Source organism: Enterobacter vonholyi (assembly GCF_040834095.1).
GTDB lineage: Bacteria > Pseudomonadota > Gammaproteobacteria > Enterobacterales > Enterobacteriaceae > Enterobacter > Enterobacter vonholyi.
Genome location: NZ_CP162152.1, coordinates 2,565,307 through 2,622,459 on the forward strand (window position 1 = coordinate 2,565,307; position 57,153 = coordinate 2,622,459).

A 57,153-nucleotide genomic window follows, 5' to 3' on the forward strand; every position below is an offset into this window, starting at 1 on the left:
ACAGCAGCGCAAGACGGTGATGGAACAGATCGGCAAACGCGCTGAGGCTGGTGTCCTGATGATGATAAATACGCTCGCGGGCGTACTCGGTCATATGGACCGGGAGCGGGCCGTTCGGGCCAAACAGGCCGAAGCTGAGGATAGACACCTCGTGCAGCCCGCTCTCTTCCCGCTGACGTACGTGGGCCAGCGTCGACGGCGCAAAGCTCATCGACGGCTGCTGGCCGATGCGCAGCGGTTCAAATTTCGGCAGCGGCGCGCGTCCCAGCGGGTAGCGCTCGCCGCTCTGGGCATCAATGCGCCTTAACAGCTGAAACAGATCGTAGCGCCAGGGCGTCTCACGGACGCCGTGCCAGAACGCGTCCGGCAGCCTGGTCAGGCGATGCACGCGCAGCGGTGCAGTGGCAGCGTCACTCATATCAGCGCCCTTTTACCCATGCGCGGCGCCCAGTAGCCAATCTCGCCGCGCTGCTGACTTTTCAGGGTGAACTCCGTAAAGCTGTTGATAGACACCAGGCGGGCAAAGAGGCGCTCCATCACGCTACCGAAGAGCCACGGGCTGGCCCCGGAAAAGGCTCGCTCATCCACCGTCAGGGTAATGCCGATCCCGCGGGCGAACACGACCGGGCCGGGTTCAGGCACGCGGCGGTGAACCGGCTCCAGCACGCAGTGGCGCACCCCCTCCACCTGACGCGCAACGGGCGTTTCGGCCAGGTTGGCATAAAGCCCTAACAGCTGGCGCAGCGCGGCCGCCCCCTCTTCGTTTTCGCTGTCCATCAGGCTGAGGTAGTTCATCTGCAGCTGGCTGATAAGCCGCCAGGTGCTGAACCCTTCCGCCAGCGCCGGACGCGGCGGCGTCGGCCCTTTACGCAGGGTGAGGGATTTCACCGGCATGGAGTCCGCCACAATGAACTGCCCGAGTTCCTGCTGCAGCATCAGCGGCAGGTCGCGGCTGGTGCAGAGCACCTCGGCAGAGATATAGCGCAGGTTCTCCTGCCAAGGGGCATGCTGTTCATCCACCAGTGAAACAAACACCTCCGAGCCGATATAGCCGGTACGGGTGCCGTAGCGCAGGGCGTGCTCGGACAGCACGCGCTGCTCGCGTCGCAGCGAAAAATAGGCCCCGTAGTTGCCCGCATCGCCGCTCCAGGTGCTCCAGAATGGACGAAACGTCTGGTCATCGCGCTGGCCGTCCGCGCTGCCATAAATTTTTTTGACCGTGTAAATTTCATAATCCAGCGGACGAATGTTATCGACCACCAGATGGTATTCATGCTGGCCGTCATTCAGCTTCTGACGCGCCGCGACCTTGGGAAACAGGTTGATGACCGGCGTACAGTGCAGCGCCAGATGGCTGGCATCGACCACGCGCTCCAGCTGTTCATCTGACTTATCCAGCAGAATGAAGATGTCGAAGGCTTTTTCGCCTTCACAGCGCTGGATCAGCGTGCTCAGACCGCTCAGGCTGATGAAGCGGAAGCGGGCCGGAAACGCAAAGTACTCCTGCAGCAGGCGATAGCCGTCAAAGTTGCGCAGATCGTCCGGCAGCAGCGCCTGGTCAGGCTCAAAGCCCTCCTGGCGCAGCGCATCTGACGCCAGCAGCTGTCGCTGCGGCTGCGGACTGACCGTCTGACAGACGATCCCGGCGTGGTGCTCCATCACCAGCTCCAGCAGCTTCAGCGCTTCAATGTCCGGACCGCCGAGGAAAAATTCCAGGCGGTCGAAATCCAGGTGCCCGAGGTTTTGCGGGCCGTCGCAGGCAATGCGGATCCGCAGGGCGCTGCCGATCCCCCGCTGGCTCAGTCCCAGCTGCGCCAGCGGCAGATCGGCGGGGACGCCGCCCAGTTCAACCTTATCGATTTTCAGCGGCAGCAGGTTGACCTCGTGCGCCGTGGTATAGCTGCAGGTCACGCCGGTTTTTTTCAGCGCCAGGCTGTCCATCATGGTGCCACGCGGGACAATAAAGCCTTTGCTCAGGTCGCCCCGGCTGCTGTCGGGCTCAATCTCCGCAATCGCCATCGACGGCGTGGGCGCGAGATAGTTAGGCGCGATCATCTCCAGCAGACGCTGGGAGAAGCGCGGAAACTCCGCGTCCATTTTCATCTGCACGCGGGAAGTCAGGAAGGCGAAGCCCTCCATCAGACGTTCGGTATACGGGTCCGCCACTTCGATGCCGCGCATGCCCAGCCGTCCGGCGACTTTAGGGTAGCGTTCGGCAAACTCGGCCCCCATTTCGCGCAGATAGGCCAGCTCGCGGTTGTAATATTCGAGCAGTTTACTTTCCATGATTACCCCGCATCCTTCAGTTCAAAATGGCCGTTTTCCAGATCGACATCGGTACGAAACAGAAACTCCAGCGGGTACGGCACGCACCATAAACGCCCTTTGATCTCGATGGAGAGCACGTTGTGCAGATCCAGCGAGGAGGTATCCGACACGCAGCGAACCTGCAGCCCCTGCGGCAAAATGCGCGGCTCAAAATTAATGATGGCCTCGGTGAGCTTGCGCTGAATATCGTGCCATTCGATGTCCGACATTCTTTTCCCGGCCAGCGGCGCGACGCCGAAGTTGACCACCGAGCGGTTCACGTGCGGCAAGGCGCTCAAATCGCCGGAGGCATCGTGGTTGATGGTGTTAAACAGCCACTGCAGATCGCGCAGGACGTTGCGGCGCAGGGCGGCGTGGGTGATCAGATTGCTGTTGGCCGACTCGCGCTTTTTTTCCGGGTCGTCATCGGTGAGGCGATCGAGCAGCGAGGGCTGCATTTTGTCGCGCGCCCCCACCTTCTCCTGCTTGCTGCGGGCTTGCCAGCCGCTGCGCAGCAGATCGCCTTCGCCAGCGGGATTACTCATCGGCTCCATCCGTCGCAAACGTCACGAGGCTCAAGGACAGCAGCGGGCTTTCGCTTTGCTCGCTCAGCCAGGCTTTCTGGCCCCTGCCTTCGTAAAGGGTACCGTCTTCGTCGAGCGCCTGCCATTCGGTGGTGCGGCCTAATTTGACCGCATCAGCGGCATCGGCAGCAAAAGGATAACGCGCCGGGATCTGACACACCTGCTCCGTACCGTCGGTCAGGCGCACCAGCGCGTGACGCCAGACCAGATCGGTGACGCTGGCAGGCGCCTGGAAACGGATCTCCGCGATAGCGTTAAACGGCAGCCAGAAATAGCGGCCGTTCACTATGGTTTCGCAGACCGGGCCGAGACGGGCATCGCCGTCCATCAGCCAGTCAAAAGCCTGCGTCTCCTCGTTTTCGAGGGTGATGTGACCCGCAGTGGCCTGCGCCTGTTCAAGGGCTTCAAGACGCAGCGCATGCGCGCGCTCGCCGTCCTCGCTCAGCGCCGCGGCAAGAGTAGTCAGCCACGGCCACTGGGTTTCAGGCATGGCCGGACGCGCCTGTCCCGCCATCACTTGCGCGCGCTGCTGCTCGCCCTGAATGGACTGCTCCAGCAGCGTGACGGTAGGTTTCGCCTGAGGCTTCAGCGCCAGCCAGCTTTTCAGCTGGGTAAGAGCCCGCGTCCAGTTGCCGCTGAGGGTTAAAAACTGCACAAACGCAGCGCGAAGGTCGGCATCCGCCGGACGGGCTTTGATTTCAGCTTCCAGACGCGCCAGCGCATCGTTGAGCGACTCGCCCGCCAGGTGTTGATAAAGCGTATTCATAGCCATTCCTTAATTCGCCGCGCGCCATGCGCCGACGGCCGGATCGCGCAGCTGAGGACGCAGGGTGTCAATCAGAACGATATTCAGCGGAGTACCCGGTGCGACCCAGGCGCTCCACGTTTTTTTCACCGCCGCGATACGCGCCTGCAGTTTTGCGTCATCGCTGGCGATTTCACGGGAAATCTCCACCGCTACGGTGCCGTTGCTCTTCCAGCTGTTCAGGCTGTTATCGTAAGGCAGGATCATCCAGCTCTGGTCGCTGTTTGGGGTGCTGAATACCATGCGCTCTTTGTTGACGGAGGTGATCAGCGCGTTTTCCGGGTCGGCGCTTTGATTTAGGCCGGTCACCGGGAAACCGTGGATGTACGTCACCGCCATCTCTTTCTGTCCGCCGTTGCGGGACTGCGAAACTACGGTGTGTCCGCTCAGCCAGCTGCCGTTGCCGCAGCGGGTGGTGTCAGAATCCGGAATAAAGAGCGCCGGAGCAGAGGCGCCCCCTTCCCAGAAGGTGCGCAGGTGGCAGCCGTCCTGAAGCGTAAACTCCTGCCACGGCGTACGGTCGGCGGGAACGGTGCGGGAAGCCACATTTTGATCTGGCGGCATTAACGTGCCGCTGGCTGTGGCAGCGGTGACGGTTGCGGCAGGCGTGGCCTGCTCCTGTTTCACCACCAGCGCCCAGTCCTGCGCTTTGCCTGCGGTGCCCTGCGCCAGCGTGGTACCTGCCGGATCGTTGAGCGTCCAGCTGAGTTTATTCACTTTGCTGCACTGGTGCTCCAGCAGTGAGCCAAGACGCGGTACAAAGTTCTCCAGCACGGAGACGTCTTTCTTGCCGTTCGCCACAATGCGCAGCGCCACCTCAGGCTTACACCAGCTTTGCGGCGTGTTGTCTTTAATGTTGTCGATCCAGATATCCAGCTTCTGTGCAGGAGACTGCACGATGCGGAAATTCTCAGCCTGCGCGGTGGAGGTGACCGCCAGAAGTGCCAAACCCGATAGCCAAAGTTTCATATCGTTCCTTGTGTGTCTAATCAGTTCCGCAGGGAAGAAATTGTGCTGCGTCAGAGAGGGTGTGCAGCAAAGTGGTGTCCTGAGGGTTGCCCATCCATACCGCCAGGGCAGTATAGTTATCCTGAGCATTCCCTTCCTGTTCACCATTCTTTTGAATGATTTGGTTCATTAAGGTCAGCCACTCCTGCGGCGTATTGACCATATGCAGCGACTGCTTCATTTGCTCTTCGCTGACGCCGTGCCAGAACCCGTCGGTGCAGAGTAAGAATGCATCGCCGTCTTCAACCTGCACCACGTCGCTGTAGCTCGCTTCTGGCCCGCCGTTTTCAATCCCGAGCGCCAGATAGAGCAGGTTGCTGTTCAGGTTGTCGGTCTGGTGTCCGGCATCTTTCATCTGCTGCACCAGGCTGTGGTCGGTGGTCACATGCCACAGCCATCCCCGGCGGAACAGGTACAGGCGGCTGTCTCCGGCATGCGCCCAGTAGGCCAGGCCGTAATCACGGTCAATGAACAGACTGACCAGCGTCGTGCCCATCCGGCGATAGTCCTGAACGGCCTGCTGCTTGCTGAGGATGGTGCGGTTCGCCGTCTGCACGTAGTCGCGGATGTGCTGCGCATTAAGATGTTTGTCGCCATCGAAGCGGGAGATAATGCTGTTGCGTGCCAGCTCTGCAGCTACCTCACCGCCCGGCAGGCCCGCGATGCCGTCGCAGACGACAAAGCAGGCTGAACGTTCCCCTATGGTTTCTCCCGTCTGATCCTGGTTGCTGGCGCGCGTCCCCTGGCGGGAGAGAGAAGCCGTTGCGATATTCATTTGTCTTCCGATCCGCTCTGTGAGTCTTTGTACTGATTCACCTCCATGTCGTACGCATGAAGGAAGGCCTCGCCGAACAGGGTGTGGAAGTCATCCTCAATCTCGCCCGCCGTCTCGCCATAGCTGCGAACAAAATAGTCCCACAGGGCGGCTTTGCGGCTGCCCGGCAGCGCCAGACGTGAGGTCATGCCGTTCTGCTTCGCCTGCTCTTCCAGCTGCTCCGGGTTAAAGGACTGCAGCATCGCGGCAATGATGGCGCGGATGCCGGAGATCATACCCAGCTGGTGCGCCTGCAGATCGATCAGCGCGTCGCGCACGGATTTGGTCGGCGGCATAAAGCCCGGCATCGGGGTGCCGAACATCTGGATCAGCACGGTTTTGCCGGTCGGCAACAGCTTGAACGGGTTGTTGGCATCGTCCAGCACCATGGTCATATCGGCTTTTACGCCGCGCTTGAGGATGGAGCGCGAGGAAAGCAGCGCCACCGTTCCCTGAGAGAACATACCGAGGATTTGCCCGAGCTGACGCATATTTTCACGGTCAAACTGCGGAACGGGCTGCATTTCGCTCAGGCCCATGCCTTCCAGCAGCGCCTCCAGAAGCTCGCCCTGCAGCACTTCGCCCTTCTCACCGCTGTTTGCCGTGGCGGCTGGGGCGGCGGCGTTATTGACCGGGTCGATGCGAAGACGGCCCTTAGGGGCCTGGGCGCTGCTGCGCGCAACGGCCTGCGGCGTAGGCATGGTGAAGCCTGCGTAATCCGGTCGCGCGGGCTCTTCTTCCGCGCGCGGTTCTTCCTGCGGCTCAGGGGCGAACAGCGGAGAATCGGCCAGCACGTCCTCTTCCTGCTCAGGCTCCGGCACTGGCGCAGGCTTTTCGTCGACTATGTCATCCGGATGGGTTAACGGCGCGCCGCCCATCAGCCCGAGCGGGTCGTCATTACGCGCGGCTGGCGCGCTGGCCTTGCCGCCAAACAGGGCCAGCGGATCGAGCTCATCCGTCGCCTCGTCTTCTGGCTTAACGGGGCTCGTCTCGCCCGGCGGCACCAGCGTTGACGGGGTGACGTCGTCAAAAATACTCTCTTTTTTGAACAACGCTTCGTCGCTGAACAGCGTGTCCGGGTCAACGTTCTTACGCTCAAGCCTTGGATCGCTGTCGTTGAACATCGCCAGCGGATCTTCAGCGTTACGCTCCGGGGCCGCTGGCTGGGAGAATGGATCGTGCGATGCAGCTGGCTGCGGTTTTGTACGGTTGCTGGAGATGCTGTCGGAGATGGAGAACTCCTGCATCAGGCTATCCCAGATTTCCGTTGGCACGGCGGTCGGCTCGGCCTTCCCGCGCGGTGCGGTGCTCGCCGGCTTCGGTTGCGGAGCGGGCGCGGACGCGGCTGCCGGACGCGCCTGCTGATGCATGCTGGCGGCCATACGGCTCACTGGCTGCGTATCGTGGATCAGTTCGGTGACTTCGATACGGTAGTCATCAATACCGAGAATGTCGCCATCCTGCAGCTCAACCTGACGCCCTCGCTCCAGCGGAATGTCATTTAATACCACGCGGGTGACGCTGCCACGGTTGGTCACGCGGCATTCGCCCTGGGCGTCAACGTGAACAATGGCCTGCAGACGAGAGATGGTGCGGTCATTGTCCGGCAACACCAGATTGTTATCCGTACCGCGCCCAATGGTGCCGCCCGGGGCGTAAAAATCACAGCTGCTTTGCGGCGGCTGATGACCGGGTTTTGTAGAAATAATCGTGAATCGCATGGCGTATTCCTGCTGGTATGATTAGCGCTCAAACGCTGCCGCTCTCGGGGCGAGAACGGCGGCGTTTGGGGTTAACACATTCTATTCAGTCTGCGTAAGCTTAAACTGGCCTGAAGGACCTTCCTGTAAGGTGAAGCGGGCAGCATAGCGAACAGAATCGTTTTTCCCTGACACTTTCAGAGCAACATCATATTCTCCGGCTTGCCACGCAATCCCCTGCCACTGGTGACACTGTTGGGTCGTTAACGTCACTTCAGGGCTAAACGTTGACGGCGGCGATACCGCTTTCCACTCATTTCCCGCGCGTTTCATTATGGTGGGCGAATGGCTGGTGACAGGCGCGTCTAACCCGGAGTTAGCGGGAATAGCAAAGCAGGGTTCGTTGTTCTTTAGCGTAACCGAAAGCGACTGATATTGTGCAGGATGAGATACACAGGCACTCACCGTTAATGCAATTGCTACAACACTGAGTAACTGTTTCATAACCATACCCGCCGGTCTTTAGGATTTTGAATAAACAACGATAATACCTGCAGGTATTTATCCTTCAGGTCGGGCCCGATAATTCCCTCAAAACCTGCAATGTTTCGGAAATCACCCAGACCGTAATTTATCAAATAATAAAAATCAGAAATGATAGAAGCCTGCTGCTCCATACCAAAGTCCGATAGTTTTTTATCGGGGGGCAGAGAATAATTATAACTTGCTGCCCAACTGAATGCGCCTCGGGTTCGAACATTCATTCCAATCTGATGCTGCAATACATGCACCATTTCGTGAATAAACCAGTGTTTATATCGCGGAACCTCTATTGAAAAGTCATCCCGATAATGCGGCTCGCGAAAATAGAGCTCACCATTGGGGGTCATCGCGACATCTGTCGACTGCATATTAAACGGCAAATAGCTTTTATTATGGACTTTAACTTCTGAATACTTTATTGCGTCACCAAAAACCGAGCGCGCCAGTGCTATTTCGCCAATGGTGAGAGGACGGGCGCCTCCTTCCTGCAAACTTGCCATGCTATCTTCCTTCCCGGTTGATAATGACCGGGGAAACTCCCCGGCCACATACGCAATTACGCTTCTTTGTTTTCTTTGATGTTCCAGCCAGCGCTGCTTTCAGCACCCTTACCACCAGACGTGGTCTGCTCCCAGTACTGCTGTTTCACTTTCGCAGCCTGGAACGCATAGGTCACACCAACGGTATCGCCGTTGTCTGCACCGGTGTACTGAACAGAGGTGACCAGCACATCTTCCAGCGTGATGCGGGAGTATTCCACCTGCTGGCCGCCGGCTTTACAGACGGACAGCTCAACTTTGGTCAGGTGTTTACCGCTGGCGCAGTGTTTCAGGATAGCGGTGGTGGATTTGTCGATCAGCGCGTTAACGTGCAGGTCGTTAAAGTTAACTTTACCGGCACCGCCGCCACCGCCAACGCTCATATTACCTGGCTGGGAAGCGCCCCAGGAGAAGGAGGTAATATCAGTCCAGCCGGTGTGGTTAGAATCTTTAGATTCGCCCGTAACACCCTCGACCTTCAGAAACATATCAATAGCCATAATATCTACTCTTCGTGGATGAACAATATTGCTTTCGAAAAAGCACTTATATGGCAAACAGGAAAGCATGGGGCTGAATAAAACCGTCCATATTTTACCTCTGCCTCATATCAAATGACCCGTGTCATTTGACAGTCTTACATTCCCCCGCAATAACGGAACGAATGTGAAGTCATTATTACCGTGCGTTATTCTGGAACTTGTTAAGGACGGCATTAACAACTTAGCCGTCTTTCTTGCCGGGTGGCGCTGTGCTTACCCGGCCTACATTGAGAAAAATATCAATGGGTTGCACGTTTCATCGTAGGCCCGTGCAAGCGTGGCGCCGCCGGGAGAAACTCACAAAACGCATGTTGCTCTTACGCGTCTTTCGTCTTCAGCGACGGCAGTTTAGATACCAGACGCAGAGAAACGGTCAGACCTTCCAGCTGGTAGTGTGGGCGCAGGAAGAACTTCGCGGCGTAGTAGCCCGGGTTATCCTCAATCTCCTGCACCTGCACTTCCGCAGCCGCCAGCGGTTTACGGGACTTGGTCTCCTGGGAGGAGTTAGCCGGGTCACCGTCGACGTAGTTCATCACCCAGTCGTTCAGCCAGCGCTCCATCTCTTCGCGCTCGCGGAAGGAGCCGATTTTGTCGCGGACGATGCACTTCAGGTAGTGGGCAAAGCGGCAGCAGGCGAACAGGTACGGCAGACGAGAGGCCAGACGCGCGTTGGCGGTGGCATCCGGGTCGTGGTACTCCGCCGGTTTCTGCAGGGACTGCGCGCCGATGAAGGCGGCAAAGTCGGAGTTTTTGCGGTGAACCAGCGGCATAAAGCCGTTTTTCGCAAGCTCAGCTTCACGACGATCGCTGATGGCGATCTCGGTTGGGCACTTCATGTCCACGCCGCCGTCATCGCTCGGGAAGGTGTGGCACGGCAGATTTTCCACCGCCCCGCCGGACTCCACGCCGCGAATCGAGGTGCACCAGCCGTACTCTTTGAAGGAGCGGTTGATGTTGGCGGCCATCGCATACGCTGCGTTCGCCCACGAGTAGCTGTTGTGGTTCGCGCCGTCGGTCTGCTCTTCAAAGTCAAAGCTGTCGACCGGGTTGGTGCGAATGCCGTACGGCAGGCGCGACAGGAAGCGCGGCATCACCAGACCCAGATAGCGGGCATCTTCGGATTCACGCAGCGAACGCCAGGCGGCGTATTCGGTGTTCTGGAAGATCTTGGTCAGGTCGCGCGGGTTAGCCAGCTCCTGCCAGGACTCCATCTGCATCACGCCCGGTGCGGTACCGGTGATAAACGGACAGTGCGCCGCAGAGCCGATGCGCGCCATTTCCCCCAGCAGCTCAACGTCCTGCGGGCTGTGGTCGAAGTAATAGTCGCCGACGATGCAGCCAAACGGCTCGCCGCCGAACTGACCGTACTCCTGCTCGTAGATTTTTTTGAAGATCGGGCTCTGGTCCCAGCCCACGCCCTTGAAGCGCTTCAGGGTGCGGCCCAGCTCCTGCTTGGAGATGCTCATAAAGCGGATCTTCAGCATCTCGTCAGTTTCAGTGTTGTTCACCAGGTAGCTCAGACCGCGCCAGGCGCTCTCCAGCTTCTGAAACTCTTCGTGGTGAATGATCTGGTTTACCTGCTGCGAAAGCTGCTCGTCGATACCGGCAATCAGGTTCTGAATGGTACGGTAGGTATCGTTCGAGAAGGTGACGGTATTTTCCAGCGCCTGCTGCGCCAGGGTTTTGACCGCGCTTTCTACAGCGGAACGCGCCTGGTCGGTTTTCGGGCGGAACTCTTTGTTCAGCAGCGCGCTGAATTCATCCTGGCTGAACGCCTGACCCGCCTGCTGCTCGTGTTGTTGAGTCTGGTTGCTCATCGATTATTCCTCGCTACCTTTCGCGCTTTCGTCATTTTTCGGCAACTGGCTCAGGGATTTGAGCAGCGTCGGATCCTGCAGAATTTTTGCGATCAGCTCTTCCGCACCGTTTTTACCGTCCATATAGGTCAGCAGGTTGGAAAGCTGGGTACGCGCTTCCAGCAGCTTGTTCAGCGGCTCAACCTTGCGGGCCACCGCATCCGGCAGGAAGTCGTCCATGCTGTCGAAGGTAAGATCTACGTTGAGCTTACCTTCGCCGGTCAGGGTGTTATCCACCTGGAACGCCACGCGCGGCTTAAGCGCCTTCATGCGTTCGTCAAAGTTGTCGATGTCGATTTCGAGGAATTTACGCTCGTCGACGGCCGGCAGGTTTTCAACCGGTTTGCCGACCAGATCGGCCATGACGCCCATCACAAACGGCAGCTGAATCTTACGTTCTGCACCGTAGATCTCTACGTCGTACTCGATCTGCACGCGGGGGGCACGGTTACGTGCGATGAATTTCTGCCCACTGTTACTCATTGCCATGATGTTCTCCATCAAAGATGCGCGGTGAAGGTGAAACGGCAGGCTCCATGCCTGTCGTCATAATGCCTGGACGCGTTATTCGCGGCGCCCAAAGATGTTTTCAAGTTGGTTAACGCCGTCTGGCGCCAGGTCGCGAATAATGTCCATAAAGTTGAGTTCTGACAGCCGCTGCACCCGTTCAATCATCAGCGGTGCGGGGTGGCTCGGTTCGTACTGCGCAAAATACTGTTTTGCTTTTTCCAGCATCAGCTGCGCGTCGGCGCGGCTGGTGACCTGCACGCTGCGCCAGTCGGTGACCGGCTGAGCGGGCTGCGCTGCCGACGACGGCTGCTCTGCCTGTGGTTCTGCATGCGCCTCACGGTTCGGCAGCAGCTTGCTGATGTCGGTTACCTGACACGCGCTTGCTACCAGTCCGACGGTTTTAAGCAGCTGCTCCATCTCGGGCACGCCGCTTTCACCGAGATGCCCGGTGAGCAGCTCGCGAATGGCCAGCAGCCGTTCGTTGATGACGATAACCGCTGCGGTCCCCGGCTGGTCGCCGCGGGCCAGCTCGTCAATCAGCCGTGGACGCCCGCCGGGATAGTCCGGGCATTCGGTTTTACTGCCGTCCAGCAGGGCCTGAGCATCCCGGAGCGAAATTTCATCGCCGTTTGAACGCAGCAGCGAGGCGTTACGCACGGCGATGGTGAGGTCGGACTTATCGCTCAGCCCTGCCAGGGCGTTAATGCGGTAGAACGGGTCGGTTTCGCCATACTCTTCCAGCAGCGGATAGAGCGTCTCCCAGTAACGGGCGATCGCCTCCTGCACCAGCAGTAATCCGTCCGCGTAGCCCGCAAGCCCGCGACGGCGGGTCCAGGCATGGGTTAACGCCAGCAGGACGCGAAGATCCTTGGTGCGGGTCAGCAGGCTGGTGGCGTATTTTTCCACCGTGTTCCAGTCAGCTGGTTCTGCCGGAATAATGGTGTCGCCAAACTGCTGTTCCGCTTTCCCAAGACTTGCCTGATTCATGCTCTGGAAGTCGGCGTCGTACTCCAGGTTTTCGCCACAGGGTTTTTCGGGACTTATTGGCGCGAGAAATTCTTCGATATTCATGAGATCCCTGCTTATTCAAACATAGGCGGATAGAGACCGTGACGGCCCGGACGAGCGCCCCCTGCCGGGTCGAACAGCAGGGTGAAAAGCTGCCCGGTAAAGTTACCGCTGTGCACGTGGGTGTACAGCGGGTAGCCGTCGCAGCGGTTGGTCCACCAGTAGCTGGTCTGACGCAGAGGATCAAAACATTCAGCCGCCTGAGGCCAGCCCAGCGTGCTCTGGCCGTCCTCGTCATAGCCAATCACATCAAGTATGTCGGAACGCTTTTGCGGCTCGACCGGCTGCGGCGCCGGAATGGTCATCAGCATTTCGTCGAGCTGCGAGGCGGAAAAACTGTTGCGCACCGCGTGCAGCCCCAGGCGCCCAATCTGCTGATACCAGCTTTCGGCCTGGCTGAGCAGGCTGGTCGACCATTCGGACGGCGCGAAGCTCAGCTGAAGGCAAACAGGATACTGTCGGCCAACGCTGTCGCGGCCGGGCAGCAGACAGCCCATCTGGATCATCTGGCTGCCCAGCATGGGCGGTACCACAAAATTCCAGACTGGCGCTTTCTGAAACTGGCGCTCGCCGCTGCGCTGCTCTTCCTGCTGCCAGGCCAGCAGGCCGACCTGGAACCAGTGTGACCACTGGCGCTGTAAAGTGTCAGGAAAGCGACGCTGCAAAAAATCTCCGGCGCTGGGTAACTTGCCATACCAGCTGTAGCGGTTCATCGCAGGGGTATTCGTCATACGGCTGTCCTTGCGGTTATGGGCATGAGAAACGGGGAAGCTGGAACGGGTTACGAATGCTGTTTGGCGCAAACTCCAGCGTGACCTGATGTCCGTCGACGTTGAAGGTGGCCTGACGGCTCAGGCTACCCGCCCCCGGGCTGGTGCTCGCTTTATCAAAGAAGCGGTTCAGCGCCCAGGAACCGTTGGTCACCAGCGTCGCCGTGCTGCCGTTCGTCAGCCCCAGCTGCATGCGCACCTGGTTGGTGCCGCCCGGCCCCGGCCAGTTCATGATCTGCACGGCCTGCGGGCCGTGGCTGTAGCGCAGCAGCTGGCCGTCAACGTCCAGCGTCAGGTTCAGAATGGAGTTATCCATTCGCACGGTGCGAACCGTCACCTTAAAGGACGGCGTGGTTGCGCCGTTAGCAAAGAAGGCGTCGCGAATCGACTGGGCCTGCTGGAACGGTCTCAGCAACCCTTCACTGCCCGGCAGCGTTTTACCGTCGATGCCCGGCATAAAGCGCCAGTTTGCCTGGGTGGTGTCCACTTTGCTGGTCAGGTTATCGCGAAAGAAGGTATCCATCAGCCCGGTCCCCGGTGCAAACATGCGCGCGAGATCGTCAGGGGTGACCTCGGTGCTGGCGCTGCGCACCAGCGGGTAGCGACCGGCAATTGCCTGGCGGCAGAACCCGCCCACTTCAACGTTAATACGCTTCCGTACGTTTTCCAGGTCACGACGCTGGGTATCGCTGCTGGCGCCCACAGCCATGTTGCTGAACATGGTTTGCAGCCCGCCCGGCAGACGACCGGCGCTGGCCTGCAGGCGGCTGATCGCCTCCCCGCCCGGCGCCGGCATGCCGCTGTTGGCCGCATCCTGAACGGCGGTCAGGTAGCGATACAGCTCATCCACCTGCTTGAGAAAATCGTCAAACACGATGGTCTTCCCGCCCTTCTCCAGCGGCTGGGCCAGCTCAATCATCGGCGCGTAGTGGTCGTTCACCAGCTGCTCCGGCGCCTGGGTAACCGCGGCGGCCTGCGTCGGCGCATTGTCATTATTACTGAACAGCGCTTCCAGCGTGCGGGTGGCGCGGTTGCTTTGCGCCTGCGCTTTACCCGCATCTTCCGGCGCTGGCGTATCGCGTGAGAGCGTCAGGACCTGGCTCAGGTTCTGCACCAGACGGCGCAGCGGCGAATTGGCGCCGGAGAGCAGGCGCGCGGTGTTGATGCGCTGGGAAAGATCGGCGCTGTTGTTCAGCTGAATGTCGGCGAGGAAGCGATCCCAGTTTGCGATAAAGTCGCGCATGTAGAGCTGGCGCACGGCGTTGTCGATCTGCTGTTTATCCTCCTGCGCCGTCGCGGCCCCCAGCACCCAGGCGTCGTCCTCGTGCAGAGCGGTGGTTACGCTGTCAATCTGGCCGTTAAAGCTTTTCCAGTAGCCGTCCGGCGTATAGAGCCCCGGTACGCCTTCGCTGACCGGCTTGCCGCTTTTGCGGGAAAATACCAGCTCGCTCTGCGGCCCGCCCAGGTCAGAAAGGGAAACCGGCTTCAGGTTTTCATCATGCTCCAGCAGGCGCTTGAGACGACCGTACACCCGCGTGGAGAGCGGCTGCTGGCCGATCATCGCCCTTTCGCGGGCAACCAGCGATTCGTCCTGCGCGTACGGCGAGGCCTGAATTTTCGGCTCCAGCAGCTGCGTCAGGTGCCATTCAAGCTGCTGCAGCTGCGCCTTCGTGACGTTCTGCGGCAGATTCCGCTGCAGGTTGAGCATCACCCACGAATGCAGGAATTTACCGTCGTAGTGCTTTGGCTGATAGAGCATCTGATAGGCTTTCAGCGCTTCATAGCTGTATTCCACATCGCTGCCGTTGTCGTTACGAAGCCAGGTGGTGATGTGCATGGCAACGGCAGGGAGCAGCATCTGATCCAGCGCTTTCTGATACAGCGACTGCGAGGCGTCGCTGACGTCATCCCCGCGATAGAGTCCCATACGGCGGGATACCGGCGGATCGTTGACATCAAACGCGTCGCTTTTCGGCAGGTCAACCAGACCGTTCAGCAGCGGCAGCAGATCGAACAGGTCACGCTGGGTCTGGTTCTGTAAGGCTTTGCTCTGCTGGTCCAGCAGCGGCACCTTCGCATCCACCTCTTCCAGGTAGGCCTTGTTTTTGGCATAGCTGGTCAGCCACAGACCGCCCAGGATCACCAGCAGGGCCAGCAGCGCCGCGTAGCCGGACCATATCACCGCCCGGTTGCGCAGCTCCCACCAGCGGTTTTCGCCTGCGATCCCGGCTTCCTGGAAGATGACGTTTTGCAGCAGGTTCTTAATGAAGAAACTCTGGCCTTTTGCGCCCGGGATTGGCGCTTCTTTGCTGACTGAATCCCAGTTATCCGCCTCTCCCCCTTCCGGCAGCGACAGCGCGCGGTTCAGTTCGCCCATCACGCGGTCGAACGGCATGCCTTCCTGCGTCCCGCTGGCGAAGTAGATCCCGCGCGGAGAGAACTCGGTTTCGAAGTTGGAGCGGGCGAAGACGGTGCTCAGGTAGTCCGCCAGCAGCGGACGCAGCGCGGCGAACTCCTGCGGGAAGAGATACGCTTCTGCGCGAGTTTTCGCGTCATGCTCTTTCAGCATGGTTTCCGGCAGCCCGGCATCGAGGCGCTGCTGCAGCAGAGAAAACTCCTGCTGGAAGTTGCCCATCAGGTCGTAATCGGCGTGTTTGGTTTGCTCCCACGGCAGCGTAAAGCCCCAGATCTGGTCGCGCTGCGCTTTATCGTAGTCGGCAAACCAGGCGCGGAAGCCTTTAAGCAGGTCGGCCTTGGTCACCATCACGTAGACCGGGAAGCGGATACCCAGCTGTTCATGCAGCTCGGACAGGCGCTGGCGCAGGTTCACCGCCTGCTGGCGGGACGCCTCGGCAGACTGGGTCAGCAGGTCCGAAATGCTGATCGTGACGATGACGCCGTTAATCGGCTGGCGGCGACGGTACTTGCGCAGTAACCCCATGAACTGCAGCCACTCACCGGCATCCTGCGCCTGCTCGCTCTCCTGGGTGGTATAACGACCCGCGGTGTCCAGCAGCACGGCCTCGTTGGTGAACCACCAGTCGCAGTTACGCGTGCCGCCAATACCCCGCAGCGCGGTCTTACCGAAGCGGTCGGCCAGCGGGAACTGCAGCCCGGAGTTGACCAGCGCCGTGGTTTTACCGGATCCCGGCGCGCCGATAATGACGTACCACGGCAGCTGATAGAGATATTGCGTGCTGAAGCGCTGCGTCCACTGGGCGCCCTGGCCCGCTTTGCTGAAGTGCGCTTTTTTAAGCATCTGCGCGGCTTCATCAAAGCGGCTGGCGAGGATCTGCTCCTCGTTGTTCAGTCGCTTCTGCGGATCCGCTGCTTCCGGGCTGGCGGTATTCTCCTTGAGCTTGTCCATCAGCTTGCGGTTCAGCCAGGCATTGTACAGGCGCGGCAGAATGTGGCCCTGCGCCCAGAGCAGATAGACCACGGCAATGCTGATAATACGGTTCTGTTCAGATTCAAGCGGTCGGGTGTCCACGATGGACAACAGAGGACCAATCATCCAGATCACCGCCGCCAGCGCCGTTACGCCGAGGAAGCTCCACAGAATGCGGTTGGTCAAAATGGAAAGAAGTGTAGTCAGCATTCCTTAGTTTCCTTGCGGCAATCCGTTCAGCTCGGCCTGAGTGTTTTCAGGCGACACCAGCAGAGTAATTTCCACACGGCGGTTTCGGGCGCGGTTTTCAGGCGTCGTGTTTGGCGCCACCGGGTTAATCTCGCCCCGCCCTTCCGCTTTCACGCGGCCAGGCTGAGAGAGGCTTCCCTGCAGCATTTTTTGTACCGAGCGGGCGCGTTCCAGAGAGAGTTCATAGTTGGAGGCAAAGCGCGCGCTGCGGATCGGCACGTTGTCGCTGTAGCCCACCACCAGAATTTTGCCGCTGACGTTATTCATCGCCTGCGCAATGCGGCTGATGACCGGTTCATAGCGGTCGCGCACGACGGTCGAGGCAGAGGCAAACAGCCCGTCGCCTTTCAGGATAACGACGCTGCGATCCGCTTCGTCTTTCACCGCGACGAGGCCAGCCTCGATCTCCGGTTTCAGGAAGCCGCGAAGGTTAAGCACCGCCGGTAGCTGACGGGCCGGTTGCTGAATAGTGGTTTCCGGCAGCTGGGACTGGTAAATCTTCGCCAGCACCGGGTTGGTGCTGTCGCCAAGACGCCAGTTAAGCACGATATAGAAGAGACAGGCGATAAACCCGGCCAGCGCCACGCAGGCCCACAGAGGAACCATCGGCCGCCAGAGCTTACGCAGCACGGGACGATCTTCCGGATGGGGAGAAAGCGGCGGCGGATAGCTGCCGCGCACGCCGCGGATCATCTGCCACAGCCGCTGCTTGATGGTCTCAAGCTGGGTGCGGCCGTTATCCAGAACCCGATAGCGTCCCTCGAAGCCCAGCAGCAGGCAGTAGTTGATCATCTCCAGCAGCAGAATGTGCTCGCGCGGGTTCTGCGACAGGCGCGCCAGCAGCTGGAAGAACTTCTCGCCGCCCCAGGTTTCGTTATGGAACGTCACCAGCAGACCGTTGCTGGACCAGACGCCGCTGCTGCCCCAGGGGGTGAGCGCGGCGGCCTCGTCGAGCGCCGTACACAGGCAGTAACGTGCCCCGACGATCACTTCGTAGGGGAGCCCTGCCTGCTGGCAGCGGACTTCAAAACGGCGAATTTCATCGATCAGGCGCTGGCGTAACGCCACCTGATCGTCATGGGAGACCGAATGACGGATCTGCGGAATCGCATTGAGCAGCGGATTGGCGGCCGCCACCAGCTGATTGTTGCTACTGGCCCCGGTAAACGCGGCATCGCTGCCGGTGTCCTGTCGTTCCTGCATATTAAGCGCTCGCTTTATTATTCTGTCGGGCTACGGATGGCCCAAAACTCCATATCCAGCCCCGGGAACTCCCCTGCAAGGTGCAGGGCGAATGCGCCGGACTTATCCATCTCGTGCCACAGCTCGCTGCCCTTCTCGAGCTCGAAGTAGCTGTAGCCGGCATGCCACGGGATCTGCGGCGGCGCGACCGGCATGGCCCGCAGCATAATGCCCGGCAGCTGAAGCTGAACCAGATCGCGGATTTTCGACACCGGTGCGACCTTCATCTGCGCCGGGAAATGGGTTTGCAGGTGTTCGCCCGGCACGTTGGCTTTTACCGCCAGCACGAAGCCGAACTCACGCACCATGCTGGTTTCAGGCACCGTGGCGATGTTGAGGCCGTGAGAGCGCTCGTTAAGCGGGATCTGAATCGCGTGGTCTTCCATCACCAGCGACAGCCCCTGACGCAGCATCAGCATCAGCTTGCTGAAGCAGTTTGCCAGATCGTCATGATCGTAAATCGGCAGCTCGCTTTCGGCGGTCCGCTGCGACGTCCAGGTGGCAAGTTCGGTCGCAAACGGCAGCCAGCTGCGCCAGAGCGTTTCCGGATGCAGCAGCGGGAGGGTTTTTAAATGAGACACCTCGCCCAGATGACGGTTAACCAGCGACAGCAGCGTGAACTCAATCAGTTCAGAGGTATTAAAGCGACCGGGCTGGCGCAAACGACCGCCAATTTGCTGGCTGCGCTGTACCAGCAAGCCGTGCAGATCGTTGATCATGCTGTAGATCTGCGGGCTGTTGTTGGCATTGAGCATCGGCGGGATGTAGCTGTTGTCGAGCCGCACGTGGTTGTCGTTACGTTTCTCCGTCACAAACGCCACGCCGATGGCGGTCCATTCTGCCGTGAGGTCTTTTTCCAGCATCAGGGTCAGACGCAGGCGGCCAAACTGAACGGTGGCATCTCCCACCGACATGGCGTTGTCGTCTTCCACCTCTTGCTCGAACGCGATAAAGCGCGCCAGCGAGGCAGGCTCTTCGCTGAAAATCACCTCTTCTCTCTCGCCACGACGAACCGGCAGCGCGAGCACCACCTTTTCGTTAGTGAGATTGTCAGGAATTTTCAGCGGTACAGGGCCGTTGCGCCCGTTACGGACCTGGAAAAAGGTGCCGTCCGGCAGCAACCCACTGCAGTAGCTCAGGGCTATGCATCCCTGACGAAGCATCGCTTCATCCAGTTCAACGTCAAGAAAGCCCCAGAGATACGATCGCTGCAGCGCGCCCCATTCACGAACATGGTTGAGCAGATAGCTTTCAGTCCGCTGAAAATGGTGTGGACGCAGGAACATGCCTTCGGTCCAGACGACCTTTTCTGCTTTCGTCATGATGATGTATTTCCTGTTTTGAAGCGCGTTACTGGCTGATGACCCGAATGCCGTTCACGTCGAGAAAAACGTTGGCCTGGAGTTCATCTGCGGACCATTTCCAGAACTGGTAGATATGATTTTCGCCAGGCACGGGCAGAGGAAGTGAAACGCGCCATTTTTTGCCATCCAGCACCTGATACTCCGCCATCACGCCGATGTAGCGAGCCTCCGGCGAGCTTTGCCCGCTGAGAGTTTTTGACAGCTGTCCCGGCATCAGGAAGAACACATCGCTGTTCAGCAGATTCGCGCCAAGCGTGGCTGACGCGTTGTTCTGCAGGGAGTAGAAGTCGCTGGACATGAAATCCGCATCGGATTTCAGCAACAGCACCCGAACCTTAAGCGGCGCAGATTCATTGATTTGTGGATGAGCCTGAAACTGCAGATTGTAGCGGGAGGGGTCGCTGTGTGAAGACGACGAACAACCACCGATCAACGCGAAAATCACCGCGTAAAAGAATAACCACAGCTTATGAAAATTTTTATTATTCATAAAAATGCGCTCATGAAAGCCGTTTAGTTCAGGATCCAGGTACCGTTAGCGCTGTCTTTGCAGGCTTTGCTGTTACCATCGACATCGACACAGGTCGCTTTTTTACGCGTCTTCGGACGAATAGCCTGTTTACGCACGGCGGCGTCGTACAGGTCGGCCTTGATCACGGCGCGCATCGGGACGTAACCAATCAGCTGCTCGTTACCTTCATCGGCAAGCGCCATCCAGTAGTGTTCAACCTGACCCAGCACCACGTACGTTTTTCCGGTATCAAGAGTGCGGATAACTTTACCGCCGAAGTCAGGACGGCTCATCAGAGAGGCCGGATACATAGCACGATACGGCTCGTTGACCGGCGTGAACTCCGCCGGCGGGGTAACAGCGTGACGGTGGGTTAAGGTGACGCCGTTGACCTGACTGGTCTCGATCGTATCGTCGTTGATCACAGGTTTCTGCGGCGCTTTACAGCCCGCCACCGCCATTACAAACAGAAGTGAAAACAGTACGCGCATTTTCATATGCTTTTCCGTAGCGATATTTCGATGATGAAGATAAGAGGGTGAAGTTTGACTTAAGTGCTATTGTTAAAATAGCCAGGATATTTTCGGGGCGTTACTATTTTAAGGGGATAGCTACCGCACGAGCCCTTCAGAATAAGGCCCAGCGTCTTCCTGACATATTTTGACAAACGGTAAGCAAGTTTACATGAGCTTTGCCTCAATTCAATATTTACCGTTGCGTAACTGTTGCTAAATGAAGCAGTCGGAAAATTATAGGATTAATCCTATGAAAAAACCCGACATAGCCCAAACTCTCTTATTTCCCTACCAAAATACACTGCAACCTAATGTTTTATATAGCAAAAATATAAAATAGAAATACTTTCATTAACGCAATACAGCTATTATCGCCACTACCATAATTAGTAGAATTTGCGTATTGATGAGGTCAGCAGAATATATCAACGATGAATTATTTGTTGCACTAACAGAGTATCTTTAATATCGATCGGACTCTAAGACTTGAATGTGACTATTTCACTTATGTTGCAGGGCGTTAATTTCACGCCTAAAAATAACTTTATATTTCTCGTTATGGCAATTATCCCGTCAGGCCTAAATTTTATCTATTAATCATTAAGCCTGAGTTAACTTTCCTGACCTTATAGCAGCCGAAAATGCTCGCGATAGCCCGCCAGCTGTGAATGTTTTTTATTGCCACCGCTCAAAGGCTTCATTCGAAACTTTATTGGTGCTACATCTTCTCCTGCTCGCCCCATCTATCTTGCTTACCGTGCGATAGATAAGATTTATTATTAAAATGATAAAAAATCGTTATAATTTCTTTAAATATTTCAACGTCAGACCCTATAAACAACTGTAATAAAAAGAATTTAAGTTAAAGCATCTTTTCGTGCCGCACGCGCGTCACCATCCGGTCGTCATTGCATTCACTTATCGTTCTTTGCAGCGCTTTTAGGGGTTCAGACGTTGTGTGACCGAACAAATCAGGAGTGGGTATGAACAAGAAAAGACGCTCGGTGCCGGGTATCAGACACTATGACGGTCCTGCCGGCGGCTGGGGCGCATTGAAAGCGACGGCCATTGCAGTACGTACCCAAATGGATACCCTTGATGCCCCCGCGACGCTGCTGCGCACCAACCAGCCTGACGGCTTTGACTGCCCGGGCTGCGCGTGGCCGGATAAAGAACACAAATCGACCTTCCAGTTCTGCGAGAACGGCGCCAAAGCGGTGACCTGGGAAGCCACCAGCAAACGCGTTACCCCCGCGTTTCTGGCCGAAAACAGCGTCTCCTCGCTGCTGGCAAAATCGGACTTTGAGCTGGAAGGTTACGGTCGACTCACGCATCCCCTGCGCTATGACCCGGCAAGCGATACCTTCCGGCCCGTCGCCTGGGACGAGGCGTTTGAACGCATCGGCGAAGTGCTGCGCGGGCTTGAACCGGACCAGGTTGAGTTCTATACCTCCGGGCGGGCCTCTAACGAAGCGGCTTATCTGTTCCAGCTGTTCGCTCGCGAATACGGCACCAACAATTTCCCCGACTGCTCTAATATGTGTCACGAGGCCACCAGCGTCGGTTTGCCGCGTTCGATTGGCATCGGGAAAGGCACCGTCTCGCTGGATGATTTCGACAAGACCGAGCTGGTTATCTCCATCGGTCACAACCCCGGCACGAACCATCCGCGAATGATGGGCACCCTCCATGAGCTGGCCCGCCGCAACGTACCGATTATCGTCTTTAATCCGCTGCGCGAGCGCGCCCTCGAACGTTTCGCCGATCCGCAAAGCGTGATTGAAATGGCAACTTACGGCTCTACGGATATTGCCTCAACCTACTTCCAGGTAAAGGCCGGGGGCGACGCCGCCGCGCTGAAAGGCATAGCTAAACACCTGCTTGAAATGGAGGCCGAACGCGGCGACGTGCTCGATCGCGCGTTTATCGCCGAACATACCCAGGGCATTGAAGATTTCACCGCCGATATCGCACAGACCCGCTGGGACGAGATCGAGCGGGAGTCAGGTCTCAGTCAGGCGGCCCTCAAAACGGTAGCCGAGGCATATGCGAAATCGAATGCCACCATCATCACCTACGGGATGGGCATTACCCAGCACAATAAAGGCACGGCCAACGTCCGCCTGATCGCTGACCTGCTGCTGCTACGGGGGAATATCGGCAAGCCCGGTGCGGGAATATGCCCCCTGCGCGGTCATTCAAACGTTCAGGGGAACCGTACCGTCGGGATTAGCGAGAAACCCACGCCGGCCTTCCTGAACCGTCTGAAGGACGTTTTCGGCTTTGAGCCGCCGTCTCACCATGGACACGATGCGGTGCAGGCCACGCAGGCGATGATCGACGGCCGCGCGAAGGCGCTCATCTGCCTCGGGGGTAATTTTGCGGTGGCGATGCCCGATCACGAACGTGGTTTTCCGGCGATGGGTAACCTGGATTTGAGCGTGCACGTCGGCACCAAGCTGAACCGCACCCATCTGCTGGTGGGCAAAGAGACCTTTATTTTCCCGTGTCTTGGCCGTACCGAGCTGGATGTTCAGGCTACCGGTCGTCAGTCCATTACCGTCGAAGACTCGATGTCCATGGTCCATGCCTCATCCGGCAAGCTGAAACCCGCCTCACCGTTACTCCGTTCGGAACCGGCTATCGTCGCCGGCATGGCGAAAGCCACGCTGCCGGAAACCCGCGTGGACTGGCTGATGCTGGTTGAGGATTACGACCGCATCCGCGATCTGATCGAGCAGACCATCCCGGGCTTTGAGAACTACAATGCGCGGATCCGCGTTCCCGGTGGCTTCCGTATGCCGCTGCCGCCCACGCAACGCATCTGGCCAACGGCGACGGGAAAAGCGATGTTCTCGGTGTTCGACGGTGTTCACGAGAACGCCAGCGGCGAAGGTGAGCATGTTATGCGGCTAATCACGCTGCGCAGCCACGACCAGTACAACACCACCATTTACGCCCTTGACGACCGCTACCGTGGCGTATTTGGCCGCCGCGACGTGTTGTTCATGAACGAGGACGACATGGCGCAGTCAGGGCTGGAGCACGGCGACCGCGTGGATATCGAAACCGCCCTCCCCGGCAGCGTTCAGCGTCTGAAAGACATTACCGTGGTGGCGTACAATATCGCTCCGGGGACCGTCGGCGCCTATTATCCGGAGGCCAACGTGCTGGTACCGCTGGATTATCTGGATAAGGACAGCGGTACGCCGTCGTATAAATCCGTTCCGGTTCGCATCACCCTGCGCTCAAAAGAGATCCGCATGCTGTAAGGCTGTTCGCGCAGAGAAAAGATGGATATTAAACAGTTAAAATATTTAATCGCGCTCGACGAGACCCGCCATTTTGGCAAGGCGGCCTCGCAGTGCAACATCACCCAGCCGACCCTCTCCATGCGCATCCGCAGCCTGGAAGAGGAGCTGGGGCTGGTGCTGATTTTGCGCGGACAGCGCTTTGAAGGGTTTACGCCGGAAGGGGAGCGTATCCTTGCGTGGGCCCGCGCGCTGCTGGCCGCGCACGACGGGCTGCAGGCGGAAGCGGCGCTGTGCAAAGGCCAGGTGGTGGGCGAATTACGTCTCGGGATGGTGCCGCTGGCGAGCGTGGATCCGATGATCTTTATTCGCCTGCTGACCCAAAAATATCCGGAGCTGACCTACAGCCTCTATTCCATGTCCTCCGCGCAGATTGCCGACGGCGTCAGCCGCAATCAGCTTGAGCTGGGAATTTGCTACCTCAACAGCATCGACACCAGCCTGTTCGATATTATCCAGCTACCCAAAACCAAGATGGGCCTGCTGCACGACGTCCGCCATTTCCAGCTCGGCCAGGAGACGTTGACCTGGCGCGATCTGACGGATTTTCCGCTGGGGTTTCTGACTAAAGGGATGCATTACCGGGCGCATATGGAGGCCAGCTTTAAGTCTGCAGGCATCGAACCGGCGTCCGTTTTCGAGAGCGACTCCACGTTTCAGATCATACAGGCGGTGCAAAGCGGCGTATGCTGCGCCGTGATGCCGCTGAATAACGGTCTGGAAGATCTGAACAGTAATTTCAGGATTGTCCCCATCGCCGACGCGAATATTGAGGCCCCTGTCGGCCTGATTATGCGCAGGCAGAAGCCCGTCTCCTCGCTGGCGCTGCGCTGCTTTACCGACGCGCAGGAGATTTATCACGCCAACAATGAGGCGTAGGCCTGGCGCGTCACCACGCTAAAACCGTCAATCAGCACCGCGCCGCACACGGCCCGATATTCCGGCAAACTCACCAGCGCGCGGAGCGCATCGCGAAGGGCATCAAGGGTGTCAGGCGAGGTGTGGTGCGAGGTAATGAGCGGCAGCCCCGGCGTCAGAGGGGTATGGTCAATCACCGCCAGCCCCGTCAGTCTTTCCGGCTCGTGACGCTGCAGCAACGCCCAGGTCACGCAGTCGATGGCCGCGATATCCCCTGCCCCGCGTTTGACATCGATCAGCGACTGGCGATGGCTGCCGCTGAAGGACGTTTGCGCGAAAAATGGACCGTTGCCCGCCAGGGGAGCGACTATTTTTCGCAGCGCATTGTAGCCGGACTGCGAATCCGGAGAATTACATACCGCACGACGTCCGCGAAAATCCGCCAGCGTGAGATGCCGATCCTCCTCGCGCACCACCAGAAAGCTGCGGTACTGGATCCCTTCGCAGCCAGGTGCCACGTAGTGAAAACAGCCGACCACCTGCACGTCCGGAAGCTGGGTAACCAGCGGATAACCGCAGGTCTGGCTGAGGACAAGCGCAGGCTGTCGCCAGTGGGTCAGCAGATCGGACTCCGGCCAGCCGGGATCGCGATCGACGGACACACCGCGCGCAGCCAGCAGCCCTTTTACCGCCAGCCAGAGCGCAAGGGTGTCGGCGCGATCCACAGCATACATGGGAAACGCCAGCAGGTTACTCATACCCTTCCCCCTGTTGTTTTCCTGGGTGAACGGTGACGTCAACGGGCCTGCCCCAGAACTGACGCAGCCATTCACCATAGCCCCTGACGAGAAAACCGTGGTTTCGCTGCCGGTACGCCTCCCGGTTTTGCTGGTAGATCGCCTTCAGCCCGTACCAGGGCACGCCCGGCAGATCGTGATGTACTGAATGGTAGTTGAGATTCAAAAACAGTACCCGCCAGAACAGCCCGGCCTCGTTAATGACGGAGCGCGCCAGCGGATCGTCCGCCGCGCGATGCTCGAAAAACGATCGGACCTTGGTCAGCGCCAGCGCCGGATAGCTGACTGCCAGCACGAACCAGAAGGGAGAAAAACCGACGTGCGTCATCCAGGCGAAGAGCACCACCAGCAGCAAAGCGTGCACCAGCCACATCGTCATTGCGCACAGGTGAAGGTGACGAAATGCCGCCGCGGCGCTGCCCAGCGTCTGAAGGATATCCAGCAGCGGTGCCAGCATCAGCCGTCCGGCAAAGGTATTCCGGGCCCTGATAAGCCGTTTCTGCCAGGGAGAAAAGCGCGCCCAGCTCTCGTCGGTAAAATAGTACGACTCCGGGTCATCCACCGGATGGGTCAGGCTATGGTGCCGATGATGGGCGAGATGGGAGTCCCGGTACAGGCCGTACGGATACCAGACCGACAGCGGGAGCGTGCCAAACAGCTGGTTCAGCCAGGCAAAACGGGTGGGATGCCCGTGGATCAGCTCATGCTGCAGCGACATGTACCAGGCGGTAAACCCGATAAGCAGCAGCGTGGCGGGCAGCAGACCCAGCGTTTGCCAGAACGCCAGCGTGGTAAACCAGCCTGCATAAATAGTGATAATCAGCAGCCACGTGGGCAGTTCGCTTCGCCATAAAAAACCCGATGCGAGGTGGCGGATTTGTTCGCGTTGTTGCGGATGTAAATAGAGGGAGCTTCGTTGACTCATTCCTTCAGACGCCGTTTCGCCAGAGATAATTCTCTGACGATCGGGGAAAACGCCTGAAATAACAAAGAACATTAATCGCTTTGCTTTGCCAGAAACGTGGGGGTCATGCGTTCCTTGACTTATTCTGTAATAAAGGTACTTTTCAGGACATGAAAAAGATCCTGATTATTGTTCCCGACGGCGGCATGCTGTTTGAAGCCGCCGGTATCGCCGACATTCTGATGCAGGCCAACCGGCTGCATCCGGAAGGGCTTGCGCAGCCCCGCTACCGGATTATCATCGCCACCACGCAGCCTCACCAGGTGATCCACGGCCAGTCCGGCCTGAATTTGCTGGCGGACTATCGCCTGCCGGAACTGGATCCACGTGAACCGCTGGATACCATTATCATCACCGGACGCGGCATGAACGAGCAGGAGAGCACGGCGGTGGTTGACTGGCTGCACCTCGCTGCGCCGCACGCCCGGCGGGTAGCCTCTATCTGCGGCGGCGCGATGCTGCTGGCCCAGACCGGCCTGCTGGACGGTCGCCGCGCGACCACCCACTGGCGGCTGCTGGAGACAATGCAGACACAGTACCCGTCAATCCGGGTCGAAGGCGGCCCGCTGTACATTCAGGACGGCCCCATCTGGACCTCCGGCGGCGTCAGTTCCGGGTTCGATCTGACCCTGGCGCTTGTAGAGGACGATTACGGATTTACCCTCGCCCGCGACGTCGCGCAGGATATGGTGATGTACCTGCGCCGTCCCGGCGGGCAGCTGCAGTTCAGCCGCTACAGCCTTCAGCAGCCCGGCACATCCGGTCCGATAAGCGAACTGCAAACCTGGATCCTGCAGAACCTCACCGCCGATCTGTGCGTGGAAAATCTGGCCGAGAAAGCGGCAATGAGCCCGCGTAACTTCACCCGCGTGTTTACCCGCGACGCGGGAGTCTCTCCCGCCCGCTATGTGACCGAAGCGCGCCTGGCCGCGGCCCGTCAGCTGCTTGAGCAGACCCATGACTCCCTTGAGCGCGTTGCCGAGCAAAGCGGGTTTGGCACCAGCATTAACTTGCGCCGCATCTTTGAGAAACAGCTTCACCTTACGCCCGGCGAGTACCGCCAGCGCTTCCACTGCCGCAAGATGGCGTAATCTGATCCTTTTTTGTCGTTTACGCCAACCTGCCCGACGCCTACAGTGACTCCAGACAACAGAGATAAGGAGTGCACCATGGTTAAGGTCGGTATTAACGGTTTCGGCCGTATCGGACGTAATTTCCTGCGCGCGGCGCTGGGCAACCCGGCTCTGCAGATTGTGGCCATTAACGATCTGACGGACAGTAAAACCCTCGCCCATCTGCTGAAGCATGATTCCCTTCTGGGCACGCTGCCCGCGCCCGTTGAAGCGGGTGACGGCGCGCTGCAGGTAGACGGCCAGCGGATCGCCGTATTTAGCGAACGCGATCCGGCGAATATCCCGTGGCGTGAAGCTGGAGTAGACGTGGTGATTGAGGCCACCGGCTTCTTTACCGAGCGAGAGAAAGCGGCGGTGCATATCACCCACGGCGGCGCTAAGCGCGTCATCATTTCCGCTCCCGCGAAAAACGATGATCTGACGATTGTGATGGGCGTCAACCATGAGCAGTACGATCCCGCCAAACACGCGGTGGTAAGCAACGGGAGCTGCACCACGAACGGTCTGGCGCCGGCCGCTCAGGTGCTGCACCAGCAGTTCGGGATTGAGCATGGCCTGATGAACACGACGCACGCCTACACCAACAGCCAGGCGCTGCACGATCAGCCGGAAAAAGATCTGCGCGGCGCACGCGCGGCGGCGCTGTCGATTGTGCCTTATTCAAGCGGTGCGGCGAAAGCGCTGGGGAAAGTGATCCCTTCCCTTGACGGCAAACTGACCGGGTACTCCCTGCGCGTGCCGGTGCCGGTGGTGTCGATTGTGGATTTAACGGTAACGCTGAGCCGTCACGTAACCGCCGAAGAGGTGAATGACGCGTTCCGCAACGCGGCCGCCAGCGGGCCTCTTAAAGGCATTCTGGGCTATAGCGATGAACCGCTGGTCTCCAGCGACTACCAGGGCGACCCACGCTCCTCAATTATCGACGGGCTTTCCACGCTGGTGATAGGCGGGAACATGGTGAAGATCCTGGCGTGGTATGACAACGAGTGGGGCTTCTCTAACCGCCTGGTGGATCTGGCGGTCTTTATGGATAAGAAAGGGCTGTAAACCTGAGGCCGGGTAGCACGAACGCTCACCCGGCTAAAAAATCACTCCGCTTTAACTTTCACACCCATAAACACAATCACCATCGCCATCACCAGCAGGAAACCGCTTCCCGCGAATACGCCGCTGGCGCCGTTAAGATCAAACACTGCCCCACCTCCGGCCGCACCGGCGCTTATCGCCAGCTGGATTGAGGCCACCAGCAGCCCTCCTGCACTTTCGGCTTCATCCGGAACGGTAGTGGCAAGCCAGGTTGACCAGCCCACCGGAACCAGACCAAATGCAAAGCCCCACAGCGCGACCAGCAGCCCGTCCAGCATCGCCAGATGACCAAAGGCGACCATCATGAGCGCGAGAACGCCCATCGCAAACGGCACCAGTGCCAGCGTCAGGCGCAGATTGCGTGCCAGCAGATGCCCTGCAACGGACGTACCCACAAAGTTGGCGATCCCAAAGCCCAGCAGGATCAGCGAAATGGTCTCCACGCTCGCCTGTCCCACCGTCTCCAGGAACGGACGCAGGTAGGTAAAGAAGGCGAAATGGCCGCTGAAGATCAGAATGGTCGCCAGCATGCCGCCGATCATTCCCGGACGACGCAGCACGCGGAACAGCGTACTCAGGCTGCCGCTGCTCTCCGGCTTCATGGACGGCAGCACCCAGAGCTGCCACAGCAGCGCCAGCATGCTCGGCAGAATGCAGAGTACAAAGACGTTGCGCCAGCCGATCAGGCTGCCCAGATAGCTGCCGAGCGGCGCCGCGACCACCGTGGCTATCGATACGCTGGAGAAGATCACCGCCAGCGCTTTCGGCACTTTATCTGCCGGAACCAGACGCATCGTGGTCGCCGTCGACATCGCCCAGAATCCCCCAATGGCTACCCCCAGCAGCAGACGCCCCATCAGCAGGACGTGCAGGTTGGGCGCAAAGGCCACCAGCAGGCTGGAGATAATTTGCAGGACCGAGAAAAACATCAGCACCCAGCGGCGGTCGATACTTTTGGTGGCTGGCGTAATCAGCAGCCCGGTGACCAGCGCCACCAGCGCGGTGGCGGTGACGGCCTGTCCGGCCATTCCCTCGGTTACGCCCAGGCTCGCGGCCATGGGCGTTAACAAACTCGCCGGCAGAAATTCTGCCGTAATCAAACCAAATACCCCCAGCCCCAGTGAATAGACGGCCCGCCAGGCGGGTTTTGCAGGCGCTACCGCCTCGCTCGCCGTGACACATGAACTCATCTGTTGATCTCCCGTTATAAAAATGTGACTAGTGTCGCAAAAGAATAGAAGGTTCACCCTGGACGATCTATGACATATAATCTCCACTTATTGATTATTCGTCCGGAGTTGTGCCATGACCGTACAGTCACCCGATCTGATCAGCGAACTTTTACGCGGCATGCGTCTTTCAGGCGTGAAATACCGGCGGATCCAGGCCAGCGCGCCGTTTGGCGTCGCGTTTCATCAGGCGCCCGGCCGGGCACAGTTTCATTTTGTGAGCCACGGTAGCGCCCTGCTGCGCATGGAGAGCGGTGCAACGTTCGAACTGAGCGGTGGCGACGCCCTCTTTATTCCCGGCGGGAATTCCCACGCCCTGCTCTCTGACGAGCAGGCCACCATTACGCCCATCAACGCCTTCCCGAGCGAGCCTATCTGCAGCTCGGTGTGTGCTATCACCTGCGAGCCCTGCCCGGAAAGCGAGAATACCCTCATCTTTAGCGGGTGCATGGATTTTGAGCTGGGCGGGATGCAGCCGCTGATCAAAGCGATGCCGGAAGTGATGATGGTCAGCCGGCTGATGTCCACCTGGCCGGAAATTCATCCGCTGCTGGCGGCGATGGAGCGGGAATCCGCGGCGCGTCAGGCCGGGTATGCCGGGATCCTTGCGCGCCTTGCCGACGTGGTGGCGGCATTAATCGTGCGCGGCTGGGTTGAAGGCGGCTGCGGTAAAGCCACCGGCTGGGTGCAGGTTCTGCGCGACCCGCGCCTGAGCCGTGCCATTTACGCCATGCACCAGCAGCCAGGCCTGAACTGGAGCGTCGCGGATCTGGCAAAAGAAGCAGGCACGTCCCGCTCCGTGTTCGCCGAACGGTTTCTGGCCGCGACGGGAACCACTCCGGCAAAATATCTCAGCGAGCTGAGAATGCGGCTGGCGATTCAGTACATTCGGCATGAAAATCAACCCATTGAAACCGTCGCGCTGCGGCTGGGATACGGCTCCCTGGCGGCCTTCAGCCGGGCATTCAAGCGCATTATTGGACATGCGCCGGGCACGCTGCGGGAAGCCAGCCAGACCGCGGAAGAGGTCTGAAAGACCGGCAATATTTAACGCGAAGCGGGCAATATTCGTCTAAGGTTTTCAGGTGATTGACAACAGCGGTCACGCTGTTTAGTGAAGACAGGAGACGAACTGATGATAAGACCTCGTACACTACGCCCCGCGTTTTTGCCCCTTGCGTTAGGCGGCGCGCTGCTCGGCGTAACGACACTGGGATATGCCGACGATAGCCCCGCAGCCCAGACAACCTCACCCGATATTTTGCTGGGCCCTCTGTTTAACGATGTGCAAAGCGCCAAACTGTTTCCCGATCAGAAAACCTTTGCTGATGCCGTCCCCAAAAGCGACCCGCTGATGATTCTGGCGGACTACCGGATGCAGCACACGCAGTCCAGCTTTGACTTACGCCACTTTGTCGAGATGAACTTTACGCTCCCTGCGGAAGGGGAAAAATATGTTCCGCCTGCTGGACAAAGTTTACGTGAGCACATTGACGATCTCTGGCCCGTGCTGACGCGCACCACCGGTAAAGCCAGCAACAAATGGGATTCCCTTCTGCCGTTACCGAAACCTTACGTTGTGCCCGGCGGACGTTTCCGCGAGGTTTACTACTGGGACAGCTATTTCACCATGCTGGGCCTGGCAGAGAGCGATCATTGGGACAAAATCAGCGACATGGTGGATAACTTTGCCTATGAGATTGACACCTTCGGCCACATTCCCAACGGCAACCGCAGCTATTACCTGAGCCGATCCCAACCGCCGTTCTTCTCGCTGATGGTGGAACTGCTGGCAACGCACGACAGCGATGCGCTGAAGAAGTATCGTCCGCAGATGGAGAAAGAGTATGCCTACTGGATGGACGGCGTCGACGCCCTTCAGCCGGGTCAGGCCAACAAGCGCGTGGTGAAGCTGGACGACGGCGCTGTTCTCAACCGCTACTGGGACGACCGCGATACCCCGCGTCCGGAGTCCTGGCTTGACGATGTGAATACTGCCAAAAGTAACCCTAACCGACCCGCGACCGAGATCTATCGTGATTTACGTTCCGCCGCGGCCTCGGGCTGGGACTTTAGCTCCCGCTGGATGGACGACCCGCAAAAGCTCGGCACCATCCGGACCACCAGCATTGTTCCCGTGGATCTGAACGCCCTGATGTTTAAGATGGAAAAACTGCTGGCGCGGGCAAGCCAGGAGAGCGGTGACGCCGCCAGCGCAAGTAAATACGAAGCGCTGGCTACGGCGCGTCAGAAATCCATCGAGAGCCACCTGTGGAATGATAAAGAGGGCTGGTACGCGGATTACGATCTGAAGAGCAAGAAGGTACGCAATCAGCTCACCGCCGCAGCCCTGTTCCCGCTTTACGTGAAGGCGGCGGCGCAGGATCGTGCCGATAAAGTCGCCGCGGCAACCTCGTCGCGCCTGTTGAAACCGGGCGGGATAGCGACAACCACCGTAAACAGCGGCCAGCAGTGGGATGCGCCAAACGGCTGGGCCCCCCTGCAATGGGTGGCTGCGGAAGGGCTGCAGAATTACGGGCAAGAGAAGGTCTCGATGGACGTGACCTGGCGCTTCCTGAAGAACGTTCAGCATACTTACGACCGGGAAAAGAAACTGGTTGAAAAGTATGACGTGTCGACCACCGGTACGGGCGGCGGCGGCGGCGAGTATCCGCTGCAGGACGGCTTCGGCTGGAGCAACGGCGTGACGCTGAAAATGCTGGATCGGGTCTGCCCGAAAGAGAAACCTTGCGACAGCGTGCCGGAGAATCGGCCTGCGGCGAATGATGAGGCTGCGCCGGTAAAAGCGACGGCGCAGTAAGGGAGTAATGCCGGGTGCGGCTACGCCTTACCCGGCCTACATTTTGAACTCACAGGGAGTTACCTAGAAGCTGTAACTCGCCCCTAGCTGATACGTCCTGTCACGCCCAATCCAGCAGTTGGTCGCATCGTAGCAGGTCAGCGTCTCTTTGTTGGTGATGTTCTGCGCGCTGGCCTTAAGCGTCAGCCCTGCCAGGGAAGGCAGGATCTCGCCCATCCGATATGAAGCCGCCAGATCGTACTGGGTGGTGCCGCCCAGCTTACCCGTATCGTTAGCCGGAGAGATCTCCATTGGCCCGGTGTAGCGTGCGCCTGCGCCCAGCATCAGCCCTTTCAGCGCGGTGCTCTCAAAGGTGTAATCCCCCCAGAGGTTAAAGGCATTCTCCGGGACCTGCGTCGGACGTTTACCTTTGTACTTGTCATCTTCCCTGTTGATCGCGTGGGTGTACGCATAGTTGGCAATCAGCGTCAGGTTGTCCGTCGGACGGCTAATGGCGGAGAGCTCTGCCCCTTTAGATTCCACTTCCCCGGTCTGACGATAGTTCAGGAAGCCCGGATCGGAGGTGACGACATTTTTCTGACGGATGTTAAACACCGAGGCGGTAAAGGTGGTAGCGTAGTCGGCCAGCAGATATTTTACCCCGCCTTCCACCTGCCTGCTGGTGGTTGGCTTAACGTCTTTCGCCACGAGCGTGCCCTGCGGCGACACCGGCGCAAAACCTTCGGAATAGCTGATAAACGGCGAAATCCCGCTATCGAAGGCGTAAAGCGCGCCCAGGCGTTTGGTGACGCGATCCTGCGACACCCAGGCCTTATCACCGTTTTGCAGGTAGTTGGTGGTGACGGAGCGGTAATCATCGTAGCGCAGGCTGCCCAGCAGGTTGAGACCGCCAAACTCTACCTGATCCTGCAGGTAGTAACCGTTTTGCTGATAGCTGAGGCGGTTTTTCTGGGCGGTATAGAGCCCCAGCGCGCTTTCCTGGATTTGCGAATAGTCAGGATGCCGCATATCGATACCCGGCGTGGCCGACGCGTAGCGGTAGTGGAAGTGGGAGTTCAGCTTCTGGTAGTCAAACCCGGCCAGCAGGTGGTGTTTCCACTCGCCCAGCGCAACGGTTTTGGTCACCTGGTTGTCAATGTTGAAGCTCTGCAGATCTTCATCCGTGGTGTAGGCAAAGCGGTTGAGCTGATAGACCTCGCTTCCCGTCCCCGTTGCATACACGCTGCGCTGATGGGTATCGACATCAAAATAGCGCGCCTTCTGATTAAAGCCCCAGCCGCTGTCAAATTCATGTTCAAAGCTGTAGCCCAGCATCCACTGACGCTGCTTAAACCCGCTCCACTCATCACCGGCGTAGTCGCGCTTGCCCGCGTATTTCGAGCGCAGGTAGGCGAGCGGCAGCGGGTTAGACGGCGTCAGGCTCGGGGTGTTTTGCGCCAGCGCGTCCAGGGTAAGGCGGGTTTTGCTGTCGGGTTGCCAGGCAACGGACGGGGCAACCAGGTAGTTTTCATACCGGGTGGAGTGCGGCTGATCGTCGTTTTCCGTGGCTTTGCCCAGCAGACGGTAGTTCCAGTTGCTGTCGGCAACCTGCCCGGTTGAATCGAGATAGCCCTCTTTCAGATTACGGTTTCCGGTGTTAACGCCGATTTCGGTTCGGGCTTCACGCTGCGGTTTTTTGCTTTGAATATTCACCAGCCCGCCCGGTGAACCGCCGCCGTAAAGTACCGATGAGGGGCCTTTCAGGATATCAACGCTGTCAATCAACAGCGGATCGATTCGCGCTTTGGTATTGCCGGTAACGTTATAGGGCAGCTGCAGCCCGTTGTAGAACTCCTGGTCGACGGTAAAGCCACGAATTTTATATTCGCTCATGTACGACGTATTCCCCCGCACCTCGGTTGAAACGCCCGGAGCATAGCGCAGGATTTCATTCACGGAATTAGCATGACGCTTTTCAATTTCCGGCGCAGAGACGGTCGTGATGACCTGCGGCGTTTTACTTTCGGCAACGGCCGATTTCGTGGCGCTGTTCGTCCAGGCCGGCAGCGCGCTGCCCTGCTCTGAGCCGGTGACGACGATAGTGGATTCTTCGGCGAATGCCGGAACATGCAGTGCGAGCGTGACGGCGCCTGCCAGGGCGCATAGCGTAAAACGTGAGGTATTCATAATGTCGTCTTGTTGTTAGATGCAATACGGAACGACAATTATTATCATTTAGATTAACAAATCAATACGCAGGCAAAAAAACGGCCCTCCTCAGAGAGCCGTTTATGTGAATTTATGCTCGTCGCAGTAACCTGAATATGCCCAGCACCACAATGGCACCCACGACAGCGACCAGAAAACTGTGCAGGTCGAAACCACTTATGTTGCCTCCAAAACCAAACATCGTCGCCAGCCAGCCGCCCACAACCGCACCAACGACCCCGAGTACACAGGTCAAAATAAAACCGCCGCCATCGTTTCCCGGCATGATCAGTTTAGCGATAGCGCCAGCAATAAGACCAAAGATAATCCAGGCGATGATACCCATAGCGATGCCCTCTTGCAGGTTTAACGCATGCGCAGAAAACCTTCTGCACAGCTAACTTAAGTATAGGTCATCGCCGGAAAACCATTTTCATCTCACCGACTTATCTTTGGTTAAACAGGCAAAAAAACTCACCGGTTTGTATTAAGTTTCATTGCAGATTGCCGATAACGCTAAGACAGTCTGTCATCAATCAAGGAGCCATCCGGCGTGAGTCATTACAGTGAGCAGTTCCTCAAGCAAAATCCGCTGGCTGTATTAGGGGTATTACGCGACCTGCAAAAAGGTGAAGTGCCGCTGCGCATCAGCTGGTCGAATAATCAGTTCATCAGCAAGATCCTTGACGCCTCGCAGGATCGGCTGGTGATTGATCTAGGCAGTCAGGAGTACGAAAACCGCGCGGCGCTGAAAGCGGAGAACATCGCGGTGATGGCCGAAACGCAGGGGGCCAAAGTGGAGTTTGTCCTGTCGCGACTGGAACTCAGCGAATACCAGGGACTTCCGGCTTTTGTGACCCCCCTTCCGACCAATCTCTGGTTTGTTCAACGTCGTGAATATTTCCGCATCAGCGCCCCGCTCCATCCCGCCTATTTTTGTAAGGCCAAAATGCCGGACAAAAAAGAGATCCGCTTTCGCCTCTTCGATCTGTCGCTTGGCGGCATGGGCGCACTGATGGATACGCCGAAACCCGACGGGCTGGTAGAGGGCATGCGGTTTACGCAAATTGAACTGGATATGGGTGGCTGGGGTCGCTTCTATTTCGATGCGCAGCTGATTGCCATCAGCGACCGCACCGTCGTGGACAGCAAAAACGAAACCATCACCACGCCGCGTCTGAGCTTCCGCTTCCTGAACGTCGGGCCAGGCGCAGAGCGTGAGCTTCAGCGTATTATCTATTCCCTGGAGCGGGAGGCGCGGGAACGCGCAAATAAAGTCCTGTGAAGAAATCGGGCAGCGTGACCGCCGCCCGTCTGCGGCATTACATGGCATCCATCGCTTTCTGTACCTTCCAGATATAACGAGGCGCCTGTGGTGCCGGATGATTTTTCGCCACGTGTTCAAAGAATTCGTCTTTGTCCATGCCGTTAATCTCTTCAATCGCCTCTTTTCGGTCAGAAGAGAAGGTTCTGAGCAACGCGCCGGCACCGTTAACGTAAGACACCACCAGCGCGTACTGCATCACCTCCGGATCCTTAATGCCCTTCAGCACGCCATGCTCCATGATGCTCAGATAGGCCGTGCCCATTGAAATGTTGCGTTCCGGGTTCTTCAGCTCGCTGGTCGACGGCTGGCCGCTCCAGCCCATATAGCGGTAAACTTCTTTCCCCGCCGTTGACGCTTTAAGCTGCATCAGGCCCACCGCGTTGGATTTGCTGACGAGGGTGGGATTACCGCCTGACTCCACCGCGATGATCGCCGTGATGAGGCGCGGACTGACGCCCCAGGCCTTCCCGGCTTGCTCACTGATCGGCATCCACTGCATGGCCCGCTTCACCGGCACTTCCGGATTCCAGGGCGGGTTTTGATAATCATGTTTTGAACTACAGCCAGCGAGCAACACAATCAAAAAAGCAAACCATCTCAGTTTCACGTCATCTATCCTTATAGCCGGTCATTGCGGTGCGCCGCTCTTGAAGCAGGCGGCGAATAAGCGGCATGATATAGACAATTAGTTTCTCATTCAGCAAGGATTTGCCATGTCTCAGTTTCATCTCATCGCGCCGTCGGGCTACTGCATTAACCAGGATGCGGCGCAGCGGGGCGTTCAGCGTTTACTGGAGTCGGGCCACCAGGTAGAAAATCAGACAATTATCCCCCGCCGCCAGCAGCGTTTTGCCGGTACCGAAGCGCAGCGGCTGAATGATATCAATAGTCTGGTGAGCCTGACGGGCGAAAACCGGATTGTGCTGGCGGTGCGCGGCGGATATGGTGCGAGCCGGTTACTGGAGAGCATTGACTGGCAGGGGCTGGCACAGCGTCAGCAGCAGGATCCGCTGCTGATCTGCGGCCACAGCGATTTCACGGTCATCCAGCTTGGGCTGCTGGCGCTGCATGACATTATCACCTTCAGCGGCCCAATGCTGGCCGGTAACTTCGGCGCACCGGAGCTGGATGCGTTTACCGTGGAACACTTCTGGCGCGCGCTGCGCAATTCCACCTACAGCGTGGAGTGGCAAGGCAATGGACCGCACTGGGAATGTGAAGGTCAGCTCTGGGGCGGTAACCTGGCGATGCTGGTCTCGCTTATCGGCACGCCGTGGATGCCGCAAATCGAGGACGGCATTCTGGTGCTGGAAGATATCAACGAACATCCGTTCCGCGTCGAGCGCATGCTGTTGCAGCTCTATCATGCCGGTATTCTTGAGCGCCAGTCCGCAATTGTGCTGGGCAGCTTCAGCGGCTCTGCCCCGAATGACTATGACGCGGGTTACTCCCTGGAAACCATGGTTGAGTTCATTCGCTCGCGGCTGGATGTTCCGGTCATCACCGGTCTGGATTTTGGTCATGAGCAGCAAACCGTGACCCTGGCGCTGGGGGCGCACGCCTCCCTGATCCACAATGATTCAGGCAGTCGGCTGACCATCAGCGGCCATCCTGTCATAAAGGCATAAAAAAGCCGTTATACCCCCTTAATAAAACGCTGTTGCCGTCGTTAATATGTTAGGGTTTTAGTAACAGCGTTAACATTGAGGTGGGAGTAAGAGAACATTGGATGCCGCAGCGATAATCAGCCTTTTCATTCTGGGTTCGGTCCTTGTAACCAGCAGTATTTTATTAAGTTCATTTTCATCGCGTCTCGGCATACCTATTCTTGTCATTTTCCTCGCCATCGGCATGCTGGCCGGCATTGATGGTATTGGCGGTATCCCATTCGATAACTACCCTTTCGCCTACATGGTGAGTAACCTCGCGCTGGCGGTGATCCTGCTGGACGGCGGGATGCGCACCCAGGCAAGCTCCTTCCGCGTGGCCTTAGGGCCCGCGCTGTCGCTCGCGACGGTTGGCGTGTTGATTACCTCAGGCCTCACCGGAATGATGGCCGCGTGGCTTTTCCATCTCAACATCATGGAAGGTTTGCTGATTGGCGCGATTGTTGGCTCAACCGATGCGGCAGCGGTGTTTTCCCTGCTCGGCGGAAAAGGGCTTAACGAACGCGTCGGCTCCACGCTTGAGATTGAATCCGGCAGTAACGATCCGATGGCGGTGTTTCTCACCATCACGCTGATTGAGATGATCCAGCAGCACGAGACGGGCCTGAGCTGGATGTTCGTCTGGCATATCCTGCAGCAGTTCGGGCTGGGGATTGTTATTGGCCTGGCGGGGGGATACCTCTTACAGCAGATGATCAACCGCATCTCCCTCCCCGCGGGGCTTTACCCCCTGCTGGCGCTGAGCGGCGGCATTCTTATTTTTGCCGTTACCACCGCGCTGGACGGCAGCGGCATTCTCGCCGTCTATCTCTGCGGTTTCCTGATGGGCAACCGACCGATCCGTAACCGTCATGCCATTTTGCAGAACTTCGACGGCCTGGCCTGGCTGGCGCAAATTGGCATGTTCCTGGTGCTGGGCCTGCTGGTTACGCCTTCGGACCTGCTGCCGATCGCCGTTCCGGCGCTGCTGCTGTCCGCGTGGATGATCTTCTTCGCCCGTCCGCTGTCGGTATTTGCAGGACTGCTGCCGTTTCGCGGCTTCAACCTGCGCGAGCGGGTCTTTATCAGCTGGGTGGGCCTACGCGGCGCGGTACCGATTATTCTTGCGGTCTTCCCGATGATGGCCGGTCTGGATAACGCCCGGCTGTTCTTTAACGTGGCCTTCTTCGTGGTGCTGATTTCGCTGCTGTTCCAGGGAACCTCGCTCGGGTGGGCGGCGAAAAAAGCCAAAGTCGTGGTGCCTCCCGTGGGCTGGCCGGTCTCTCGCGTGGGGCTCGATATTCACCCAGAGAATCCTTGGGAACAGTTTGTTTATCAGCTGAGCGCTGACAAATGGTGCGTGGGGGCCTCGCTGCGCGATTTGCACATGCCGACAGAAACGCGCATTGCCGCCCTGTTCCGCGATAATGTCCTGCTGCACCCTACAGGCAGCACCCGCCTGCGCGAAGGGGATATTCTCTGCGTGATTGGCCGCGAACGCGACCTGCCCGCGCTGGGCAAACTGTTCAGCCAGTCGCCGCCGGTGGCGCTGGACCAGCGTTTCTTCGGCGATTTTATTCTGGAAGCCAGCGCCAAGTTTGCCGATGTGGCGCTGATTTACGGCCTGGATGAAGGGCTGGAGTACCGCGACAAGCAGCAAACGCTGGGGGAAATCATTCAGCAACTGCTGGGGGCGGCCCCTGTTGTCGGCGACCAGGTGGAGTTCGCCGGGATGATTTGGACGGTTGCGGAGAAAGAAGATAACGCGGTCAGGAAAGTCGGCGTCAGGCCGATGGAAGATGAAGCGGAGTAGCGGTTTTTTTGCCGGGTGGCGCTAGCGCCACCCGACACAACCATTCGTTACACCGTCACAACCGGCACTCTCGGTGCCAGCGCGCACATCAATTCGTACCCCACCGTACCCGCAGCGGCAGCAACGTCATCAATCTTAATTTCGTTACCCCACAGCTCGACCGGTGAACCGATGCCCGCCTGCGGGCATGGCGTCAGGTCAACGGCCAGCATATCCATTGATATGGTGCCCACCGTTCCCGTGCGAACCCCATCGACCCAGACAGGCGTGCCGGTCGGCGCGATGCGCGGGTAGCCGTCGGCATAGCCGCCCGCCACGATGCCAATCCGCTGTTCGCCCTTTGCCCGGTAGCGGCTGCCGTAGCCCACCGTGTCGCCGGCCTTCAGGGTTTGCACGCCAATGATTTCGCTGCGCAGGGTCATCACCGGCTTCAGGCCGCTGTTGGCGATGTCCTGCCACTGGCCCGAGGGTGACGCACCGTAAAGAACGATCCCCGGACGCACCCAGTTGTAGTGCGCCTCAGGATGCCAGAGCGTGGCCGCCGAATTTGACAGCGAGCGCGGGCAGTCCAGCCCTTCTGCCGCCTGCTCAATGCGGACCATGGCATCGGCAATGCCGTCCGGTTTTTCCGCGTCGGCAAAATGGGCCATCAGCGTCATTTCGCCCACGTTTTTCATGGCGCGCAGCTGCTGCCAGACCGTATGCACGCGCTCAGGCTGGAAGCCCAGGCGGTTCATGCCGCTGTTCACCTTGAGGTAAATATCCAGCGGCGCGTGGAGTTTCGCATCCTGAATCGCCTTAATCTGCCAGTTGCTGTGAACGCTGGTGGTCAGCCGATATTTATCCAGCAGCGGCAGATCGTGCGCGTGGAAGAAGCCCTCCAGAAGCAGTATCGGCCCTTTCCAGCCGCGCTCGCGCAGCAGAATGGCCTCTTCCAGATTCAGGAGCGCAAAGCCATCGGTGGCGCTCAGGGCGCTCCAGATACGGTCAATACCGTGGCCGTAGGCATTCGCTTTCACCACAGACCAGACGCGCGAACCAGGCGCCGCCCGGCGAACAATTTGCAGATTATCCTTCAGGGCCTGCAGGTTCAGCTGGGCCAGAACAGGACGGGACATGACAACTCCTTAGCTATGCGCGCCGTGCAGGTGCTGTGGACGCGACGGCGTAAACCCCGATTGATAGCGCGCGGCGCTTAAATCGTCAAACGGAATGGCCGGCGTGCGCCCGGAAATCAGGTCGCTCAGCAGCTGGCCCGATCCGCAGGCCATCGTCCAGCCAAGCGTGCCGTGTCCGGTATTGGTCCACAGGTTTTTGAACGGCGTGCGCCCCACGATCGGCGTGCCGTCCGGGGTCATCGGACGCAGGCCGGTCCAGAACGTCGCCTGCTCAACAAAACCTCCTCGCGGGAAGAGATCGCCCACGACCATCTCCAGCGTTTCCCGACGCGGTTTCAGCAGCTCGGTGTTGAAGCCGACGATCTCCGCCATGCCGCCTACGCGGATGCGGTTATCGAAGCGGGTAATGGCGATTTTGTAGGTTTCATCCAGAATGGTCGACACCGGAGCGCCGCTCTCTTCTTTTACCGGAATGGTCAGCGAGTAGCCCTTCAGCGGGTAGACCGGAATATCGAGAATACCTTTCAGCATGGCGGTGGAGTACGAACCAAACGCCATCACGTAGGCATCGGCTTTGATCACCTCCTCGCCGCACTTCACGCCGTAAATTTTTTCCCCTTCCGACAGCAGCTTGTCGACAGAGGTGTTAAAGCGGAATTTCACCCCCGCCTGTTCGCACATTTGCGCCAGACGCTGCGTAAAGAGCTGGCAGTCGCCGGTTTCGTCATTCGGCAGGCGCAGGCCGCCCGTCAGCTTATGCGCAACTTCCGCCAGCGCCGGTTCAACCTGGCCTAGCTGGCTGGCTTCCAGCAGCTGGTAAGGTACACCGGCATCTTCCAGCACGGCGATATCGCGGGTGGCATTTTCGTACTGCTGCTCGGTGCGGAACAGCTGCAGCGTCCCGCCCTGGCGGCCTTCATACTCAATACCCGTCGACGCGCGCAGCGCTTTCAGGCAGTCGCGGCTGTATTCCGCCAGGCGCACCATGCGTCCTTTGTTCTCCATGTAGTGGCGGGTGTCACAGTTACGCAGCATCTGCCACATCCACTTGAGCTGGAACTGCGTGCCGTCAAGGCTGATGGCCAGCGGCGCGTGGCGCTGGAACATCCATTTAATCGCCTTCAGCGGAACGCCCGGCGCTGCCCACGGTGCCGCATACCCCGGAGAGATTTGCCCGGCGTTCGCCGCGCTGGTTTCAAGCGCAGGACCGGACTCACGATCGATAACGGTGACGTCATGTCCCGCCTGACTTAAATACCAGGCGCTGGTTACCCCAACGACACCACTTCCCAGTATGACAACACGCATAGCCACTCCATTATGTGCAAAAGAACAATCTTCTAATTACAGATTGATAACCTAGTTGAAAATATTATTCAACATACGACTTTTTTATGGTGACTTACCTCACACATCCCCCAGCATCAGGGGATAGTGCTAATTTGGGATCTCCTGCTGCGCGTTATTTTTAACCAGCATAAAATGCTGATGGACACCGTTTTTTTGCCGTATCAAAAACGCGAAATCGCAAAGAAAAAATTTCTGCCCCAGCACGCTTTTTAACACGTTGATCTATGCTTGAAAGGAGGCTCTCCAGACAGAGAGAGCACCCACAACGAGGGCGCGCTAATGGCTACTATTGATTCCCTGAACAAGGACAACACACGTCTGAGCGATGGACCCGACTGGACCTTCGAGCTGCTGGATGTTTACCTCGCCGAGATCGACCGGGTCGCAAAACTGTACCGCCTGGATACCTATCCCCATCAGATTGAAGTCATTACGTCCGAACAAATGATGGACGCCTACTCCAGCGTCGGGATGCCGATTAACTATCCGCACTGGTCTTTTGGTAAGAAATTCATTGAAACGGAGCGGCTGTATAAGCACGGGCAGCAGGGTCTGGCGTATGAGATCGTCATCAACTCCAATCCGTGTATCGCCTATTTAATGGAAGAGAACACCATTACCATGCAGGCGCTGGTGATGGCGCACGCCTGCTACGGGCACAACTCCTTTTTCAAGAATAACTATCTGTTCCGCAGCTGGACGGATGCCAGCTCCATCGTCGATTACCTGATCTTCGCCCGTAAATACATTACCGACTGCGAAGAGCGCTACGGCGTGGACGAAGTGGAAAAACTGCTCGACTCCTGCCACGCGCTGATGAACTACGGCGTGGACCGCTACAAACGTCCGCAGAAAATCTCCCTGCAGGAGGAGAAAGCCCGGCAGAAAAGCCGCGAAGAGTATCTGCAAAGCCAGGTGAACATGCTGTGGCGCACCCTGCCGAAGCGTGAGGAGGAAAAAACGATCGCCGAAGCGCGTCGTTATCCGTCCGAGCCGCAGGAAAACCTGCTCTATTTTATGGAGAAGAACGCCCCGCTGCTAGAGCCGTGGCAGCGTGAGATACTGCGTATCGTGCGCAAGGTGAGCCAGTATTTTTACCCGCAAAAGCAGACGCAGGTGATGAACGAAGGCTGGGCGACCTTCTGGCACTACACTATCCTCAACCATCTGTACGACGAGGGGAAAGTCACCGAGCGGTTCATGATGGAGTTCCTCCACAGCCATACTAACGTGGTGTTCCAGCCGCCCTACAACAGCCCGTGGTACAGCGGCATTAACCCGTATGCCCTTGGCTTTGCCATGTTCCAGGACATTAAGCGTATCTGCCAGTCGCCGACGGAAGAAGACAAGTACTGGTTCCCGGATATCGCCGGGTCAGACTGGCTGGAAACGCTGCACTTTGCGATGCGCGACTTTAAGGATGAGAGCTTCATCAGCCAGTTTATGTCGCCGAAGATCATGCGTGACTTCCGCTTCTTCACCGTGCTGGACGATGACCGCAACAACTATCTGGAGATTTCAGCAATCCATAACGAAGAGGGATACCGTGAGATCCGCTCTCGACTTTCCTCCCAGTACAACCTGAGCAACCTTGAACCGAATATTCAGGTATGGAACGTCGATTTGCGCGGTGACCGCTCCCTGACGTTGCGCTATATCCCGCACAATCGCGCGCCGCTGGATAAAGGGCGTAAAGAGGTGCTGAAGCATGTGCATCGCCTGTGGGGATTTGACGTGCAGCTGGAGCAACAGAATGAAGACGGCAGCGTCGAGCTGCTGGAACGTTGCCCGGCGCGGTTGAATACGCTGTAGCGCCACCCGACGAAAAAAAACCTCTCATACGAGAGGTTTTTCTTTTAGCGGGTCTGAATCGCTAAATCACCCGGCAGCGTTTTCTGCATACGGTGCCAGATTTCACCGGAATCGTGACCGTAGCGGCGCACCGTCTCATAAACCTGATCGTGCAGGCCTTCGGTACAGAGCTTGCTCAGCTTATGGTAGAAGCCCAGCGCCAGGCTGCGGGCTTCCGGATTGGCAAAGTAGTGGCGGCCAATGCGGGTATAGAGCCCTTTCATACCGTTGAGGATCAGGCCGTAAACCGGGTTGCCGGAGGCAAACGCCAGGCCGCGAAACACGTTGTAATCGAGGGTGGCAAAGGCATCGGCATGATCTTCCACCTCGTTCGCGCTGGCCAGCACCGCAAGGGCGTCTTCCGGATGCTGACGGAAAGCTGTACGAATAAAGATCGTCGCGATGTTGGTGCGAACGGAGAGCAGATTATCAATGAGCTGCGGCACGCTTTCATGGTCGAGACGCGCCAGCGTTTCAAGAATGTTTAACCCGGATGTTTCCCAGAAGTTGTTTACTTTCGTAGGCTTACCATGCTGGATCGTCAACCAGCCATCGCGCGCCAGCCGCTGAAGCACTTCACGCAGCGTGGTGCGAGTGACGCCAATCAGTTCAGAGAGTTCGCGTTCAGCCGGAAGAATGGACCCCGCAGGGAAACGATTATTCCAGATGCTTTCAATGATGTACTCTTCCGCGAAACCCGCCGGGCTCTGCGCCTTAATGACCATAGTGAGATTTCCATTACACAGCTTTAGCAAATTGGACTCATCATACCAGAGGCAGCCAGTGGCAGGTAGCGCGGCAAAGAGAGAAAAGAGGGATCGCCGTTTCATTTTTGTGAAATTTACAATGCCGCCTCATCCGCCTCCAGGCCGCATTTTTTGCGTATACTGATGTTTTGTCTTACTTGACGGGAAGGACGTCTGTTGTGGAAATTTCTTTTGGGCGCGCGCTGTGGCGCAATTTTTTAGGTCAGTCTCCTGACTGGTATAAGCTGATACTGCTGGTTTTCCTGGTCGTTAATCCCATCATTTTTAGTGTGAATCCCTTTATCGCCGGCTGGCTGCTGGTGGCAGAGTTTATCTTCACCCTGGCCATGGCGCTAAAATGTTATCCCCTGCTGCCGGGCGGATTGCTGGCGTTTGAAGCCGTCGTCATCGGCATGACCAGCGCCGAACATGTCAAAGCAGAGCTGGCGTCAAATCTCGAAGTGCTTCTGCTGCTGATGTTTATGGTGGCGGGCATCTACTTCATGAAACAGCTCCTGCTGTTTATCTTCACGCGCCTGCTGCTCAGCATTCCGTCAAAAATGTTCCTCTCGCTGGCGTTTTGCCTTGCCGCCGCCTTCCTGTCGGCCTTCCTGGACGCGCTGACGGTCGTCGCGGTGGTGATAAGCGTCGCGGTTGGGTTTTACGGTATTTATCACCGCGTGGCCTCCTCTCGTCCGGGTGAAGATTTGCAGGATGACAGTCACGTCGATGCGCATAACCGTGACGTGCTGGAACAGTTCCGCGCGTTTCTGCGCAGCCTGATGATGCACGCTGGGGTCGGTACCGCGCTGGGCGGCGTAATGACCATGGTGGGCGAGCCGCAAAACCTGATCATTGCCAAAGCGGCGGGCTGGCACTTCGGTGATTTCTTCCTGAGAATGGCCCCGGTCAGCGTACCGGTGCTTATCTGCGGCCTGGCGACCTGTCTGCTGGTGGAAAAATTTCGCCTCTTTGGCTATGGGGCCCAACTCCCGGAGCCGGTACGTCAGGAACTGCATAAATTCGATCTGCAGAGCCGACGCCAGCGGACCCGCCAGGAGACGCTGCGCCTGATTGCTCAGGGGATCATCGGCGTCTGGCTTATCGCCGCGCTGGCGCTTCATCTTGCCGAAGTGGGGCTGATAGGCCTGTCAGTCATTATTCTCGCCACCACCTTTACCGGCGTGACGGACGAACATGCCATCGGTAAAGCGTTTACCGAAGCCCTGCCGTTTACCGCCCTGCTGGCGGTGTTCTTTGCGGTCGTGGCGGTGATTATCGACCAGCATCTCTTCGCGCCGATTATTGCCTTTGTATTACAGGCGTCACCGGATGCTCAGCTGTCGCTGTTTTACCTGTTTAACGGCCTGCTCTCGTCAATCTCAGATAACGTCTTTGTCGGGACGGTCTACATCAACGAGGCCAAAGCCGCTATGGAGCAAGGCGTTATCAGCGCCAGACAGTTTGAGCTACTGGCCGTGGCGATCAATACCGGCACCAACCTTCCGTCGGTGGCGACGCCAAACGGCCAGGCCGCCTTCCTGTTCCTGCTGACCTCCGCTCTCGCGCCGCTCATACGTCTTTCTTATGGCCGGATGGTGTGGATGGCGCTGCCCTACACGCTGGTGCTCACGATCGTGGGATTGCTTTGCGTCAAAATTACCCTCATTCCCTGTACGCAATGGTTGATACAAGCGGGTATACTTGCGGCGCAGTAAACTATGCATCTCGGGCAGTTCGCTGCCCGTTTGCCTTTTCGCACGATAAACATCCAATTACGTTTTATTTCGCCAGGTACAGGTGGCGCGATAAACGAATTCGTTTACACTGCGCTTTCTAAGCATGTTCCAGGGAAATGATTATGTTGAGATTTTTAAACCAGTGCTCCCGCGGTCGCGGAGCGTGGTTGTTAATGGCCCTGACCGCCTTTGCGCTGGAAATGGTCGCGCTGTGGTTCCAGCACGTAATGGGACTGAAACCTTGCGTGCTTTGTATTTATGAACGCTGCGCGCTGTTCGGCATTATGGGGGCGGGCCTGGTGGGCGCGATTGCGCCGAAGTCGCCGCTTCGCTATGCCGCTATCGCGATCTGGCTGTACAGCGCCTGGAAAGGGATTGAACTCTCCTGGCAGCACACCATGATGCAGCTGCATCCGTCGCCGTTTATGACCTGCGATTTTGCCGCCCGCTTCCCGAGCTGGCTGCCGCTGGATAAATGGCTGCCGCAGGTGTTTGTCGCATCCGGTGACTGCTCCGTTCGTCAGTGGGAATTCCTGACGCTGGAGATGCCGCAGTGGCTGGTAGGCATTTTTGCCGCCTACTTCATCGTGGCGCTGCTGGTGCTGATCGCTCAGCCGTTCAAACCGAAGAAACGCGATCTCTTTGGGCGCTAAGTTGCCCGGCGGCACTTCGCTTGCGCGGGCCTACGGTTTTGTAGGTCGGGTAAGCGCAGCGCCACCCGACACACCCGCGCATAATAAAAAACCCGCTTCGGCGGGTTTTTTAATCTCAACGGGTCGGGTGATTCATGATGTGATCTTCCCAGTCCCGCACCTCGGACTCTTTCACCGCAATGTGGCGCACAGAGATACGCTCGCCGTGCATCGCCGCTTTTGAACCGGTTAACAACGGATGCCAGTCAGGCAGACCTTTCCCTTCCGCCAGCAGGCGATACGCGCAGGTATGCGGCAGCCATTCAAACGTCGGCAGATTATCCCGGGTTAACTTTATGCAGTCCGGCTCAAATTCAAACCGGCGCTCATAGTTGCGGCACTGGCAGGTTTTAATGTTTAGCTGCTTGCAGGCAACGTTGGTGAAGTAGATTTCATCCGTATCTTCATCCATCAGCTTGTGCAGGCAGCACTGCCCGCAGCCGTCGCACAATGATTCCCATTCCGCGTCAGTCATGTCGTCGAGAGTTTTGCTTTGCCAGAAAGGGATGTCGTTCATCAGGATGTCCACACGTCAAAAGAAAGCGCACCTTATAACGAGTCTGGCACGTTGTTGCAAGTTTTGCCGCCCTCTTCAGGCGGCAAGAGGAGATTACAGCACGCGGGTTTTCAGCGACAGGCCGTTAAAACCGACCTCTAGCTCGTCACCGCTCACGAGCGGGCCAACGCCTTCCGGCGTGCCGGTCAGGATCACATCACCCGGTTTCAGGGTAAAGAAGCGGCTCATGTAGGCGATCAGCGGCACAATCTTATGGATCATGTCTGCCGTGGTGCCATGCTGGCGGATCTCGCCGTTAACCTTCAGGCTGAGCGGGGTATCCTGCGGATCGCCGGTAAATTCGCTCACCGGCACAAACGCCGAGATCGGGCAGGAATTATCAAACCCTTTGGCTTTTTCCCACGGCTGCCCTGCTTTCTTCATTTTTCCCTGCACGTCACGCAGGGTCAGGTCCAGCGCCACGCCGTATCCGGCTATCGCTTTCTGAACATGTTCTTCTGAGGCCTGGCGAAGCGTTGCACCAATCAGCACGGCAAGTTCCACTTCGTGATGCACTGAGCCGAGCCCCTGCGGCAGCGCCAGCGGCTGGCGGATATCGCAAAGCGCCGTTTCAGGCTTAATAAACAGAACCGGCTCTTCTGGCGTCGCGCTGCCCATCTCCTGAATATGTTTTGCATAGTTGCTGCCTACGCAAACCACTTTGCTGACGGGATAATCCAGTAATGCACCTTGCCAGTTATGATGTTGATACATGGTCGACCCCTAAACGGTTGATGTGTTGTGCGCAAAAACAGTTGAGGCTATTTTTTACCGTTCGCCTCAAGATGCTGTTTTAATAAATTCTCGGGTGGCGGTGGAAGCTGTAAATAATAGCCCTGCTCGGCTAAGGCCGTTTTCACTTTATCCAGATCGGCATTAATCAGTTTCTTACGACCATCAAGCGGCAGCAGCATAGCCAGCTGTGGTCGGCCAAAGTTCTTCATTAATTCTTCAGGCACGCGTGAAAAATCGTCTTTCTTTTCGACATAAAGATAGGTCTGGTCACGGCTTGTACTTCTGTAGATCACACAAAACATGTTTTTACTCTGAATTAATGGGTGGTTGCTTGCCTCAATATACTCCTGACTATAACATGCCTGATACTCTTCGGAATATCGCAGCGAGTGGTTGCGGTTAATAGCAAATTGAGTAAGGCCAGGATGTCAAACACGCCCATCGAGCTTAAAGGCAGTAGCTTCACCTTATCAGTGGTACATTTGCATGATGCAAAACCCGAGGTTATTCGTCAGGCGTTAGAAGACAAAATCGCCCAGGCTCCCGCCTTTCTGAAGCACGCCCCTGTTGTTATCAACGTCAGCGGTCTTGAGGCGCCGGTTAACTGGAAACTTCTCCAGCAGGCCGTCTCCTCCACCGGACTGCGTATCGTGGGCATCAGCGGCTGCAAAGATTCTGAGCTGAAAGCGGAAATTGAGCGTGCAGGGCTGCCCCTTCTGAATGAGGGCAAAGAAAAAGCCTCGCGTGCGGCCCCCGTTGCCGTCGAAACACCCCCTCCTGCGGTGCAAAACGTTACTACCGTCACAAAAACGCGAATGATTGATGTGCCGGTTCGTTCCGGTCAGCGCATTTATGCACCAAACTGTGATCTGATTGTTACAAGCCACGTCAGTGCTGGCGCTGAGCTGATTGCAGATGGCAATATTCACGTATACGGTATGATGCGTGGACGTGCGCTCGCAGGTGCAAGTGGCGATCGAGATGCGCAAATATTTTGTACTCACCTGACGGCGGAACTGGTGTCCATCGCAGGTGAATATTGGCTGAGCGACAAGATCCCAGCCGAATTTTATGGCAAAGCGGCTCGCCTGCTTCTGGCAGACGACGCGTTGACCGTTCAACCGTTGAATTGATCCCTTTTTAACAAGGAATTTCTATGGCACGCATTATTGTTGTTACTTCGGGTAAAGGAGGCGTTGGCAAGACCACCTCCAGCGCGGCCATCGCTACTGGTTTGGCCCAGAAGGGAAAGAAAACCATCGTTATCGACTTCGATATCGGTCTGCGTAACCTCGACCTCATCATGGGATGTGAGCGTCGCGTCGTGTATGACTTTGTGAACGTCATTCAGGGCGATGCCACGCTGAACCAGGCGATGATTAAAGACAAGCGCACCGAGAACCTCTACATTCTCCCGGCATCTCAGACGCGTGACAAAGACGCCCTGACCCGTGAAGGGGTGGAAAAGGTGCTCGACGATCTGAAAAAAATGGATTTCGACTTCATTGTCTGCGACTCCCCTGCCGGCATCGAAACCGGTGCCCTGATGGCGCTCTACTTCGCTGATGAAGCGATCATCACCACCAACCCTGAAGTTTCATCCGTGCGTGACTCAGACCGTATTCTGGGGATCCTCGCCTCTAAATCCCGTCGTGCGGAAAATGGCGAAGACCCGATTAAAGAACACCTGCTGCTCACCCGCTACAATCCGGGCCGCGTGAACAAAGGTGACATGCTGAGCATGGAAGACGTGCTTGAGATCCTGCGCATTAAGCTGGTCGGCGTTATCCCGGAAGATCAGTCCGTGTTACGCGCCTCTAACCAGGGCGAGCCAGTGATCCTTGATACAATGGCAGATGCAGGTAAAGCTTACGCCGATACCGTTGACCGTCTGCTGGGAGAAGAACGTCCTTTCCGCTTCATTGAAGAAGAGAAGAAAGGTTTCCTCAAACGCCTGTTCGGAGGATAAGTTATGGCATTACTGGACTTTTTTCTCTCGCGGAAAAAGAACACCGCCAACATCGCAAAAGAACGTCTGCAAATTATCGTTGCGGAGCGTCGTCGTAGCGACGCCGAGCCTCACTACCTGCCGCAGCTGCGCAAGGACATCCTGGAAGTGATCTGTAAGTACGTGCAGATTGACCCGGAGATGGTGACGGTGCAGCTGGAACAAAAAGACGGGGATATTTCGATTCTGGAGCTGAACGTGACGCTCCCGGAAGCGGAAGAGTCGCGTCCGTAGGTTTGTGATTTCATAGCCCCGGTAAGCGCAGCGCCACCGGGGGAATATGCCGGGTTTATCACCCGGCATATTTTTTATCGAGGATAGCCTTCCAGCAGCGTATTCAGGCGATCGGCCATCAATTCCCCGCGCCATCCCGCCATCATTTCCGGCACGCCATTCTGCGGCTTCAGCTTCCAGTGCCAGTTCAGCAGCTGGTTAATCTGACGACGTGAGGCGAGCAGTTCCGCGCTCAGTTTGCTTTCGGTTGCAACTGCCTGCACCAGCGCTTTGATGTCCTTGAAAGCCTTGCGATAGCCCGGCATGTCCATCAGGTTCAGCAGCGGTTCCGGCAGCGCATCTTCCGGCAGCTCCCGCGCTTTTGCGACCAGCGCCAGCAGGGTTTTACCGTGGAAACGGATCTCGCTGCCCGAAAGCCCAATGCTGTCAAGCTCGCCGAGGCTGCCCGGCATATAGCGCGCCACCGCCCAGAGATGCTCTTCACGGACGACGAAGTTAACGGCCAGGTCGCGCTCGCGTGCTTTACGCAAGCGCCAGTCTGCCAGCAGCTGCAGGCATGCCAGCTGACGCGTTCGCAGCTGCCAGGCGTTGCTGATATCGCGCCATGCCTCTTTCGGATCCACCACTTCCTGACGGCGCTGCTGGGTCATTCGGCACTCGTCCAGCGCAGCAGCGAGCCATCCGGAGGCTTCCGCCTCTTTCATCAGCTGTCCGGCGATCGGCAGCAGGTAAAACACGTCTGCCGCCGCATATTCCAGCTGGCGTGCGGTTAGCGGACGCGCCAGCCAGTCGGTGCGGGATTCACTCTTATCCAGCGTCAGGCCCGTATACTCCTCCACCATGGCGGCAAAACCCCACGACAGCGGACGACCGCTGAACGCCGCGAGGATCTGCGTATCAATCAGCGGCTGAGGCATGATGCCAAAGGTGTTCAGAAAGACTTCCAGATCTTCACTGCCCGCGTGCAGGTATTTCGTCACGGCGGTATCGAGCAGCAGGTCACGCATCGGCGTCCAGTCGGTAATGCCGAGAGGGTCGATCAGCGACACGTGTTTACCGTCGTACATCTGAATCAAACCCAGCTGCGGATAATAGGTTCGGGTACGGACAAACTCGGTATCCAGGGCAATGGCAGGAAAGTCGCGCGTCACTTCGCACAGCGAAGCCAGCTCGTCGTTAGTCGTGATCATCTGGTAATTCAAAACGGATTCTCTTTTGTTTGCGCCCATAAAAAACGCCGGCTTAACCGGCGTCTGGGCGATTAGCGTGAAGCTCAGGCCTTATTGTCTACTTTGGCACGGGCTTCGTCACGTAATTCTCGTCGTAATATCTTCCCGACGTTGGATTTCGGCAACTCGTCGCGGAATTCCACCAGCTTCGGCACTTTATAGCCCGTCAGCTGACGACGACAAAACGTTATCAGCGCTTCCTCGGTGAGAGAAGGATCTTTCTTGACCACAAATATCTTCACCGCTTCACCGCTGCTGCCGGAAGGCACCCCTACTGCTGCCACTTCGAGTACGCCGCTGTGCTGCATAACCACGTCTTCGATCTCATTCGGATAGACGTTGAAGCCGGAGACCAGAATCATATCTTTCTTGCGATCGACAATACGCAGGAAGCCTTCCTCATCCATCACCGCGATGTCGCCGGTATGCAGCCAGCCGTCTTTGATGATTTCGTCGGTCGCGTCGGGACGCTGCCAGTAGCCCAGCATCACCTGCGGACCTTTAACGCACAGCTCACCCGGCTCACCCGGCGCAACTTCATTATCGTTATCATCGACCAGTTTCGCTTCAGTGGAAGGAACGGGCAGACCAATGCTTCCGCTGTGATAGTCGATATCATGCGGGTTAACGCTGACCAGCGGCGCGCATTCCGTCAGGCCATAGCCCTCCAGCAGATACTGACCGGTGAGCTTCACCCAGCGCTCGGCAACCGCCTGCTGGACCGGCATGCCGCCGCCCGCAGAGAGGTGCAGCGTGGAGAAGTCCAGCTGCTGGAACTCTTTGTTATTAAGCAGCGCGTTGAAAAGGGTATTTACCCCGGTCATGGCGGTGAACGGGTATTTTGCCAGCTCTTTCACCAGTCCCGGGATATCGCGCGGGTTGGTGATCAGCACGTTTTGACCGCCGAGCTCAATAAACAGCAGGCAGTTCATGGTCAGTGCGAAAATGTGGTACAGCGGCAGCGCCGTAATGACCAGCTCTTTGCCGGGATGCAGCAGCGGCCCGTAGGTTGCGTTGACCTGCTCAAGGTTCGCCAGCATGTTGCGGTGGGTCAACATAGCGCCTTTCGCCACGCCGGTGGTACCGCCGGTATACTGCAGGAAGGCGAGATCTTCTGAGACCACTTCCGGCTTGACGTACTGCATCCGATAGCCCGCATGCAGCGCCCTGCGGAAGGAGATAGCGTCCGGCAGGTGATATTTTGGCACCAGACGCTTGACGTATTTGACGACAAAGTTAACCAGCGTGCCTTTGGCGGTAGAGAGCTGGTCCCCCATGCGCGTCAGGATGACGTGTTTCACCTGGGTTTTGTCGACCACTTTTTCCAGCGTATGGGCAAAGTTGGACACAATGACAATCGCGACCGCGCCGCTGTCGTTAAGCTGATGCTCCAGCTCGCGCGGGGTGTACAGCGGGTTGACGTTGACGACAATCATCCCGGCACGCAGGATACCGAACAGCGCCACCGGGTATTGCAGCAGGTTTGGCATCATCAGCGCGACGCGGTCCCCTTTTTGCAGCCCCAGCCCTTCCTGAAGATACGCCGCAAACGCCCGGCTGCGCTCCTCCAGCTTACGGAACGTCATCACCTCGCCCATATTCACGAATGCGGGCTGGTCCGCGTAGCGCCTTACCGAGTGTTCAAATAATTCCACCAGGGATTGATAACGGTCAGGATTGATCTCAGCAGGAACATCTGCGGGATAACGGTTAAGCCAAACCTTCTTCAATGCATCACCTCTGAAATGAGTGTTCGTCGTCATCACAACCCCGATAATAAACAGTTTGTTAACATTATATTAACTCAGCGTACCAGTTTATTAATTGTTCAGATTTAAGGTTGCGAAGCGCGTCACTCTTTTTTTTCGTTTTATCCGTAAAAAAACAGAGACAGCGGCTGAACCGCTGTCTCTTTTCTAACAATAACAGTAAGTTACTCAGTAACGATCGTCTGTACCTGTGCAGGTCCCGGGTTATACCAGCCCCAGCCCGGGTAGCCGTAACGATAAGGATGCGGACCCCACATCCACGGATCGATCGGCTGAGGCGGCATGATCACCTGCTGTGCTAACCGCCAGCGCTTATATCCGTTGACCTGCATGGTCATAAATTTATACGGCGTGCTGCCGATTTTGCCCTGTACGGCGCCGGTAATCGGCCCGACAACGGTCACTAGCTGTCCGCGAAAATCGACCGGATCGAGGAAACCACTCACGTCCGCGTAGATACGCCCGCGAGAGGCCTCGCCCAGTACAGGCCGCGCGCCGCTGTCCAGCGGAACGGTTGCGATCTCCAGGCGGGTTTTCCCCTGCTGGTTTTGTACGTCTATCACCTTACCGCCAAAGCGCGCTTCCTGGCCGGCGTACAGCTCAGGGGCATTCATCACCCGAACCAGATCCTGCTGTGGCGTCGGGCTGGTGCCCTTAATCGCATCAGGAACGGAAACGCATCCGCTCAGTGCTATGGCAACTGCGCCTGCCATAATAAGGCGTACTACTTTAGTCTGGACCGCCATGATGCGACTCCTTTTTCTCAGTTCCTGTTACTGAGATTCACTCGCGGCCCGGAAGTTTCTTCCACGCAACGGTGTTTCGCAAATAAACCGGCTCCGCGTGTTCAACGGCCACGGTTTTGCCTGCTGCGAGCAGCTGGCTGGCAATCGGAAGCATATCTTCCGCAGCCGGCAGAAGCATGTTGCCGTCCACCAGCGTCAACCCGGTGTCGTTCGCCATCTCAGGCCACGCTGGCCAGCCGGTGCCGACGGTTGCCCACTCGCCTGACAGCTGCTTCAGTCGTTCAGTGACCGCTTCCGGCTTAAGCACGGCTTCCGTCTCTTCACCGTGCCACACGCCCTGCTCGTCGCGGGTGTATTCGGCCCAGTAAACTTCGCCCATGCGGGCATCAATCGCGGCCAGCACGCGCGTTGCCCCGGTCATGCGCCATGCTCCCTGCGCCATGGTGGCGAGGGTAGAGACGCCGATCATCGGCAGTTCGGCGCCCAGCGCCAGCCCCTGCGCAATGCCAATCCCGATACGTACGCCCGTAAAGCTTCCGGGGCCACGGCCAAAGGCCAGCGCGTCGAGGTCGGTTAAGGAGGTGTTGCCCTGGGTTAAAATGGCTTTTACCAGGGGCAGAATGCGTTGGGTGTGTTCCCGGGGGCACTCTTCGAAATGGGCAGAAACAGCACCGTCGTTCAACAGAGCGACAGAGCAAGCCTCTGTCGCGGTATCAATAGCCAGAATTCGCATCAGTCGTCGCGCTCTCGCAAGGGTCAGTCACAAAATGGCGCGCATCTTAGCATACTCCGGGGTAAATTACTCCGCCGTTGGATTTGCCAGGAAACGCACCGCGCGTTTTATGTCCCGCGTCCGCGGCGCGGGCGGCAGGCTTGCAAGGAAGGTTGCCCCGTAAGGACGCATCACCAGCCGGTTATCGCAAATGACCAGCACGCCCCGATCGGTGACGTCACGGATTAGGCGCCCTACCCCTTGCTTAAGGGTAATGACCGCATCCGGGAGCTGAACCTCATCAAACGGATCGCCGCCGCGCAGGCGGCAGTCTTCCATCCTCGCCTTGAGCAGCGGATCGCCCGGGGAGGTAAACGGAAGCTTATCAATGATCACGAGCGAGAGCGTATCGCCGCGCACGTCCACCCCTTCCCAGAAGCTGCTGGTGGCTACCAGCAGGGCATTTCCGGCGCTGACAAACTGCTGGAGCAGCTGACCTTTGCTGGTTTCGCCCTGCAGCAGCACCGGCAGCGTCATGTTGGCGCGGAACTGCTCGGCGAGGTCGCGCATCATAGCGTGAGAGGTGCAGAGCATAAAACAGCGGCCGTTGTTGGCCTCGATCATCGGTTTTAACATCGCGGCCAGATGGCGCGCCGCACCCGGCTGGTTCGGCAGCGGCAGATTACGGGGAACACAGAGCAGCGCCTGCTTTTCGTAATCGAACGGGCTGGGCAGGAGCAAGGATTCCGCCTGCTCAATGCCGAGACGCTCGGTGAAGTGATGCAGATCGTCATTCACCGACAGGGTTGCCGAGGTGAAGATCCAGCTTCCCGGCTTTTGCGCCATCACCTCTTTAAATTTATCCGCCACCGTCAGCGGCGTGAGCGCCAGCGTGAAATGCCGCGAAGTGCATTCATACCAGTAGCTGTACCCCGGCTGATTGATCTCTTTAAGCCGTTTGAGCCGCCCGCGATACAGCGTGGCGCGCTCGAAGGCCGCGTCCAGCAGGGCGGAACGTCCAAGCGACAGTTTCGCCACGTCGTAGCAGAGTTCAAGGGCATCATCGAGCAGCAGCAGCGCGCGCTGGATGTTTTTGTCCGCCAGCAGCTCGCGCAGGTTGCCGCGATAGCCCGGCTCGCCGAGCTGTAAACGGAAATCCTGCGCGCTCTGCGCCAGACGGTCGGCGCACTTCTGCAGCTGCTGGGTATCTTTGAGTTCGGTCCGGTAGGCAATGGTGAAATCTTTCGCCAGATCCTGCAGCTGGCGGCTGGAAAGCGACTGACCAAAGTACTGGCTGGCGATATCCGGAAGCTGGTGGGCCTCGTCGAAGATCATCACGTCCGCCTCAGGAATCAGCTCGCCGAAACCGCTATCCTTGACGACCATATCCGCGAGGAACAGATGGTGGTTCACTACCACCACATCCGCATCCATCGCCGTTTTGCGCGCTTTCACCACGAAGCAGTCTTTATACAGCGGACAGTCGCTGCCGAGACAGTTGTCGTTAGTGCTGGTCACCAGCGGCCAGGCCGGGGAATCTTCCGGCACGCTCGCGCAGGTGCTGATATCGCCCTCTTCCGTCTGGTTCGCCCAGGCGCGAAGAATAATGACGTCGCTCAGGGTTTGCACCGGCAGGTCGCCGCCCGCCAGCGCCTGCTGCTCAAGACGTTCCAGGCAGAGATAATTAGAGCGTCCCTTCAGCAGGGCCAAACGGCCTTTGTATTTCAGCGCCTTGGCCACCGTGGGCAAATCGCGGCTGTAGAGCTGATCCTGCAGCGCCTTCGATCCGGTGGAAATGATCACCTTTTTTTTGGCCCGCAGCGCCGGAGCAAGGTAAGCATACGTTTTACCCGTGCCGGTTCCGGCTTCGACCACCAGCGGCTGAGCCTTATCAATGGCGCGTGCAACTGCATGCGCCATCTGGCGCTGAGGTTCACGGGGTTTGAAGCCGGGAATAGCCTGCGCTAATTGACCTTCAGGGGAAAAATCGTCTGCCACGGTGCTCTCTCACTGTATTTTTGCACAGGGATTATGTCAGCCCATCCTCTCCTGTGCCACCCCAAATAGTGACGACACGAGAACAATATGGCAGTCTTGCCGCCTGACGACGAAAAATAACGAGGAAACGTTTATGACAATTGTGCGCATTGATGCCGAAGCCCGCTGGTCTGATGTGGTTAT

52 protein-coding genes (2 of these 52 cut by a window edge) are annotated in these 57,153 nt (G+C 57.8%); 16 read left to right on the forward strand and 36 right to left on the reverse strand.

Annotation, left to right across the window (positions count from 1 at the left end; genetic code table 11):
- The 19 genes from tssG to AB3N39_RS12185 form a co-directional block, all read right to left on the reverse strand.
- Positions 1-418, reverse strand: the 5' portion of a protein-coding gene (gene tssG, locus AB3N39_RS12095; protein ID WP_133294648.1) for a type VI secretion system baseplate subunit TssG. Its footprint begins 626 nt before the window's first position; the window shows 418 of its 1,044 coding nt (coding positions 1-418); its start codon is at positions 416-418; the stop codon falls past the left edge of the window.
- Positions 415-2,286, reverse strand: a complete 1,872-nt coding sequence (gene tssF / locus AB3N39_RS12100; protein ID WP_136195750.1) for a type VI secretion system baseplate subunit TssF — start codon at positions 2,284-2,286, stop codon at positions 415-417. The genes tssG and tssF overlap by 4 nt, the downstream gene beginning before the upstream one ends.
- Positions 2,287-2,288: 2 nt before the next feature.
- Positions 2,289-2,852 carry a type VI secretion system baseplate subunit TssE gene (tssE, locus tag AB3N39_RS12105; protein WP_111964760.1) on the reverse strand — a complete coding sequence of 188 codons (564 nt, stop codon included), beginning with the start codon at positions 2,850-2,852 and terminating at the stop codon, positions 2,289-2,291.
- Positions 2,845-3,657: a type VI secretion system accessory protein TagJ gene (locus AB3N39_RS12110; RefSeq protein WP_136195751.1), complete on the reverse strand. Its 813-nt coding sequence runs from the start codon at positions 3,655-3,657 to the stop codon at positions 2,845-2,847. The genes tssE and AB3N39_RS12110 overlap by 8 nt, the downstream gene beginning before the upstream one ends.
- 9 nt (positions 3,658-3,666) lie before the next feature.
- Entirely contained in the window at positions 3,667-4,665 is a 999-nt protein-coding gene (locus AB3N39_RS12115) for a hypothetical protein (RefSeq protein ID WP_111964762.1), read from the reverse strand.
- A gap of 16 nt (positions 4,666-4,681) precedes the next feature.
- Positions 4,682-5,479, reverse strand: coding sequence for a PP2C family serine/threonine-protein phosphatase (locus AB3N39_RS12120; protein WP_143345242.1), 798 nt, complete (start codon positions 5,477-5,479; stop codon positions 4,682-4,684).
- Positions 5,476-7,239, reverse strand: coding sequence for a type VI secretion system-associated FHA domain protein TagH (tagH, locus tag AB3N39_RS12125; protein ID WP_133294651.1), 1,764 nt, complete (start codon positions 7,237-7,239; stop codon positions 5,476-5,478). The genes AB3N39_RS12120 and tagH overlap by 4 nt, the downstream gene beginning before the upstream one ends.
- 81 nt (positions 7,240-7,320) lie before the next feature.
- Positions 7,321-7,728, reverse strand: a complete 408-nt coding sequence (locus AB3N39_RS12130) for a putative T6SS immunity periplasmic lipoprotein (RefSeq protein ID WP_111964764.1) — start codon at positions 7,726-7,728, stop codon at positions 7,321-7,323.
- Positions 7,719-8,261, reverse strand: coding sequence for a hypothetical protein (locus tag AB3N39_RS12135; protein ID WP_021240381.1), 543 nt, complete (start codon positions 8,259-8,261; stop codon positions 7,719-7,721). Before AB3N39_RS12135 ends, AB3N39_RS12130 begins: the two co-directional genes overlap by 10 nt.
- A 56-nt stretch (positions 8,262-8,317) precedes the next feature.
- Entirely contained in the window at positions 8,318-8,800 is a 483-nt protein-coding gene (locus AB3N39_RS12140; RefSeq protein ID WP_008502640.1) for a type VI secretion system tube protein Hcp, read from the reverse strand.
- Between the two features lie 359 nt (positions 8,801-9,159).
- Positions 9,160-10,659, reverse strand: a complete 1,500-nt coding sequence (gene tssC / locus AB3N39_RS12145) for a type VI secretion system contractile sheath large subunit (RefSeq protein ID WP_014884232.1) — start codon at positions 10,657-10,659, stop codon at positions 9,160-9,162.
- Positions 10,660-10,662: 3 nt separating this feature from the next.
- The gene (gene tssB / locus AB3N39_RS12150) at positions 10,663-11,187 is read right to left on the reverse strand and encodes a type VI secretion system contractile sheath small subunit (RefSeq protein ID WP_008502644.1); all 525 of its coding nucleotides are present in this window, start codon (positions 11,185-11,187) and stop codon (positions 10,663-10,665) included.
- Positions 11,188-11,262: 75 nt separating this feature from the next.
- A complete protein-coding gene (gene tssA / locus AB3N39_RS12155; protein WP_133294652.1) occupies positions 11,263-12,279 on the reverse strand; it encodes a type VI secretion system protein TssA in 1,017 nt (338 codons plus the stop codon).
- 11 nt (positions 12,280-12,290) lie between these two features.
- Positions 12,291-13,007: a type VI secretion system-associated protein TagF gene (tagF, locus tag AB3N39_RS12160; RefSeq protein WP_029740102.1), complete on the reverse strand. Its 717-nt coding sequence runs from the start codon at positions 13,005-13,007 to the stop codon at positions 12,291-12,293.
- Positions 13,008-13,023: 16 nt separating this feature from the next.
- Complete coding sequence (tssM, locus tag AB3N39_RS12165) at positions 13,024-16,644, reverse strand: type VI secretion system membrane subunit TssM (RefSeq protein ID WP_367896757.1); 3,621 nt, start codon at positions 16,642-16,644, stop codon at positions 13,024-13,026.
- 3 nt (positions 16,645-16,647) lie between these two features.
- On the reverse strand, positions 16,648-17,886 hold the full coding sequence (locus AB3N39_RS12170) for a DotU family type VI secretion system protein (protein WP_115875529.1): 1,239 nt from the start codon (positions 17,884-17,886) through the stop codon (positions 16,648-16,650).
- A 17-nt stretch (positions 17,887-17,903) separates the two neighbouring features.
- Positions 17,904-19,247 carry a type VI secretion system baseplate subunit TssK gene (gene tssK, locus AB3N39_RS12175; protein WP_367896758.1) on the reverse strand — a complete coding sequence of 448 codons (1,344 nt, stop codon included), beginning with the start codon at positions 19,245-19,247 and terminating at the stop codon, positions 17,904-17,906.
- 28 nt (positions 19,248-19,275) lie between these two features.
- Positions 19,276-19,779, reverse strand: coding sequence for a type VI secretion system lipoprotein TssJ (tssJ, locus tag AB3N39_RS12180; protein WP_133294656.1), 504 nt, complete (start codon positions 19,777-19,779; stop codon positions 19,276-19,278).
- A 23-nt stretch (positions 19,780-19,802) separates the two neighbouring features.
- A complete protein-coding gene (locus tag AB3N39_RS12185; protein WP_111964770.1) occupies positions 19,803-20,297 on the reverse strand; it encodes an SH3 domain-containing protein in 495 nt (164 codons plus the stop codon).
- A 1,001-nt stretch (positions 20,298-21,298) separates the two neighbouring features.
- Here AB3N39_RS12185 and AB3N39_RS12190 point away from each other — a divergent pair.
- Both AB3N39_RS12190 and AB3N39_RS12195 read left to right on the forward strand, forming a co-directional pair.
- Positions 21,299-23,587, forward strand: coding sequence for an FdhF/YdeP family oxidoreductase (locus AB3N39_RS12190; RefSeq protein ID WP_248174465.1), 2,289 nt, complete (start codon positions 21,299-21,301; stop codon positions 23,585-23,587).
- Between the two features lie 21 nt (positions 23,588-23,608).
- Positions 23,609-24,505, forward strand: coding sequence for a LysR family transcriptional regulator (locus AB3N39_RS12195; protein ID WP_325848359.1), 897 nt, complete (start codon positions 23,609-23,611; stop codon positions 24,503-24,505).
- On the opposite strand, the gene AB3N39_RS12200 is transcribed toward AB3N39_RS12195, so the two are convergent.
- Positions 24,484-25,242, reverse strand: coding sequence for a phosphate/phosphite/phosphonate ABC transporter substrate-binding protein (locus tag AB3N39_RS12200; RefSeq protein ID WP_136195756.1), 759 nt, complete (start codon positions 25,240-25,242; stop codon positions 24,484-24,486). The two genes, AB3N39_RS12195 and AB3N39_RS12200, sit on opposite strands and share 22 nt — an antisense overlap.
- Positions 25,235-26,206, reverse strand: a complete 972-nt coding sequence (locus tag AB3N39_RS12205; protein ID WP_325813583.1) for a fatty acid desaturase — start codon at positions 26,204-26,206, stop codon at positions 25,235-25,237. Before AB3N39_RS12205 ends, AB3N39_RS12200 begins: the two co-directional genes overlap by 8 nt.
- Positions 26,207-26,355: 149 nt before the next feature.
- Between AB3N39_RS12205 and AB3N39_RS12210 the strand changes: the two genes are divergently transcribed.
- Together AB3N39_RS12210 and gap are read left to right on the forward strand one after the other, a co-directional pair.
- Entirely contained in the window at positions 26,356-27,336 is a 981-nt protein-coding gene (locus AB3N39_RS12210; protein WP_111964774.1) for a GlxA family transcriptional regulator, read from the forward strand.
- A 78-nt stretch (positions 27,337-27,414) separates the two neighbouring features.
- Positions 27,415-28,425 carry a type I glyceraldehyde-3-phosphate dehydrogenase gene (gene gap, locus AB3N39_RS12215; protein WP_367896759.1) on the forward strand — a complete coding sequence of 337 codons (1,011 nt, stop codon included), beginning with the start codon at positions 27,415-27,417 and terminating at the stop codon, positions 28,423-28,425.
- 41 nt (positions 28,426-28,466) lie between these two features.
- Here the strand turns inward: gap and AB3N39_RS12220 are convergent, their stop codons facing one another.
- Positions 28,467-29,654, reverse strand: a complete 1,188-nt coding sequence (locus AB3N39_RS12220; protein WP_367896760.1) for an MFS transporter — start codon at positions 29,652-29,654, stop codon at positions 28,467-28,469.
- Positions 29,655-29,769: 115 nt separating this feature from the next.
- Between AB3N39_RS12220 and AB3N39_RS12225 the strand changes: the two genes are divergently transcribed.
- Together AB3N39_RS12225 and AB3N39_RS12230 are read left to right on the forward strand one after the other, a co-directional pair.
- A complete protein-coding gene (locus AB3N39_RS12225; protein ID WP_111964777.1) occupies positions 29,770-30,726 on the forward strand; it encodes an AraC family transcriptional regulator in 957 nt (318 codons plus the stop codon).
- Between the two features lie 102 nt (positions 30,727-30,828).
- A complete protein-coding gene (locus AB3N39_RS12230) occupies positions 30,829-32,514 on the forward strand; it encodes an alpha,alpha-trehalase (protein ID WP_136195761.1) in 1,686 nt (561 codons plus the stop codon).
- Between the two features lie 63 nt (positions 32,515-32,577).
- Here AB3N39_RS12230 and AB3N39_RS12235 read toward each other — a convergent pair whose 3' ends face one another.
- Both AB3N39_RS12235 and AB3N39_RS12240 read right to left on the reverse strand, forming a co-directional pair.
- Complete coding sequence (locus AB3N39_RS12235) at positions 32,578-34,680, reverse strand: TonB-dependent siderophore receptor (protein WP_325848371.1); 2,103 nt, start codon at positions 34,678-34,680, stop codon at positions 32,578-32,580.
- Between the two features lie 112 nt (positions 34,681-34,792).
- Complete coding sequence (locus tag AB3N39_RS12240; RefSeq protein ID WP_008502662.1) at positions 34,793-35,047, reverse strand: GlsB/YeaQ/YmgE family stress response membrane protein; 255 nt, start codon at positions 35,045-35,047, stop codon at positions 34,793-34,795.
- A gap of 207 nt (positions 35,048-35,254) precedes the next feature.
- Here AB3N39_RS12240 and AB3N39_RS12245 point away from each other — a divergent pair, with 207 nt between their 5' ends.
- A complete protein-coding gene (locus tag AB3N39_RS12245; protein ID WP_023312174.1) occupies positions 35,255-35,986 on the forward strand; it encodes a flagellar brake protein in 732 nt (243 codons plus the stop codon).
- Positions 35,987-36,023: 37 nt separating this feature from the next.
- Here the strand turns inward: AB3N39_RS12245 and emtA are convergent, their stop codons facing one another.
- On the reverse strand, positions 36,024-36,635 hold the full coding sequence (emtA, locus tag AB3N39_RS12250) for a membrane-bound lytic murein transglycosylase EmtA (protein ID WP_024909815.1): 612 nt from the start codon (positions 36,633-36,635) through the stop codon (positions 36,024-36,026).
- A gap of 106 nt (positions 36,636-36,741) precedes the next feature.
- Here emtA and ldcA point away from each other — a divergent pair, with 106 nt between their 5' ends.
- Complete coding sequence (gene ldcA / locus AB3N39_RS12255) at positions 36,742-37,656, forward strand: muramoyltetrapeptide carboxypeptidase (RefSeq protein ID WP_133294664.1); 915 nt, start codon at positions 36,742-36,744, stop codon at positions 37,654-37,656.
- 97 nt (positions 37,657-37,753) lie between these two features.
- Positions 37,754-39,487, forward strand: coding sequence for a potassium/proton antiporter (locus AB3N39_RS12260; RefSeq protein WP_111964781.1), 1,734 nt, complete (start codon positions 37,754-37,756; stop codon positions 39,485-39,487).
- Between the two features lie 47 nt (positions 39,488-39,534).
- Here AB3N39_RS12260 and dadX read toward each other — a convergent pair whose 3' ends face one another.
- The gene (gene dadX, locus AB3N39_RS12265) at positions 39,535-40,605 is read right to left on the reverse strand and encodes a catabolic alanine racemase DadX (protein WP_367896761.1); all 1,071 of its coding nucleotides are present in this window, start codon (positions 40,603-40,605) and stop codon (positions 39,535-39,537) included.
- A 9-nt stretch (positions 40,606-40,614) separates the two neighbouring features.
- Positions 40,615-41,913 carry a D-amino acid dehydrogenase gene (locus AB3N39_RS12270; RefSeq protein ID WP_127731404.1) on the reverse strand — a complete coding sequence of 433 codons (1,299 nt, stop codon included), beginning with the start codon at positions 41,911-41,913 and terminating at the stop codon, positions 40,615-40,617.
- A 321-nt stretch (positions 41,914-42,234) separates the two neighbouring features.
- Between AB3N39_RS12270 and AB3N39_RS12275 the strand changes: the two genes are divergently transcribed.
- Positions 42,235-43,767, forward strand: a complete 1,533-nt coding sequence (locus tag AB3N39_RS12275; RefSeq protein ID WP_023293929.1) for a SpoVR family protein — start codon at positions 42,235-42,237, stop codon at positions 43,765-43,767.
- A gap of 44 nt (positions 43,768-43,811) precedes the next feature.
- On the opposite strand, the gene fadR is transcribed toward AB3N39_RS12275, so the two are convergent.
- On the reverse strand, positions 43,812-44,531 hold the full coding sequence (gene fadR, locus AB3N39_RS12280) for a fatty acid metabolism transcriptional regulator FadR (RefSeq protein ID WP_023336056.1): 720 nt from the start codon (positions 44,529-44,531) through the stop codon (positions 43,812-43,814).
- Between the two features lie 200 nt (positions 44,532-44,731).
- Between fadR and nhaB the strand changes: the two genes are divergently transcribed.
- Positions 44,732-46,270: a Na(+)/H(+) antiporter NhaB gene (gene nhaB / locus AB3N39_RS12285; RefSeq protein WP_252093126.1), complete on the forward strand. Its 1,539-nt coding sequence runs from the start codon at positions 44,732-44,734 to the stop codon at positions 46,268-46,270.
- Positions 46,271-46,413: 143 nt separating this feature from the next.
- Entirely contained in the window at positions 46,414-46,944 is a 531-nt protein-coding gene (gene dsbB, locus AB3N39_RS12290; RefSeq protein WP_063408593.1) for a disulfide bond formation protein DsbB, read from the forward strand.
- A gap of 115 nt (positions 46,945-47,059) precedes the next feature.
- On the opposite strand, the gene AB3N39_RS12295 is transcribed toward dsbB, so the two are convergent.
- From AB3N39_RS12295 to AB3N39_RS12305, 3 genes are all read right to left on the reverse strand, one after another.
- Positions 47,060-47,500 carry a YcgN family cysteine cluster protein gene (locus AB3N39_RS12295; RefSeq protein WP_024909872.1) on the reverse strand — a complete coding sequence of 147 codons (441 nt, stop codon included), beginning with the start codon at positions 47,498-47,500 and terminating at the stop codon, positions 47,060-47,062.
- 93 nt (positions 47,501-47,593) lie between these two features.
- On the reverse strand, positions 47,594-48,253 hold the full coding sequence (locus tag AB3N39_RS12300) for a fumarylacetoacetate hydrolase family protein (protein ID WP_252093127.1): 660 nt from the start codon (positions 48,251-48,253) through the stop codon (positions 47,594-47,596).
- A 47-nt stretch (positions 48,254-48,300) separates the two neighbouring features.
- Complete coding sequence (locus tag AB3N39_RS12305; protein ID WP_029742143.1) at positions 48,301-48,576, reverse strand: YcgL domain-containing protein; 276 nt, start codon at positions 48,574-48,576, stop codon at positions 48,301-48,303.
- Between the two features lie 123 nt (positions 48,577-48,699).
- Here AB3N39_RS12305 and minC point away from each other — a divergent pair, with 123 nt between their 5' ends.
- Genes minC through minE form a run of 3 tightly spaced genes read left to right on the forward strand, consistent with a single transcriptional unit; the run spans position 48,700 to position 50,516 of the window.
- On the forward strand, positions 48,700-49,407 hold the full coding sequence (minC, locus tag AB3N39_RS12310) for a septum site-determining protein MinC (RefSeq protein WP_111964785.1): 708 nt from the start codon (positions 48,700-48,702) through the stop codon (positions 49,405-49,407).
- A gap of 23 nt (positions 49,408-49,430) precedes the next feature.
- Positions 49,431-50,243: a septum site-determining protein MinD gene (minD, locus tag AB3N39_RS12315; protein WP_023312187.1), complete on the forward strand. Its 813-nt coding sequence runs from the start codon at positions 49,431-49,433 to the stop codon at positions 50,241-50,243.
- A 3-nt stretch (positions 50,244-50,246) separates the two neighbouring features.
- Positions 50,247-50,516, forward strand: coding sequence for a cell division topological specificity factor MinE (minE, locus tag AB3N39_RS12320; RefSeq protein WP_008500504.1), 270 nt, complete (start codon positions 50,247-50,249; stop codon positions 50,514-50,516).
- Between the two features lie 74 nt (positions 50,517-50,590).
- On the opposite strand, the gene rnd is transcribed toward minE, so the two are convergent.
- The 5 genes from rnd to AB3N39_RS12345 all read right to left on the reverse strand — a co-directional run bounded on the left by rnd (position 50,591) and on the right by AB3N39_RS12345 (position 56,970).
- A complete protein-coding gene (gene rnd / locus AB3N39_RS12325) occupies positions 50,591-51,718 on the reverse strand; it encodes a ribonuclease D (RefSeq protein ID WP_248174482.1) in 1,128 nt (375 codons plus the stop codon).
- Between the two features lie 71 nt (positions 51,719-51,789).
- Positions 51,790-53,475 (reverse strand): long-chain-fatty-acid--CoA ligase FadD, encoded by a 1,686-nt coding sequence (gene fadD, locus AB3N39_RS12330; protein ID WP_072253790.1) that lies wholly within the window; start codon positions 53,473-53,475, stop codon positions 51,790-51,792.
- Between the two features lie 203 nt (positions 53,476-53,678).
- A complete protein-coding gene (locus AB3N39_RS12335) occupies positions 53,679-54,260 on the reverse strand; it encodes a Slp family lipoprotein (RefSeq protein ID WP_367896762.1) in 582 nt (193 codons plus the stop codon).
- A 37-nt stretch (positions 54,261-54,297) separates the two neighbouring features.
- The gene (gene tsaB, locus AB3N39_RS12340; RefSeq protein WP_023293934.1) at positions 54,298-54,993 is read right to left on the reverse strand and encodes a tRNA (adenosine(37)-N6)-threonylcarbamoyltransferase complex dimerization subunit type 1 TsaB; all 696 of its coding nucleotides are present in this window, start codon (positions 54,991-54,993) and stop codon (positions 54,298-54,300) included.
- A gap of 66 nt (positions 54,994-55,059) precedes the next feature.
- Complete coding sequence (locus AB3N39_RS12345) at positions 55,060-56,970, reverse strand: ATP-dependent DNA helicase (RefSeq protein ID WP_367896763.1); 1,911 nt, start codon at positions 56,968-56,970, stop codon at positions 55,060-55,062.
- A 133-nt stretch (positions 56,971-57,103) separates the two neighbouring features.
- On the opposite strand from AB3N39_RS12345, the gene AB3N39_RS12350 reads away from it, so the two are divergent.
- Positions 57,104-57,153, forward strand: partial view of a RidA family protein gene (locus AB3N39_RS12350; protein WP_008500498.1) — the start only. It continues 295 nt past the right edge of the window; the window shows 50 of its 345 coding nt (coding positions 1-50); its start codon is at positions 57,104-57,106; the stop codon falls past the right edge of the window.

Excerpts from the sequence above, each read along its gene's own strand:
- AB3N39_RS12230 (WP_136195761.1), top strand. The coding sequence starts at position 30,829 with ATGATAAGACCTCGTACACTACGCCCCGCGTTTTTGCCCCTTGCGTTA.
- AB3N39_RS12305 (WP_029742143.1), bottom strand. The coding sequence starts at position 48,576 with ATGTTTTGTGTGATCTACAGAAGTACAAGCCGTGACCAGACCTATCTT.
- tssM (WP_367896757.1), bottom strand. The coding sequence starts at position 16,644 with ATGCTGACTACACTTCTTTCCATTTTGACCAACCGCATTCTGTGGAGC.
- AB3N39_RS12300 (WP_252093127.1), bottom strand. The coding sequence starts at position 48,253 with ATGTATCAACATCATAACTGGCAAGGTGCATTACTGGATTATCCCGTC.
- minE (WP_008500504.1), top strand. The coding sequence starts at position 50,247 with ATGGCATTACTGGACTTTTTTCTCTCGCGGAAAAAGAACACCGCCAAC.
- dsbB (WP_063408593.1), top strand. The coding sequence starts at position 46,414 with ATGTTGAGATTTTTAAACCAGTGCTCCCGCGGTCGCGGAGCGTGGTTG.
- AB3N39_RS12185 (WP_111964770.1), bottom strand. The coding sequence starts at position 20,297 with ATGAAAATGCGCGTACTGTTTTCACTTCTGTTTGTAATGGCGGTGGCG.
- tssK (WP_367896758.1), bottom strand. The coding sequence starts at position 19,247 with ATGACGAAAGCAGAAAAGGTCGTCTGGACCGAAGGCATGTTCCTGCGT.
- AB3N39_RS12205 (WP_325813583.1), bottom strand. The coding sequence starts at position 26,206 with ATGAGTCAACGAAGCTCCCTCTATTTACATCCGCAACAACGCGAACAA.
- tssJ (WP_133294656.1), bottom strand. The coding sequence starts at position 19,779 with ATGAATAATAAAAATTTTCATAAGCTGTGGTTATTCTTTTACGCGGTG.
- dadX (WP_367896761.1), bottom strand. The coding sequence starts at position 40,605 with ATGTCCCGTCCTGTTCTGGCCCAGCTGAACCTGCAGGCCCTGAAGGAT.
- AB3N39_RS12195 (WP_325848359.1), top strand. The coding sequence starts at position 23,609 with ATGGATATTAAACAGTTAAAATATTTAATCGCGCTCGACGAGACCCGC.
- minD (WP_023312187.1), top strand. The coding sequence starts at position 49,431 with ATGGCACGCATTATTGTTGTTACTTCGGGTAAAGGAGGCGTTGGCAAG.
- tssA (WP_133294652.1), bottom strand. The coding sequence starts at position 12,279 with ATGAATATCGAAGAATTTCTCGCGCCAATAAGTCCCGAAAAACCCTGT.
- AB3N39_RS12295 (WP_024909872.1), bottom strand. The coding sequence starts at position 47,500 with ATGAACGACATCCCTTTCTGGCAAAGCAAAACTCTCGACGACATGACT.
- AB3N39_RS12200 (WP_136195756.1), bottom strand. The coding sequence starts at position 25,242 with ATGAGTAACCTGCTGGCGTTTCCCATGTATGCTGTGGATCGCGCCGAC.
- AB3N39_RS12275 (WP_023293929.1), top strand. The coding sequence starts at position 42,235 with ATGGCTACTATTGATTCCCTGAACAAGGACAACACACGTCTGAGCGAT.
- AB3N39_RS12220 (WP_367896760.1), bottom strand. The coding sequence starts at position 29,654 with ATGAGTTCATGTGTCACGGCGAGCGAGGCGGTAGCGCCTGCAAAACCC.
- tsaB (WP_023293934.1), bottom strand. The coding sequence starts at position 54,993 with ATGCGAATTCTGGCTATTGATACCGCGACAGAGGCTTGCTCTGTCGCT.
- AB3N39_RS12225 (WP_111964777.1), top strand. The coding sequence starts at position 29,770 with ATGACCGTACAGTCACCCGATCTGATCAGCGAACTTTTACGCGGCATG.
- AB3N39_RS12335 (WP_367896762.1), bottom strand. The coding sequence starts at position 54,260 with ATGGCGGTCCAGACTAAAGTAGTACGCCTTATTATGGCAGGCGCAGTT.
- tssE (WP_111964760.1), bottom strand. The coding sequence starts at position 2,852 with ATGAGTAATCCCGCTGGCGAAGGCGATCTGCTGCGCAGCGGCTGGCAA.
- AB3N39_RS12135 (WP_021240381.1), bottom strand. The coding sequence starts at position 8,261 with ATGGCAAGTTTGCAGGAAGGAGGCGCCCGTCCTCTCACCATTGGCGAA.
- AB3N39_RS12270 (WP_127731404.1), bottom strand. The coding sequence starts at position 41,913 with ATGCGTGTTGTCATACTGGGAAGTGGTGTCGTTGGGGTAACCAGCGCC.
- AB3N39_RS12115 (WP_111964762.1), bottom strand. The coding sequence starts at position 4,665 with ATGAAACTTTGGCTATCGGGTTTGGCACTTCTGGCGGTCACCTCCACC.
- AB3N39_RS12210 (WP_111964774.1), top strand. The coding sequence starts at position 26,356 with ATGAAAAAGATCCTGATTATTGTTCCCGACGGCGGCATGCTGTTTGAA.
- tagF (WP_029740102.1), bottom strand. The coding sequence starts at position 13,007 with ATGACGAATACCCCTGCGATGAACCGCTACAGCTGGTATGGCAAGTTA.
- gap (WP_367896759.1), top strand. The coding sequence starts at position 27,415 with ATGGTTAAGGTCGGTATTAACGGTTTCGGCCGTATCGGACGTAATTTC.
- AB3N39_RS12120 (WP_143345242.1), bottom strand. The coding sequence starts at position 5,479 with ATGAATATCGCAACGGCTTCTCTCTCCCGCCAGGGGACGCGCGCCAGC.
- tssB (WP_008502644.1), bottom strand. The coding sequence starts at position 11,187 with ATGGCAATGAGTAACAGTGGGCAGAAATTCATCGCACGTAACCGTGCC.
- AB3N39_RS12190 (WP_248174465.1), top strand. The coding sequence starts at position 21,299 with ATGAACAAGAAAAGACGCTCGGTGCCGGGTATCAGACACTATGACGGT.
- AB3N39_RS12170 (WP_115875529.1), bottom strand. The coding sequence starts at position 17,886 with ATGCAGGAACGACAGGACACCGGCAGCGATGCCGCGTTTACCGGGGCC.
- AB3N39_RS12130 (WP_111964764.1), bottom strand. The coding sequence starts at position 7,728 with ATGGTTATGAAACAGTTACTCAGTGTTGTAGCAATTGCATTAACGGTG.
- tagH (WP_133294651.1), bottom strand. The coding sequence starts at position 7,239 with ATGCGATTCACGATTATTTCTACAAAACCCGGTCATCAGCCGCCGCAA.
- fadR (WP_023336056.1), bottom strand. The coding sequence starts at position 44,531 with ATGGTCATTAAGGCGCAGAGCCCGGCGGGTTTCGCGGAAGAGTACATC.
- tssC (WP_014884232.1), bottom strand. The coding sequence starts at position 10,659 with ATGAGCAACCAGACTCAACAACACGAGCAGCAGGCGGGTCAGGCGTTC.
- AB3N39_RS12110 (WP_136195751.1), bottom strand. The coding sequence starts at position 3,657 with ATGAATACGCTTTATCAACACCTGGCGGGCGAGTCGCTCAACGATGCG.
- AB3N39_RS12140 (WP_008502640.1), bottom strand. The coding sequence starts at position 8,800 with ATGGCTATTGATATGTTTCTGAAGGTCGAGGGTGTTACGGGCGAATCT.
- AB3N39_RS12235 (WP_325848371.1), bottom strand. The coding sequence starts at position 34,680 with ATGAATACCTCACGTTTTACGCTATGCGCCCTGGCAGGCGCCGTCACG.
- ldcA (WP_133294664.1), top strand. The coding sequence starts at position 36,742 with ATGTCTCAGTTTCATCTCATCGCGCCGTCGGGCTACTGCATTAACCAG.
- minC (WP_111964785.1), top strand. The coding sequence starts at position 48,700 with ATGTCAAACACGCCCATCGAGCTTAAAGGCAGTAGCTTCACCTTATCA.
- AB3N39_RS12240 (WP_008502662.1), bottom strand. The coding sequence starts at position 35,047 with ATGGGTATCATCGCCTGGATTATCTTTGGTCTTATTGCTGGCGCTATC.
- tssF (WP_136195750.1), bottom strand. The coding sequence starts at position 2,286 with ATGGAAAGTAAACTGCTCGAATATTACAACCGCGAGCTGGCCTATCTG.